Here is a 57,671-nt window from a genome sequence, read left to right on the forward strand (position 1 = left end):
ACTGGATCGATGCGCGCGGCGGAATCGCCCATCGCGGCGCGGCGATCACCGCGGGCTACCGGCCCACCGCAGTCCGACAGGCCATCGGGGACGGAAGCGTCGACCGTGTTCGCCGATACTGGCTCGCGACGACGAAGGCTCCTCCGCCGCTCATCGCGGCAGCGCAGGCGACGGCGCTGCTGGCCTGTGTGTCGGCGGCCAGGCACCGCGGCTGGTGGATGCCGGACCCGGTCGCGCACGACATCCGTCTGCACATTGCGGTCAAGCCTCATGGCGAAAGCCCGCGCGGAGCTTATGCCGTGCACTGGTCGCGCCCGATCGTGCCGACGGGACGATTCGAACTCGTGGAATCCGTCGAGGACTGCTTGCAGCACATCGCCGACTGCACCCCGCCGGAAGCGGCCCGCGTGCTGTGGGAATCGGCGGCGAAACAAGAGCGGCTCTCGATCGAGTACCTGAGGCAGGTGACGTGGACGTCCCCGGCAGCGCGCGAGCTGGCCGAGCAGATCAGCGGGCTCGAGGACAGCGGTATCGAGACGCTCTTCACCTTCCGCCTGCAGCGCCCGTGGCTGCGGATCCGGCAGCAGGTCATGATCGCCGGGCACTACGTGGACGCCCTGATCGGCGAACGCCTGGTGGTGCAGATCGACGGCTTCGAGTACCACTCCCGCGCCGCGGATCGAGAACGAGACCTGGCGCATGACTCAGAACTGCGGGCGCGAGGGTACTCCGTCCTCCGGTTCGGGTACTCCCAGGTCGTTCGTGACTGGCCGTCGGTCGCGGGTGCCGTCAACCGGGCGATCGCCGCGGGCCTCCACCGCTAATCGGCACCAGGCCGGCGTGGTCACCCGCGTCGCCGGCTTCCCGCGGATTCGGATCAGGAACCGGGATTCGGAGGCATCCCACCACCGAATCCGAATCCACGCAGGATCTCCGAATCCACGAGCAGGATCGCGGCATCCGCCCACCGATGAGCACTCCTCGCAGATGCGGCTCGAGCGCCCGGAATCGGACGCTGCGGTGAATCCCGCCCGAATCCGCGGGAGATCTCCGAATCCGCGAGAAGAATCCCGCAACGACGGATGCCCCGGCCCGGCGCGGCTGCGCGGGACCGGGGCATCCGGTGAAGAGGAGCTAGACGAGCGACTCTCGCCACGCGGCGTGCAGCTGCGCGAACTTGCCGTCGCCGCCGATGAGGGCCTCGGGGGCGTCGTCCTCGATGATGCGACCGTGTTCCATGACGAGCACCCGGTCGGCGATCGCGACCGTCGACAGACGGTGCGCGATGATGATCGCGGTGCGGTCGGAGAGGAGCGTCTGCAGCGCGTCCTGGATCTGCCGCTCGCTCGGGATGTCCAGCGACGCGGTCGCCTCGTCGAGGATCAGCACCGCCGGGTCGGCGAGGAAGGCACGCGCGAACGAGATCAGCTGCCGCTGCCCCGCCGACACGCGTCCTCCGCGCTTGTTGACGTCGGTGTGGTATCCGTCCGGCAGCCGCTCGATGAAGGCATCCGCCCCCACCGCGCGAGCCGCGGCCTTGATCTCGTCGAGTGTCGCGTCGGGCTTGCCGAGCGCGATGTTGTCGGCGACGGTTCCGCTGAACAGGTACGCCTCCTGGGTGACCATGACGATCGCGCGGCGGAGATCCTTCGGGTGCAGCGACCGCAGATCCACGCCGTCGAGGGTGACACGGCCCTCGGTCGGGTCGTAGAACCGCGAGACGAGCTTGGCGAGCGTCGACTTGCCGGCTCCCGTCGTGCCCACGAGCGCGACCGTCTGGCCGGCCGGGATGTCGAGCGAGAAGTCGGGCAGGATGATGCGGTCCTTCGAGTATCCGAAGAGGACGTCCTCGAACCGGATGTGGCCGCGCGCGGTCCACAGATCGACGGGGTTCTTCGGGTCGGGAACCGTCGGCTCCTCCTCCAGCACACCCGACACCTTCTCGAGCGCGGCCGTCGCGGACTGGTAGGAGTTCAGGAAGAACGCGACCTCCTGCAGCGGCGAGAAGAAGTTCCGCACGTACAGCACGGCCGACAGCAGGAACCCGATCTCCAGCGCGCCGCCCACGACGCGGATGCCGCCCCACGCGACCACGAGGGCGAGGGTGACGGATGCCACCGCCATCAGCGCCGGCTCGAACGTGCCGAACAGGCGGATCGACCGCATGTTGACGTCCCGGTACTCCATCGCCTGCCGGCCGAACTCGTCGTCGTTGCGCTCCTCCTTGCGGAACGCCTTCACCGCGCGGATGCCGGTCATCGTCTCGACGAACTTCACGATCACCCGCGCGCTGATGACCCGCGATTCGCGGTACACCAGCTGCGAGCGGGTGTAGAACCACCGCATCAGCAGGAACAGCGGGATGCCCATCACGATGAGGATGACGCCCGACTGCCAGTCGATGATGAGCAGCGCGATCAGCGTGAATGCGCCGTACAGGATGCCAGAGACGAGCTCGTTCAGACCGCCGTCGAGCAGCTCCCGGATGGTGTCGAGGTCGCTCGTCTGACGCGAGATGATGCGGCCCGACGTGTAGGACTCGTGGAACTCCAGGCTGAGCTTCTGCGTGTGCAGGAAGATGCGCTTGCGAAGGTCCAGCATGATCGTCTGGGTCAGGCGCGCCGCGACGACGACGTACCAGCCGATCAGCGCCGCACCGCCGAAGGCGGAGACCAGATAGACGGCGACGACCCCGATGGTCGGCATCCAGTCCATGCGCTCGACCACCGCCGGCAGCGCGTTGTTGATGCCGAACCCGATCAGCGCGGGACCTGCGACACGCAGGACCGTCGAGACGATCAGGACGACGGCGGCCAGGACCAGCTGGCCGCGCACGGGCGCGACGAGTGAGCTCAGCAGCCGCAGCGAGCGCTTGCGGATGGCCTTGCTCTCGGCGCGCGTGTAGTCCGAGCGGTCTTCGCCGCTGGTGCCGATGACGGTGCTCACAGGTTCACCTCCCTCTCCCGCAGGCGGGCTTCCTCGACCTCGAGGCTCGAGATCACGTGACGGTAGTGCTCGCTCTCGCGCAGCAGCTCCGAATGGGTGCCGACCGCGGTGACCCGCCCGGCTTCGAGCAGGGCGACCCGGTCGGCCAGCATGACGGTGGAGGGGCGGTGCGCCACGACCAGCGCGGTGGTCTCGCGCAGCACCACGCGCAGCGCGTCTTCGACCAGCGCCTCGGTGTCGACGTCCAGCGCCGACAGGGGGTCGTCGAGCACGAGCACCGACGGGCGCGCGGCGACCACGCGGGCCAGAGCCAGCCGCTGCCGCTGCCCGCCGGACAGCGACAGTCCCTCCTCGCCGATGACGGTGTCCACGCCGTTGGGAAGGTCGTCCACGAAGCCCGCCTGCGCGACGTCGAGGGCCTCGAGCAGGATGCGCTCGGCCTCAGGACTGCCGGGTTCAAGGTCCTCGCGACCGAGCAGCACGTTGTCGCGGACGCTCTGCGAGAACAGCGTGGCGTCCTCGAAGGCCATGCCGATGTGGCGGCGGAGCTCCTTCAGCGTCAGGTCGCGCACGTCGACGCCGTCGAGGGTGACGCGACCGCCGGTGACGTCGTACAGCCTGGTGGGAAGCGTCGTCAGGGTCGTCTTGCCGGACCCCGTGAGACCCACGAGCGCCATGGTCTCCCCCGGTCGCAGGACGAGGTCGACCCCGTTGAGGAGGTCCGGCTCGTGAGCGGCGGCATCCTGATACCGGAAGTGGACGTCTTCGAACGCCAGTTCACCCCGCGGACGCTCGATGGAGGCCGGGCGCTGCGGGTCGACGATGGTGTTCGGCTCGTCGAACACCTCGAAGATGCGGTCCGTGGCCGTACGGGCATCGAGCAGGAACGAGAAGAGGAAGCCGATCGACTCCATCGGCCAGCGCAGCACGGTCGCCATCGCGAAGAACGCGATGAGCTCGGGTCCTTCCAGCTGCCCGAGCGCGGTCAGGTAGATCCCGGCGCCGAGGCAGAGCGCGAAGGCGATGTCGGGCAGCAGCACGAGCCAGAACCAGATCCACCCGATCGCGCGGGCCTTGCTCAGTTCGGTCTCGCGCAGCGTCTCGGCCTGCCTGGTGAACTTCTGCAGCGCGTGCTTGCCGCGACCGAAGGCCTTGAGGACCCGGATGCCGTGCACGCTCTCCTCGACGGAGGTGGCCAGGTCGCCCGCCTGGTCCTGGGACTGCCGCGCGAGCCGGCCGTACGTCTTCTCGAACCGGTACCCGGCGTACCACAGCGGCGCCGAGGTGACGAGGAAGAGCGCACCCAGGAGCCAGTGCCAGCGGAACAGCAGGGCGGTTCCCGCCGCGATCGTGAGGGCGTTGACGATCAGAAGCACGAGGCCGAACGCGAGCCACCGGCGCAGCATGCTCATGTCCTGCATCATGCGGCTGAGCAGCTGGCCGGACTGCCAGCGGTCGTGGAAGGCGACCGGCAGCCGCTGCAGGCGCGAGTAGAAGCTCTGGCGCAGCTCGTACTCGACGCGCGTCGCGGGCCCGAGCACGAACCAGCGACGCAGCCACACCATGGCCGCTTCGGCGAGCCCGAGCGCGAGGATCGCGGCGGCTCCCCAGGCGATCGCGGTGAGGTCACCTGAGCTGATCGGACCGCGCACGATCTGCTCGAGCACGAGGGGGATGCCCAGCGCGAGGAGGCCCGCGAGGAGCGCGCTGACGCCGCCGAGCACGAGGCGCGGCAGGACGGGCTTCACGAACGGGATGAGCCTCGCGAGGGCCTTCGGGGTGGACAGTTCGGACCGGGGCGAGTCGGCGGTGGTGGTCATGATCCTTGTGGGACGAGAGGAGGCGGGTGACCCGGACGGGGGTCGGGAAAGGATGACGTGCGGGAGCGGTCGGAGACGACGACGCCTCGCGGAGCGCATCGCGCCGTGGGACGGCGGTGTGCCGACGTCTGCTGGAGGAATGCGGGAGGAGCCGCTACCCCTGGATGCGGATCCGGCCCGCTCCGGCGGCACGGAGGACGAAGGCGGTCTTCGCGGCGACGGCGGCCTGATACATGGCATCCTCCATGGCTCGAGCGGACAGGGCTGCCGCGCCTTCCGGCGCGACAGCCCTCCAGCCTAGACCTGGGAATTACCTGAGCGCAATGGCGACTTCCCGCGTCTCGTCGACGAGCGCGGGAACGCCGGCCTCCCGGTCGAGCAGGCTCCGCTTCACCTCGAGCCCCCACGCGAACCCGCCGAGGGCTCCGCCGGTGCGCAGCACACGGTGGCAGGGGACGAACAGGGCGGGCGCGTTGCGCGCGCAGATGGATGCCGCGGCACGCACCGCGTTGGCCGAACCGAGCGCCGCGGCGAACTCGGTGTAGGTCAGCGGAGCGCCCGGCGCGATGCGCCGCAGCGCCTGCCACCCGGCTTGCTGCATCCGGGTGCCGTACTGCCGCACCGGCACGTCGTCGATCGCACCGACGTCGCCGGCGTAGTAGGCGGCCACCGCCGCGGCGGCATCCGTCTCCCCCTCGCGCACAGCGTCGGGCCGGTCGGCCGCGCGGAGGCGTCCGACGATCCGATCGACCTCGTCGGTCCAGCCCGACGCGAGGACCCGGCCCGCCTCATCGGCGAGGATCGTGAACGCGCCGTCCGGCGTGTCGATGGTCTGGATGGTCGCGGTGTTCATGAGGTCGCCTTCATCGAGGACGTCACGGGAACGGGTGCCACGGCCGAGGCGCGGCTCGGGCGCCTCGGTGATCGCATCGGGCGCGCCGGCCGGACCGGCTTGGCCGGCACCGCGCGCCAGAGATGTGCGGTGACATAGCTGCGCCACGGTGCGGAGCGGGCAGCCCACACCGTCAGCGCCCGGGCGTCGGATGGGAGTCCCGCTGCGGCGGCACCCGTGCGCACGGCGACGTCGCCGGGAAGGAACACGTCGGGATCGCCGAGCACCCTCATGCGCACGTAGTCGGCGGTCCAGGGACCGATGCCCGGCATCGCGAGAAGCGCCTGCCGCTGCTCGGCGCCGTCGTCGCCGGGCGTGAGGATCAGAGAGCCCTCTGCGAGGGCCGCGGCGACGCCCGTGAGCGCCCGCGTGCGGGCGGCGGGTCCGCGCAGCACCTCGTGACCTCGCTCGGCGATCGCGGCCATCGTGGGGAAGAGCTTCTCCGCTCCCGTGTGGCCCAGTTCCGGGACGTCCTCGCCCAGGGCGGCTGTCAGGCCCGTGAGCGCGGTGCGCGCGGCAGCGACGGTGATCTGCTGCCCCACCATCGCCCGGATGAGCATCTCGTGCGGATCTGCCGCCCCCGGCACCCGGATGCCGGGTAGCCCCGCCACCAGCGGCGCGAGCTCGGGATGCCGCGACAGCGCCTCGTCGATCGCGATGGGGTCGGCGTCCAGGTCGAACAGGCGGCGCGCGCGCGTCACGAGTGTCGACAGGTCGGCGAGGTGTGTCAGCCTGGCGCGCAGTCGCACCCTGCCCGGTCCGTCCAGGCGCAGCTCGAACCACGCCGGTCCGTGCGGGAGCCGCAGCGTCCGCGCGAACGAGGACGGCGTCGCCGTCTCGGCGCCGGCGACCGCGCGGGCCGACATCCACGCGAAGAGCCCGTCGGCGTCGAGCGGACCGCGGTGCGGGAGCACGAGGTCGATCGCCGTCAGCGCGGCCGACGCGACGTGGGAGGAGTCGGCGGCGGCATGGAGCGGCCGGCGGCGCGCACGCAGCTCGAGCGGAGGCATCCCGAACACCTCGCGGATGGTGTCGTTGAACTGGCGGACGCTGGCGAAGCCCGCGGAGAAGGCGACGTCGGCGGCCGGCAGGTCGGTCCCCACGAGCAGCATGCGCGCGGTCTGCGCCCGATGGGCGCGGCTGAGCGCCAGCGGCCCGGCCCCCAGCTCGGCGGTGAGCAGCCTGGTCAGATGCCGCGGCGAGTAGCCGAGTCGCCGGGCCAGCCCCGGCACGCCTTCGCGTTCGACCACGCCGTCGGCGATCAGCCGCATGGCGCGCCCCGCGATGTCACCGCGGAGGTTCCACTGCGGCGAGCCCGGCGCCGCCTCGGGCAGGCATCGTTTGCAGGCCCGGTAACCCGCCTCGTGCGCCGCGGCGCTCGTGGGATAGAACGTCACGTTCGACGGCTTCGGCGTGCGTGCCGGGCAGCTCGGGCGACAGTAGACCCCCGTGGAGCGCACGGCGGTGACGAACTGGCCGTCGAAGCGCGGGTCGCGCGAGTCGATCGCGCGGTACCGCTCCTCGAAGGTCATCGCCGTGGTCATGCCACCAGCCTGACACGACCCGTCGACGTCCGCTCGCGGAAATCGGACACGGCTGTGGGCGGGCGAGTCGCCGCCTCACGCCTGCGGACTTCGGACACAGCGCTGCGGTTGCCGCCCCGTCGCCAGCGCGCAACTCAGGCAGAACCGGTTGCCGCCGGCACCGGGGGCAGCGCGGAGATCGGATCTGCCTGAGTTATGCGAAAGGGATGCGCACGACGCGCGAAGCGGCGCGCCGGGCGCTGCCGTCGTCACCCGACGATGATCGCGAACCCTCCGCTCGGGAGCACGATGCGCCGCTCACCGGTGATGTCCCGGCGATGGACGACGTCACCACCGGCGTCGTACACCGTGAGCGTCGTCTTCTCCCCCGCTGTGCCGACCCGGACCGGTTGCGGCACCGCGGCGCTGGAGTGGACGAGCTGCGTCGTGCCGCCCTCGCCCGTGAGAACGAGACGCGACTCGACCGGCCGGACGAGGAGGGCGTCCAGCATGAGCGAGCCCGACGTCACGTCGACGCGCACGCGTTCCCGGTTCGCGAGCACCGGCGCTTGCAGCGACCACGGCAGCAGCACGCCCGGAGCCGGCGAGATGCCCTGGTCTGGGCCGTGCGCCCGCAGGAGTCCGAGCGGCATCCGTTCCGCCGTCCACAGCGACGAGCTCGTCGCGCCGGGATCGGTCCACACGACCGGCTCGATCCACCGGCGCGTGTCGTCCTCACCGAGGTCGAACACTGCGTGCTCGCCGCGCGCCAGCGTGAGGGCGTCGCCCGACCAGCTCGACTCCCCCGTCCACGACGTCGGAGTCGACACCGTGCCGTCGGTCTCGGCCGCCGTCTCGGCTTCCGCCACGCGGAGGCCATCGCGCTCGGCGATGGTCGCGACCGACGTGGCACGCTCGCCGAGGCCGGGACGCGCGTCCAGTGCGAGCATCGTGAGCAGGCCGTGGATGGTGCTCTCGGCGCCGCTGTTGCGGTTCACCGAGCCGTCCGGCTGCAGCCCGTCGTAGGTGACCCCGGTGCCCGGGTCGTACATCACCGCTCCGGAGCGGTTCGCCCCGAAGTACCACGCCGCCTGCATCGCCGCCAGGTCTTCGAACCCCTGCGACCCCGAGGCATCGGCGACCGCCAGCAGCGACTGGACGCGGGAGTCTGCGCCGTAGGCGATCTGCACCCTGTCCGTCGGGCTGGGGAACCATCCGTTGTCCGGGCCCCCGGCGGTCAGCAGCGTCGGCGTGAACACCGCGGCGTCCTCCACCGCGGGTTCGGCAAGCGCCGGCTCGTCCAGGGCGACCGATGCTGCGGCCAGCGCAGCCGGCATCTGCGACGCCCACGCATGCCACATGCTGCGCGACTGCGCCCACGGCAGGATGGCGCCGTACGGCCACGACTGGACGTCGCCGGCGGACATCGCGGCGATGCCCTCGGCGAGCATGCGAAGGGCTTCCGTCGCCCCCTCATCGTCCGGGCGGGCCGTTACCCGGGCGGCGAGGCCCAGCACAGCCTCGGCCGACGCATCCGCGCCGTCGACGATCAGCCAGGCCGGCACGCGCATCCCGTCGCTCTCGGTCCACTCCCCGTAGCGCGTCAGCACCTGACGGTCGATGTCGTCGACGGCGAGCGCGAGGCGGTCTTCGAGGAAGCCCGCGAAGTCCGGATCGGCGTCCGCGAAGGCCGCGTACCCTTCACCGAACGCCCAGATCGTGCGCGCGAGCCAGTAGCTCGGCCCGGAGTCGGACGGGTCGGGCAGCTCCACGGGCTCCGCCGACGGATTGAGCGTGCCGTCCGGCTGCATCCAGAGGACGACGTTGCCGGCGTTCGGACCGTCCGCGGTCTGCAGGTACGCCAGCGCACGCAGCAGTTCGTACGCCGTCTGCCTGCTGGCGTCGTCGCCGGTCTGCTGCCAGTGCCGCACGTACACGACGGCGGCGCGGGAGACGTCGTCGGCGTTGAACGCGCCCTGCCCCCAGTGCCCCGTCGCCGGGTCGAGCGGGCCGCCGCCGACCCGCTCGAACGTTCCGCCGTCCCGCGCATCGGCGTACGTCCACGGCATGACGAGCGTCGGCTCCTCCGCCAGTCGATACGTGGTGTGCCCCTCGATACCCGGTGGCGGCGTCACGTGGTCGAGGAGGAAGTTCAGGTGGGCGAGGTTCGTCAGCGGCACAGCCGCGACCGATCGACCGGGGGCGGTGCCCGCGGCAGCATCCTGAGCGGATGCCGTCGCGGGCGCCGCCAGCCCGATGGTGAGGGCGAGTGCGGCTCCGGCCACGGCCGGAACGCGCGCACCCCGTCGTGCGAGCGGAAACATGCGGATCCTTCTGTCGTGCGGCCTGGCGGCCGCGGTGTCAGGCGGTGTCGTCGGTGCGCTCGAGGAGAGCGACGCCGATCTTGGAGTCGGCCATCCCGTAGAAGACGAACAGACGTCCGTCGATCTGCTCGATGGCCGTGGGGAAGACGACGTTGGGCACGATCCCGCTGCGCTCGTCGTCGGTCTCGGGTGCGAGCAGGGGCTCGGGCGTGCGCGCGAGCACGGTGCTCGGATCCGCGGCGTCCAGGAGCAGGGCGCCGGCGGCGTAGTTGACGCGCTGCTGCTGCGCGAACGCGCTGTCGATCACGCCCGTGACACCGTGGTGCAGCACCAGCCAGCCCTCGGGGACGCGCAGCGGCGGCGGGCCGCCGCCGATCTTGACCTCCTCGAACGCGAACGCGGGGCCGGCGACGAAGCGATGCTGCTCCCACAGGACGAGGTTGCGGATGTCGTCGCGCACCGCGTCCAGCGGCACGTAGCTGATCCAGATCGACTGGCGCGCATCGGTCACGCCCGCCGGCAGCCGCACGCCCTGACCGGGCTTGGTTTCGCCGAGGTCCCACATCGGGCGGTGCAGCACCGCGAGCGCCTCGACGCCGTCGGGCGCCGTGACCGGCTCGGGGAAGAACACCGTGTCCTTGTTGTGGAACAGGTTGAGGTCCATGTCGAGCTCGTCCTCGTAACGGAACAGCACCGGGCCCAGTCGGCGCCACTCGCGGAGGTCCTCGGAGACGGCGAGGGCGGTGCGCGGTCCCAGAGGCCCGTATGCCACGTACGTCATGACATGGAGTCCAAGTGTGTCGATCCACGTCGTTCTGGGATCCTCGACACCGGCGTTCCCCACGCCGCGCTCCCAGCCGCGGTCGGGCTCCAGCACGACGCCCTCGCGCTCGACGCCGGTCGGGATCCCCTCCTCCACGACCACCCGGGCAAGCCCCACGCGCGAGACGTTGCCCTCGGCGACCAAGCGCGGGAGCAGATACAGCTCCCCGTCCGGTCCGCGCCCGGAGGCTGGATTGAGCACCCCCTCGGCCTCGAGCGGGTCGCCGGGCTGGGGCGTCATGACGACGCCGACACGGCGCAGTCGGTAGGGGATCTCGGGCATGGTCATCCTTTCACTCCGGATCCGAGGTCGTTGGTCGTGAAGTACCGCTGGAACACGATGAACAGCGTCACGGCGGGGACCGCGAGCACGACCGCGCCGGCCATCATCGCGCCGAAGGGGTTCGAGGTGGATGCGGCGATGTTCGAGATGAAGTTCGCCAGTGACACCGCGAGCGGCTGCATCGAGGCCTCCTTCGTGATGAGGAAGGGCCACAGGAATTCGTTCCACGGACCGATGAAGGTCAGCAGCACGGCCGTGAGAAGCGCAGGGCGCACCAGTGGCAGGGCGACGCTCCACAGCAGTCGGAACTCGCCGGCACCATCGATGCGGGCCGCGGAGAACAGGTCCGGCGGCAGCTGCAGGAAGTACTGCCGGAAGATGATCACCGCGGTGGAATTGATGAAGAACGGCAGGATCATCCCCATGTAGGTGTCCGACAGTCCGTAGTCCCGCGCGATCATCACGTACAGGGGGATCATCAGCAGCTGGAAGGGGATCACCTGCACCAGCAGCGCCAGCGCGAATGTCGCGCTGCGGCCACGCCACTGCAGCACGGCGAGCGCATAGCCGGCCAGCACCCCGAAGACGACGGTGCCCAGCAGCACGCCGCCGGTGAAGATGCCGGAGTTCAGCAGTCCCTGGAGCAGGTTGATCCGCTCGTTGATGGCGGCGTAATTGTCGCCGGTGAGATTCGCCGGGTCGGGGAACGCCCCCGCGGGCGTCGGATCGACGTCGGTCTGCAGCGACCCGACGACCATGTAGTAGAAGGGGAACAGGAATGCGATGGCGCCGAGGCTCAGCACGACGTACAGCGCGACCTTGCTGCCGAGGGCTCGTCTCATGACTCGTCGCCTCCCACGAGCTTGCGTTGGATCGCCGCCAGGATCAGCACGAACACGATGAGGATGACGCCGATGGCGGCCGCGACATCCGGGTTCCCCTGCTCGATGCCGCGCTGGTAGATCAGCAGCACCGGGGATGTCGAGGCCCCGTTGGGTCCACCGCCGCCGGTCAGCAGATACGGCTCGGTGAAGAGGTTCGCCCCGGTGATGGTGGACAGCAGTACGACCAGGAGCGTCGCCGGCCGCACCCCCGGAACCGTCACCGAGAAGAACTGCCGAACACGGCCGCCGCCGTCCACCGCCACCGACTCGTACAGCTCCTTCGGGACGTTCTGCAGCGCGGCGAGGTAGAGCAGGATGTAGAACCCCAGCCCCTTCCACGTGACGAAGAGGGCGATGGTCGGCATCGCGAGGGAGCTGTTGACGAGCCACGACGGGTCCGGTGCCAGCGGTCCCAACACATTGTTGACCAGGCCGTTGCGGGCGAAGAGGAACAGCCACACCGACACCACCGCGACGGATGCCGTCACGTACGGCAGGTAGTAGCTCACGCGGAAGAACGTGCGCGCGTGGACGATGCGGTCAAGCGCCGTGGCGAGCACGATCGAGAGGATGACGGTGAGGGGGACGTTGATGAGGAGGAAGATCCCCACGTTGCCGAACGCCTGCCACACGTCAGGGTCGGTGAGCACCGTCACGTAGTTGTCGAAGCCGACGAACGGCCGGTCGACCTCGGCGCCGGGAGCGGCGAAGAAGTAGTCCTGGAACGACATCCACACCGCGAAGACGATCGGCCATGCGAACACCACGACGACGAAGGCGAGATACGGCGCCGAGAACAGGATGCCGAGAGGCTGGGCGCCGAGGATCCGCCTGCGCCGCCGGGACGTGGCGGCAACCCCTCCCGCGGCCGGGCCCGCGGGCCGGCCCGGGTCGCCCCCGGTCCGGCCCGCGGAGGCCGCGACATCCGTGGTCATGTCAGCTTCCCGCGGCGAGCTCGCCGATCCGGGCGGCGGTGTCGCTGAGGAACTCGTCGACGGGGACCTCGCCGAAGATCACGGACTCGGAATAGCCGTCGCGGAAGGCCTGCCAGATCTCCACCGAGTTCTGCACGTTGGGCACCTCGACCGTGCGCGATGCCTGGTCGCCGAACTGCTGATACGCCGGATTGGCCTCGAAGTAGTCAGGGTAGGTGTCGGTCAGGTTCTGGCGGAGCGGCATCTGCCCGGTCTCCTCCAGCCAGATCCCGTCCTGCTCCTCGCTGGTGGCGAACTTCAGGACGTCCCATGCGGTGGCCTTGTTCTCGCACGCGGTGTAGAGGCCGACGTTCTTCGCGTCACTGAAGGTCCATGTCTCGTCGGGAGCCGTGCCGTCCTGCGTCGGCACGGGAACGGCGCCCCAGTCGACGTCCTCGCCGTACACCGAGATCGCCCACGGCCCGACGATCGCCATCGCGGCGTAGCCGTCGGCGAACGCGTCGCCTTGGTACTGCTCCTGGCCGGCGAGCTGCTCTTCGTAGAGGGTGCGCCAGAACTCTGCGACGGCCCGACCGTCCTCGCTGTCGAACGTCGCCGCACCGTCTTCGACAAGCAGTGTGCCACCCGTCTGAGCGGCGTACAGCGGGTAGAAGTCGAACCACGACTGGAAGAACTCGCTCGTGGGAGCCGGGTTGATCGCATACTGCGCGACTCCGGCCTGCTTGAGCGTGCGCGCCGTGGCGAGGAACTCGTCGTACGTCCCGAGCGGCGGGTTCTCGGGGTCGAGGCCCGCCTGGGCGAACATCGCCTTGTTGTAGAAGATCATCACCGGATTGGACTTCCACGGCATCTGGTAGAAGCCGCCGTCCTCGGAGCGGTACTGCTCGGCGATGTCGCCACTGCGCTGCGTGATGTAGTCCTCGCCGTCGTCGAACTCGGACAGGTTGACCAGGCCCCCCTGCTTCTGGAACTGGGGCACCGCGGCGGGCGAGGTGTTGAAGATGAGGCAGGGCGCGTTGCCGGCGGTGATGGCGGCGCCGATGACCTCTTCGCTGGATGCTCCCGCGGGGATCTCCTGCGCCTTGATCTGCTCATCCGGGTGCTCGGCGTTCCACGCCTCCACCATCTGCTCGCCCCAGGCGATCTCGGCCTCGTTGTTGGAGTACCAGATGGTGATGTCGCCGCGGCTGTCCATGCCGTCGCCCGCTGAGCCGCCTCCGCCTCCGCCGCATGCGGTGAGTGTGAGAGCTCCGGCCGCGGCGGCTGCCGCGAGAATGATGCGTCGTCGCATTATCTGCTCCTTGTTCGGTCGCGGCGTCAGCCGCGGGGGTGGTCGGGGGCGGGCCCCGTGGACTCGCGCACGACGAGGGTCGGCTCGGCGAGATGGATGTGCGATTCGGGCGCGCCCGACAGGGTGTCCAGCAGCGCTTGCGCGGCCGCGCGGCCCCACGCCCGCGCGTCGGTCGCGACGGAGGTGAGAGCCGGGTGCAGGTGTCTGCCCAGGTCGGTGTCGTCGAAGCCGGTGATGGAGAGGTCGTCGGGCACCCGCAGCCCGAGACGCTGAGCGACACCCAGGCCCGCCACCGCCATGTGGTCGTTCGAGTACACGATCGCCGTCGGGCGGTCTTCGGCGGCGAGCAGCCGGCGGGTCGCCTCGGCTCCCTCGGCGGCGCTGAAGTCGGTCGCCACGACGATCGGCTCGAGGCCGGCCTCGGCTGCGCTCGACGAGAACGCGTCCGACCGGCGTTGACCGTGCAGCATGGTGGACGGCCCAGCCACGTGGGCGATACGGCGATGCCCGAGTCGCGCGAGGTGCTCCACGGCCCGGCGGATGCCCGCCCCGTCGTCGACCGAGACGGAGGAGAAAGGGCTGTCCACGTCCGGTCGGCCCAGAGTGACGGCGGCCAGCCCCAGTCCCTGGACCAGCGCGATCCGCTCGTCGCCGGCTCGCAGGTCCGTGAGGACGACCCCGTCGACGCGGCGGTCGCCGGCCAGACTCCGGTACGTCGCCGCCTCCTGCCGGCCCGGTGTCGCGACCGCAAGGACCAGGACCTGACCCGACGTCGCGAAGACATCCTCCAGACCCGCGATCAGCGAGTGGAAGAACGGGTCGGCCGCGATGACGTCCGTGCTTCGGCCGACGACGAGTCCGCACGCGAAGGAGCGGCCGGTGCTCAGCGAGCGCGCGCGCAGGTTGGGCGTCCATCCCAGGTCGCTTGCCGCTTCGAGGATCCGCCGGCGGGTGTCGGGCGCGACTCCCGGACGGTCGTTCAACGCGAAGGAGACCAGGCCTTTGCTCACGCCGGCCCGGCGCGCCACATCGGCGATCGTCGGCGGAGGCGTCTGTGCCATCGCGTGCTCCCAATCGGATCTAAACCGGTTCAAACCTAAAGCGGTTTAGTCGGCGGCGCAACCCCCTCCGGAACGTGGCTGCGGGAGGCACCGGGCGCCGCGGTGCGCGCACAACTCAGGCGGAACACGTCGCAGGCGGCATCGCGGCGCCCCGCAGCCGGAATCCGCCTGAGTTGCGCGCAGGGGACGCGGAGGATGAACGCGCAGCGCCGGCGGCCCGAGGCCACCGGCGCGTGCGCGTCCGAGGACGGCGCTCAGTGGAAGAAGTGGCGCTCCCCGGTGAAGAACATCGTCACGCCGGCGGCCTGCGCGGCGGCGATCACCTCGTCGTCGCGCACGGATCCGCCGGGCTGGACGATCGCGCTGACGCCCGCGTCGATGAGCACCTGCGGTCCGTCCGCGAAGGGGAAGAAGGCGTCGGATGCCGCGACGGAGCCGGCGGCACGATCGCCGGCACGCTCGACGGCGAGGCGGCACGAGTCGACGCGGTTGACCTGCCCCATGCCGATGCCGACGGTCGCGGAGTTCTTCGCGAGGACGATCGCGTTGGACTTCACCGCACGGCAGGCCTTCCAGGCGAAGATGAGGTTCGTCATGTCCTCGTCGGCCGGGCGCTGCCCCGACACCAGCTGCCAGTCCTTCGCGACCGACTCGATGTCGTCGGGGAAGCGATCCGCGTCCTGCAGCAGCAGGCCGCCGGAGACGAGGCGCACATCCATGCGCTCCTGGCGCCAGTCCGGCGGCAGCTGCAGCAGGCGCAGGTTCTTCTTCGCCCGGAACACCTCGAGCGCCGCGGGCTCGAAGTCCGGCGCGACGATGACCTCGGTGAAGATGTCCTTGAGGTTCTCGGCCATCTTCAACGTCACCGTGCCGTTGGCGGCGATCACACCGCCGTAGGCCGACACGGGGTCGCACTCGTGAGCTCGCAGGTGCGCGCTGGCGATCGGGTCCAGCGCGTTGGGTGCGGTCACCGCGATGCCGCAGGGGTTGGCGTGCTTGATGATGGCGACGGCGGGCTTGACCATGTCGAACGCGGCGCGCAGGGCGGCATCGGCGTCGACGTAGTTGTTGTACGACATCTCCTTGCCCTGCAGCTGCGTGGCCTGCGCGATGCCGTGGCCGCCGACGCGGGTGTAGATCGCCGCGCGCTGATGCGCGTTCTCGCCGTAGCGCAGCGTCGCGAGCCGCTCGGCCTTGATCGTCAGGTGCGCCGGGAGGCCGTCCTCGACGAGCGTCCCCTCCGCGAACCATGCCGAGACCGCCGTGTCGTAGGCGGCGGTGTGCGCGAACGCGCGGGCGGCCAGCTCCTTGCGTTGGGTCAGGCTCGTGCCGCCGGCCGTGCCGATCGACTCGATGACGGCCGGGTAGGACTCGGGCGAGACCACGATGGCGACGTTGGCGTAGTTCTTCGCCGAAGCCCGGACCATCGCCGGCCCGCCGATGTCGATCTGCTCGACGACCTCGTCGCCCTGCGCGCCCGAGCGCACCGTCTCGACGAACGGATACAGGTTCACCACCACGAGCTCGAACGGCTCGATGCCGAGCTCGTCCAGCTGCCGCTCGTGGTCCTCGAGGCGCAGGTCGGCCAGCAGCCCGGCGTGGACGTTCGGGTGCAGGGTCTTCACTCGCCCGTCCAGCGACTCCGGGAACCCGGTGACGCTCGCGACATCCGTCACCGGGTACCCCGCGTCCCGGATCGTCGCCGCGGTCGAACCCGTCGACACGATCTCGATGCCGGCGCCGGCGAGCGCCTCGGCCAGCGACAGCAGATCCGTCTTGTCGCTCACCGACACCAGCGCCCGGCGGATCGGGACGACGTCGCGGTGACGGTACAGGGCGGGGTCGTGGCTCGGTCCGGCCATGGCGGGGAACTCCTCGGTTCTGTGATGAGGGATCAGGAAGCGGATGTCGCGTGCCCGGCGGCGGCGGCCGCGCCGAGGTCCAGCTCGCCGGTGGCCACGCGACGGACGACGTCGATCAGGAGGCGCCGTTCGACGGGCTTGATGCGCTCATGCAGGGCATGCTCGTCGTCGTCGGGCAGCACCGGGATCCGCTCCTGCGCGAGGATCGGGCCGGTGTCCACGCCGTTGTCGACGAGGATCACGCTCGCCCCGGTCTGCGCCACGCCCGCGGCGAGGGCATCGCGCACGCCATGAGCGCCGGGGAACTCGGGCAGATACGCGGGGTGCGTGTTGATGATGCGCGGCGACCACTCGGTCACGAGGGATGCCGGCAGCAGCCGCATGAGGCCGCTCAGCACGACGAGGTCGGGTCGCCAGACCTTCAGCTGGGCGTCGAGCTCCGCGCCCCACGCCTCACGCGAGTCGAACTGCGCGTACGGGACCGTGAAGGAGGGGATGCCGAACTGCTCGGCGTGGGCGAGGCCTTCGGCGTCGCGGTCGGCTCCGACGACGACGATCCGCGCGGGATAGTCGGGGTCTGCTGCCGCCTCCAGGAGGGCCCGCAGATTGGAGCCCGTGCCCGAGATGAGGACGGCGACCGACAGCACCCGCTCAGTCTAGCCGCGGGAGGTCGATGGGTTCGGTCCGCGCCTCCCCGGTCGCAGCGTCGACGGCGTCCTGCGACGTCGGATGTGCTCGCTCGCCCGACGCCGTGGGATCGGCGTCGCGACCCCGGGGGGACAGCAGGAGGATGGCGGCTCCGACCAGCACCTCGAGGCCCACCGCGAGCGCGATGCGACCGGCATCCGGGCCGAAGGCGGCGAGCCTGCCGGGACCGATCGAGCCGGAGGCGGCCGCGGCCAGCAGCGCCGCGGCGCCGGCGGCGACCACCGATATGCCGACCGCGATCGCGAGCCGGGCGCCGACGGGCTGGTCCCGCCGGTGCGGCGCATCCGTGTCGGCGCTTGCTTCCGCGTCCCGTCCGTGGCCGGACGCGGTCGAGGCCAGCAGTCCGTCGAGCACCGACGTCCTGGCGGCATCCCCGCGCGGCGTCTCGGGCAAGCGCGGGGCGCGCGCTCGAGGTGCGCGCGGCGCGGCCGTGCCGAGCAGGCGGGAGCGGGCGATCCAGCCCGCGAGCGCGCCCAGTCCCACGGGGACGAGGGCGAGGAGGAACAGCCATGACGAGGTCGTCTCAGGGATCGCCCCGAAAGCCGGAACTCCCGGGATGACGCCCACCTGGGTCCCCGCCGGCGACACGGCGGAGCCCTCGCCGACGGCGAACCCGGGCCCGACGCCGAACGACATCCCCCACACCACGAGCGTCGGAAGGTACGCCAGCTGCGCGAGCGTGAGGACGGATGCCCCCAGCACGTCGACGTTGCCCGCCTGGAACAGGGCGACGATCTGCCCGGCACGCGAGAACAGCGCCACGGCGGTCACCGCGGCGCCGAAGCCGATCAGCCCGACGATGACCACGGCCGACCCTCGGGCGACGAGCGCCGGCACGTCGGCCCACCCGTGCGGCGCGGCCTCGATCCGATCGCGCAGCCGCGCGATCGGCCCCTCGTCCGCCTCGCGCCATTCGGTCACGGCGGCTGCCAGGAGCGCGGGCAGCGTGAACAGCAGCACCGGGGTGAGCACCGCCCGCCACGGCTCGGCGACGGCGACCGGGTTCGGCGAGGTCACCGCCGCGCCGGCGGTCAGCCCGGCGAACACCAGCGAGCCGGTCACGACACCGGTGACCCACGCCTCCGCGCGCGAGGCGCGCACCCCCGATCGCGCGGCGAACACGGCGGTGAACGCCGCGAACGCGAGCGGCGCGAGCGAGACGGTGAAGGATGCCGCTGCCGCGTCGATCCCGGTGGCGGCGAGGTAGTCGGCAGGCAGCGACACGGTCAGGGGCACGAGATGGCCCAACTGCCATAGCGCCACCGCGGCCGGCCACAGGGAGGCCCAGTCCGCGTCGCCGCCGAAGCCGAACACCCACAGCAGCGTCAGCGGGGCGAGGGTCGCCGCGACCCCGACGGCCACGGCGAGCGCGGCGTCGACGGTGGCGAGAAGGGCGACGGTGAGGCGATGCATGCGCCATCGACCCTACTTCGCGCGGCGCCCATGGCCTGGTCGCGCGCGCGGGTGCCGCCGCATCCGCTCAGCGAGGCACGAGGCGCACGCGCGAGCGACTAACGTTCTCGTCGGAGGTCAATCAATGAGCACAGCCCCGTCCACCGCGTCCCCCACGACCGACGCGCCGGAGCCGAAGAACGGCTTCGACCGGTTCTTCGAGATCACCCGACGCGGGTCGACGATCGGCACCGAGGTCCGCGGCGGCGTCGTGACGTTCGTCGCGATGGCGTACATCGTCATCCTGAACCCGATCATCCTCTCCAGCGGTGTGGATGTCGCCGACAACAGCCTCGGCTTCCCGCAGGTGGCCGCCACCACGGCCCTCACCGCCGGTGTCATGACGGTGCTGTTCGGTCTCGTGACCCGCCTGCCCTTCGCCTTCGCGGCCGGTCTCGGGATCAACTCGTTCCTCGCCGTCTCCGTCGTCGGTCAGGTCACGTGGCCCGAGGCGATGGGCCTGGTCGTCATCAACGGCCTCATCATCGTGCTGCTGGCGGCGACGGGCCTGCGGCGCATGATCTTCGACGCGGTGCCGATCCAGCTGAAGCTCGCGATCACCGTCGGCATCGGCTTGTTCATCGCATTCATCGGCTTCGTCAACGCCGGCTTCGTCACCGCCACCGGTGCGTCCTCGCCGCCCATCGGTCTCGGTGTCAACGGCTCCGTCGGCACGGTGCCGACCCTCATCTTCGTCTTCACCCTCGTGCTGACGGGCATCCTGGTCGCGCGCCGGGTCAAGGGCGGCATCCTCATCGGCCTGGTCACCGGCACCGTCGTCGCCGTGATCGTCGAGGCGATCTGGAACATCGGCCCGATGTTCGACGGCGACGAGGTCAATCCCGGCGGCTGGAGCCTGTCGGTGCCCGAGCTCCCGGCCTCGCTGGTCAGCCTGCCCGACCTGTCGCTGGTCGGTGCGATCTCGTTCGGCTCCTTCGAGCGCATCGGCGTGCTGGCGGCGCTCATGCTCGTCTTCACGCTCGTGTTCACGAACTTCTTCGACGCGATGGGCACCATGACCGGCCTGTCGAAGGAGGCGGAGCTCGCCGACGAGAAGGGCGACTTCCCGCGCATCAAGTCGGCCCTGATCGTCGAGGGCGTCGGCGCCGTCGCGGGCGGCCTGACCTCCAGCTCCTCGAACACGGTCTTCATCGAGTCCGGCTCCGGGATCGGCGAGGGTGCACGGACCGGCTTCGCGAACGTGGTGACCGGTGTGCTCTTCCTCGTCGCGATGTTCTTCACGCCGCTGGTCTCGATCGTGCCGACCGAGGTGGCCGCGGCCGCGCTGGTGATCGTGGGCGCCCTGATGATGTCGCAGATCAAGTTCATCGACTTCTCGGACTTCTCGGTCCTGCTGCCGGTGTTCCTGGCGGTGACGGTCATGCCGCTGACGTACTCGATCGCCAACGGCATCGGCGCCGGCTTCATCGCGTGGGTCGTGGTGCGTTCCCTGTCGGGCAAGGCGCGCGAGATCAGTCCGCTGCTCTGGGTCGTCGCCGCCGGCTTCGTGCTGTACTTCGCACGCGGCCCCATCGAGGCGCTGCTGGGCTGACCCGAACCGGCCGCGAAGCATCATCGACGCGGCGGGGAATCGCGCACCGCGCGGCTCCCCGCCGCGTCCGCGGTTGCGGCGATCCGCCGTCAGCGGCGCGGCGTCCAGCCCGGCGGCACCGGGCCGTCGCTCGCGGCGCGCTCCTCGTCCGCGCGCGCGGACCACCCCTGCGCGGCATCCGTTCCGTCGAAGCCGCCACGTGCGACGCGGAACCCGACGTCGTCGTGGTGCATGCGCGGCGCGCCGCCCCGGCGCACCGAGGCCCTCACGCTCCAGGAGTCGTCGGCGAAGCCGCCGCCGCGGAAGACCCGGTAGTCGCCGTAGCGGGCTGGGTCGAGCAGGTCCCAGCACCACTCCCACACGTTGCCGAGCATGTCGAACAGCCCGAACAGATTCGGATGCTTGCCGCCGACCTCCTGCGGCGCGGTGACGCCGTCCGCGCCCGTCCACGCGACATCCGTCAGCGGGCCGTAGTGCGGTCCCGTCGACCCGGCGCGGCACGCGTGCTCCCACTCGGCTTCGGTGGGCAGGCGGAAGCCGTCCGCGTCCAGGTGCCACGTGACGTCCTCGCCGTCGAAGGTGTACGCCGGGTCGAGCCCTTCCCACTCGGAGGCGGCGTTGCAGAACCGGATGGCGCGCAGCCAGCTGACGTCGGTCGCGGGACGTCGCGGGTGAGCTGCGGGCTCGCCCAGGATCTCCGCCAGCTGCTCCTGCGTCACCGGGTACACGCCGATCTCGAAGGGCGCGAGGTCGACGCTCCGGTGGGTCTTCCGCCGCGCGTCGTGAAGCACCACGGCGCCGGCGCGGATTCTCGCCATCTCGATGTCGGCCACCGAGGCAGTATGTCACCCGGCGGGGAGACAAGGGCCGGCGCCGACCGCGATCTCACGGCGCGCGGCGCCAGGCCCCCGCGGCGGGAGGCTCGCCGCCGAAGAGCTGGCGCACGGTGACGAGCGTGAATCCCCGATCGAGGAGGCCGTCGTACACGGCGCCCGCTGTGCGCGCCGTCACCGTGTGCACGTCGTGCTGGAGGACGATGGAGCCGGCCCGAGGCCCTTCCACCGCGCGACGGATGAGGACCTCATCGGACGGTCCTCGCCAATCCTCCGTGTCGACGTCCCACAGGATCGCGGGCAGGCCGGCAGCGGCGAGCACCGCCGAGTCGTACTCCCCGTACGGCGGCCGGAAGGAGCGGACGGCCTGGCCCGACGCCGCCTCCAGCGCACGCGAGGTGTCGCGGATCTGCGCGCTCACCTGCTGCGCGGTCAGCCCGGGCAGGCGGGGATGGTTCCACGTGTGATTGGCGACCTCATGGCCCTCCCGGGTCATGCGTGCCAGCACCTCGCGGAAGCGCCCGGCGTTCGCGCCCTGCGCGTAGAACGTGGCGGCGGCGTCTCGCGCGGCCAGCTCGTCCAGGATGCCGGCGGTCAGGGGCGACGGTCCGTCGTCGTACGTCACGGCGACGCACGGCACCAGGGTGCAGTCGACAGTCCGCGCGCCGGCCGGTGCCAGGGACGGCCCGGTGTAGTCCTGGGCGGCCGCGGCGATCAGCCGCCTGCCGAACGGCGACACCAGCTCCTGTGCCACCTCGTTCGGCACGGCGAGCGTCATGGGCTCCTCGGTGGCGGCGACCCCGAGCGCCGCGAGCTCGGGCGCGACGAAGCCGGCGGCGACGGTGATGACCAGACTGTCGGCAGTCGGCACGGTCGTCGCCAGAGCCGCTTCCACCGCCGCCAGCTGGGCGTCGTCGCCGGCCGAGGCAGGGCGCTTCGTGAGGGCACCGGCGTCGCGGCGCAGCGCCTCGACGATGTCGGCGCTCAGCGTCTGGGCGGCGCCCTCCGCCCACAGCTGGTCGGCGGAGGAAACCTCGCCGGTCGAGGTGTCGGTGTAGACGATGGTGGTGGCGTCGGCGGTGACGCCCTCCGGTCCGCCGGCGACCACGCGCATGCGCTCGCCGAAGAACGGACCGGATGCCGCAACGACGTCGCACAGCACCGCCGTGCCGCGCCCGGCGGCCGGCCCGAACTCGGCGGAGCCGAGCAGATCCGCGGCATCCCGTTGCGTACTGCCCGGCACGCAGCGGCGCGCGGCCATCCCGGCACCGGCGGGCAGCGCCGCGGGGGTGTACGGGGAGCCGGATGCTTCCACCCGGTCATCGATCGCGCTGCGCACGAGCTGCAGGATCCTGTCGTTGAACGGCGCGGTGGTGGCGGTATGCGGCAGGAGCGCGGCCCGCACCTGGATCCCGACGGCGTCGTTGCGGATGCGCAGGCCCGAGGTCGCGCGGGCGTGCGGACCGCCGCCCTCCATGGCGAGCGCGAGCGGCGCGTCCACCGTGTGGACGATGCCGGAGGGCCAGGCGGGCGGCATCCAGTCGGCGCGAGCAGCCGGCGCGCACGCGGTGAGGACGACACCCGCCGCCGCGAGAGCCAGGGCCGCGGGACGGGGCGTTCTCACGCCCGGATCCCTTCCAGGAGATCGCCGACGGCGGGCCGATAGGCTGCGAGGCTCTCCGCCTCGCCGTCGGCCATCGTCACTCTCACGCGGACGCTCTCCGCACCGAGGTGGTTCGACACGGCGGCGAGCATCCCGTCCGGGGTGTCCACATGCACGACCGTCATCCCCGAAGCCAGCGTCTCCGAGCGCGCGGGCCCGCCGGCGTGCTCGTCGCCGGCGACGACGGCGGCGGCGTCGGCCGTCACGACATCCAGGCGCGCGTGCAGCGCGCCGTCCGGCGTCCGGACGCTGAGGGCGTCGGCGCCGTCGCGGATCACGATCCAGTCAGCGGGCACGACGACCTCGGCCCGATCCGCGATCGCGACCGGCGTGATACCGTCCGAGACCTCGCTGGCGAGGTTCGCCAGAGACGGCGGGACCGCGGCAGCGGCCGCGAGGGTGACGAAGGCCACCGTGAGCGCACCGCCGAGCAGCGCCCCGGCGATCTCCCACCGACGCGCCTTCGCCTCGCTGCGCAGCTCCCCGCTCACACCGCCCCTCTCGCGGGGAAGTCTAGGGGTGCCGTGCGCGCGGGCCGCTCACATCCGGACCGCGTCGGCGGATCAGCGCGCGCGGGGCTCGAGCAGGAAGAGCGCGATCCGCCGGTCGGTGCGCTTCTGGTACTCGTCGTAATCGGGCCACACCGCCGCGGCGCGCTCCCACCACTCGGCGCGTTCGTCGCCACTGAGCTCGCGGGCGTCGTAGTCGCGCTTGTCGGGGCCGTCCTGCAGCTCCACGTGCGGGTGCCGACGCATGTTCTCGGCCCACTTCGGTTCGTCCGGCGCACCGCCCGCCGACGCGACCACGACATAGCGGCCTTCGTGCTCGATGCGCATGAGGGCGGTCTTGCGCAGCGCCCGGGTCTTGGCCCCCACCGTGGTGAGGACGACGATCGGGACGCCCCGCAGCGTGTTGGCCCGCTGGCCGTCGGAGGATTCGAACGCCTCCGCCTGCTTGCGGGCCCATTCGGCAGTGGACGGGATGTACTCTCCGGTCAGCGGCATGATCCCACCCTAAGCGCGTCGGCGACGCCGAATCCCGACCGTGACACGCCTTTCGCTAGGCTGGCGCGCACCCGGCCGCCGCGCCGGCGGAACGGGAGATCACGTCATGCCGAACATCAGAGTCGAACTGCTTCCCGGCCGCACCGTCGACCAGCGGCGCCGCTTCGCCGAGGAGGTCACCCGTGCGGCGGTCGAGGCCCTGGGCGCGCGGCAGCAGGATGTGCGGATCATGTTCGAGGAGGTAGCGGCCGACTTCGTCGCCAACGGCGGTGTGCTGGCCAGCGAGGATCCGTCGCGCTCGAGCGTCGTGGCCCGATTCGGCGGGACGCCGACGCAGAGCTGAGAACGACGAGAGCGGATGCCGCGCCCGGCGAGGGGTGCGGCATCCGCTCTTCGCGGTCGCGGGGTTACAGCGACTCGATGATCTCGCGCATGAGCGCGGCCGTCTCGGACGGCGTCTTGCCGACCTTGACGCCGGCGGCCTCGAGGGCCTCCTTCTTCGCCTGCGCCGTGCCGGCCGAGCCGGAGACGATCGCACCGGCGTGGCCCATCGTCTTCCCCTCGGGGGCGGTGAAGCCGGCGACGTAGCCCACGACGGGCTTGGTGACGTTGGCCTTGATGAAGTCGGCCGCACGCTCCTCGGCATCGCCGCCGATCTCGCCGATCATCACGATCGCCTTGGTCTCGGGGTCGGCCTCGAAGGCCGCGAGTGCGTCGATGTGCGTCGTGCCGATGATGGGGTCGCCGCCGATCCCGATCGCGGTGGAGAAGCCCAGGTCGCGCAGCTCGTACATCATCTGATACGTCAGGGTGCCCGACTTCGAGACGAGGCCGATCGGGCCCTTCCCCGTGATGTTGGCGGGCGTGATGCCGACGAGCGACTCGTCGGGGGTGATGATGCCCGGGCAGTTCGGTCCGATGATGCGGGTCTTGTTGCCCTTGGCCGTGGCGTGCGCCCACGCCTCCGCGGTGTCGCCCACCGGCACGCCCTCGGTGATGACGACGAGGAGCGGGATCTCCGCGTCGATGGCCTCGACCATCGCCGCCTTGGTGAAGGCCGCGGGGACGAACGCGATCGACACGTCGGCACCGGTCTGCTCCATCGCCTCGGCGACCGAGGCGAAGACCGGCAGCTCGACGGCGTTGCCGTCCTTGTCCTTGTGCAGGACGGTGGTGCCGGCCTTGCGGGCGTTGACGCCGCCGACGACGTTGGTTCCGGCCTTCAGCATGAGCGCGGTGTGCTTGGTGCCCTCGCCGCCCGTGATGCCCTGGACGATGACCTTGGAGTTCTTGTCAAGAAAGATCGACATGCTTGGTTCCTTCCGGGCTCAGGCGTTGGCCAGTTCGGCCGCCTTGTCGGCGCCCTCGTCCATCGTGGCGGCGAGGGTCACCAGCGGGTGGTTGGCGTCCTGGAGGATCTTGCGGCCCTCCTCGACGCGGTTGCCGTCCAGGCGCACGACCAGCGGCTTCGATGCCGTGGAGCCCAGCTCGGCCAGCGCCCCGACGATGCCCTTGGCGACGGCGTCGCACGCGGTGATGCCACCGAAGACGTTGACGAACACGCTCTTGACCTGCGGGTCGCCGAGGATGACGTCCAGGCCCGCGGCCATGACCTCGGCCGAGGCGCCGCCGCCGATGTCGAGGAAGTTGGCCGGCTTCACGCCACCGTGGTTCTCACCGGCGTAGGCGACGACGTCGAGGGTCGACATGACCAGGCCCGCGCCGTTGCCGATGATGCCCACCTCGCCGTCGAGCTTGACGTAGTTGAGGTCGTTCTCCTTGGCCTTGGCCTCGAGCGGGTCCGTGGCCGACGCGTCCTCGAGCAGCGCGTGACCGGGGTGGCGGAACTCCGCGTTGTCGTCGAGGGTGACCTTGCCGTCGAGGGCGATGATCTCGCCGTCCTCCGAGAGGATCAGCGGGTTCACCTCGACGAGGGTGGCGTCCTCGCTCTTGTAGACGTTGTAGAGCTTGACGAAGACGTCGCTGACCTTGTCGACCAGTTCGGGGTCGAAGCCTGCGGCCTCGGCGATCTCGACGGCCTTCGCCTTGTCGATGCCCGTCCCCGGGTTCACGTCGATGCGGGCCAGGGCCTCGGGCTTCTCCACGGCGAGCTGCTCGATCTCCATGCCGCCTTCGACGGAGCACAGCGACAGATAGGAGCGGTTGGCGCGGTCCAGCAGCACCGAGAAGTAGTACTCCTTGGCGATGCGGGCGCCCGCCGCGACCATGACGCGCTTGACGACATGGCCCTTGATGTCCAGGCCCAGGATCGCCTTCGCGGCCTCGTAGGCCTCGTCGGGCGTCTTGGCGACCTTGACGCCGCCGGCCTTGCCGCGACCACCGGTCTTGACCTGAGCCTTCACGACGACGACGCCACCGAGCTTCTCGGCGGCCGCGCGGACCTGGTCCGGGGTGTCGGCGACGATGCCGGCGAGCACCGGCACCTCGTACTTCTCGAACAGATCGCGTGCCTGGTACTCGTACAGATCCACAGTGCATTCCTTCGCTGTAGCGAATGGGGTGGGATGACGCAGAAGCGTCTCGACGTCGAGATATCGACCAGTGCCCCAGCCTACTACCGACGCTCGAGCCTCTCCGACGGGGACCGGCCCGACGGCTAGGCTCTCCCCGAGATGTCCGACACCGCTGCCGCCTCCGCTCCGCACGCCGCGCGCTCCGCCGTGGTGGCCGCCGCGCTCGAGCTGTTCGCCGAGCAGGGGTTCGATCAGACGTCGGTCGAGCAGATCGCGCGGGCCGCCGGTGTCTCCCGCTCGACGTTCTTCCGGCAGTTCGGCGGGAAGGAGGACGTGGTCTTCACCGACCACGAGCTGCTGCTGGACCGCCTTCGGCTCTTCCTGGCGCAGCCGCATGAGGACCCCTGGGCGGCCGTCTGCGAGGCATCCCTCCTCGTCTACACGCACTTCGCCGCCGACCCCGAGCTCGCGCGGCGCCGCTACGCCGTCGTGCGGGGCGTGCCGGCGCTGCGGGAGCGGGAGATCGTGACCGTCTTCCGGTACGAGCGCCTGTTCGACGAGTATCTGCGGGCGTCGCTGCCGGGGCTGGACCCGCTGGACGCGGTCGGGTTCTCGGCTCTCGTGACGGCGGTCCACAACCACGTGCTGCGCCGGCTGCTGCGCGGCCCGAAGAAGGTGCCGGTCTCGGTGCTGCGCACCGCCCTCGACGACGCGCGGCGTCGGTTCGGCGTGCTGCCGGACGACGCCCGCGCTCCCGGCCGCGACGATGTCGTCGTGGCCGTCTTCCCGCGCGGGATGCCGACCGCCGAGGTCGCGCGCCGGCTGCGCGAACATCTCGACGACTGACGTCGGGGGTCGCCGCCGGATCCGCTCGCGCGAACGCCATGGAAGGGAGTCCCATGACCAGGACCGCCATCGTGACCGGCGCCGCCCGCGGGATCGGCGCCGCGACCGCCCGACGCCTCGCCGCCGACGGCCATGCCGTCGCCGTCCTCGATCTCGACGCCGCCCACTGCGCCGGCACCGTGCAGGCCATCACGGATGCCGGCGGGCGGGCGATCGCCCTGGGTGCGGACGTCTCGGACGCGGCGTCCGTCGAGGCCGCCGTGGCGCAGGTCGTCGAGCAGCTCGAGGCACCGACGATCCTCGTCAACAACGCCGGGATCATCCGCGACAACCTGCTGTTCAGGATGACCGAGGACGACTGGGACGCCGTGATGGCGGTGCATCTGCGCGGCGCCTTCCTCATGGCGCGCGCCGTGCAGGAGCACCAGGTGCGCGCGGGGTGGGGCCGCATCGTGAACCTGTCGAGCACGTCCGCCCTCGGCAACCGCGGCCAGGCGAACTACGCCGCCGCCAAGGCCGGCATGCAGGGGTTCACGAAGACCCTCGCGCTGGAGCTCGGGCGCTTCGGCGTGACGGCGAACGCGGTGGCCCCCGGCTTCATCGTGACCGACATGACGCGCGCGACGGCGGAGCGTCTGGGCACCCCGCTCGAGGAGTTCATCACCGCCCGCGCCGCCGAGATCCCGGTGCAGCGGGCCGGCACCCCTGACGACGTCGCCGCCGCCGTGGCGTTCTTCTGCAGCGAGGGGGCCGGCTTCGTCTCGGGTCAGGTGCTGTACGTCGCGGGCGGCCCGCGCGCATGACGATCGACCTGCCCTCCCCCGACGCGCTGCCCGGTGCGATCGGCAGGTCCGCGACCGGCGAGTGGTTCGCGATCGAGCAGGACCGCGTGGCGCTGTTCGCCGAGGCGACCGAGGACCGCCAGTGGATCCACGTGGATGCCCGGCGCGCGGCATCCGGTCCCTTCGCCGCCCCCATCGCGCACGGGTACCTCACCCTGTCGCTGCTGCCCCATCTGGTGCGGCAGCTGCTGCGGGTCGACGGCACCGCGATGATCGTCAACTACGGGCTCGACCGGGTCCGGTTCCTGCAGCCGGTCGTCGTCGGCTCCCGCGTGCGCGCGGTGACCGAGATCGCCGCGGTCGAGGTCGCAGCGCAGGGCTATCGGACGACGCTGCGGACGACGGTCGAGATCGAGGGCTCCGCGCGGCCGGCGCTCGTCGCCGAGACGATCTCGCTCTTCGTTCCGTGAGCGACACCGTGGGACCCAGTCCTGCGTGACGCGACATCCAGTTCCAGTACGATGGGATGCCACGCCGCCGAGTCGCCGAGGAGCACCATCGTGACCGAGTTCCAGTCCCGTCCCGGTCAGAGCGTTCCCGGCTACGAGGTGACCGGTCGCCTCGGCACCGACTACTACGCGGTCTTCGCCGACATCCCCGCCGAGGATCGCGCGGTCTGGGAGCGCGCGCAGGCCTACATCGACGAGGTCGGCCCTCGCATGCAGGAGGCCTGGGACCGCGCGGAGTACCCGCTGGAGCTCGCGATGAGGATGGGCGCGCTGGACCTCTTCAACGACGGGATCGATCACCCCGCGCTGACCCGCTTCTCGCCGCTCGCGGCCGGCCTGGTCAACATGGAGGTGTCCCGCGGCGACGGGTCCCTCGGCACCGTGGTCGCCGTGCAGGGTGGGCTGGCCCTCCGGACGCTCGCGCTCTTCGGCAGCCCCGACCAGCAGGCGCGCTGGCTCAGGCCGGTCGCCCGCGGCGAGGCGCCCGCAGCCTTCGCTCTCACCGAGCCCGATCACGGCTCGGACTCCGTCTCGCTCGACACCGTCGCCCGCCGCGACGGCGACTCCTGGGTGCTCGACGGCACCAAGAAGTGGATCGGCAACGGTGCGTCCGGGGGCATCACGTTCGTGTGGGCGCGCATCGACGACCCCGGGGCACCGGAGCACGGCGCGGTGCGCTGCTTCCTCGTCGAACAGGACACCCCGGGCTACACCGGCACCGTCATCACCGGGAAGGCGTCGCTTCGCGGCATCCACCAGGCCCACATCGCCCTCGACGGCGTCCGGCTGCCGCTGGAGGCCGTCCTCCCCGGGACCAGGAGCTTCAAGGATGCCTCGACCGTGCTGTACTCCACGCGATCCGGGGTCGCCTGGTCCGCGCTGGGGCACGCCACGGCGTGCTACGAGGCGGCCCTGTCGTACGCGCAGCAGCGGATCCAGTTCGGCAAGCCGCTGGCGAGGTTCCAGATGGTGCAGGAGCGCCTGGCGCAGATGCTCGAGGAGCTCACGGCCATGCAGCTGTACTGCCGGCACCTCGCCGACCTCGAGGCATCCGGGCAGCTGCGGCCGACCCAGGCATCCCTCGCGAAGTATCACAACACCCGCGCGGCACGCCGGATCGCCGCCGCAGCACGGGATCTGCTCGGCGGCAACGGGATCCTCCTCGAGAACGGGGTCATGCAGCACCTGGCCGACATCGAGGCGATCCACACGTACGAGGGCACCGAGAGCGTGCAGGCGCTGCTGATCGGACGCGACATCACCGGCATGAGCGCGTTCGCCTAGCGGACCCCACACCTAGCAGACAAGCCGACGCGCGGCCGCGCCCCGCGCTGCCGGGCGACGCGGCGCTAGCCTTCCACCATGGGACTGTTCCGCAAGGACCCGCAGACCGTCCGGCTCGAGTCGCAGGCTGTCGAGCCGTCCGCCACCCGTCCGCCGTGGAGCCTGTGGACCGACGGCTTCGGCAAGCTCGCCGTCCGTGCGATCCAAATCATCGTCGTGGTGACCGTGGCCGCGGGCATCATCTACGCCATCCGCCAGCTGACGCTCGTCACGATCCCGCTCACCATCGCGCTCATCCTCGCGTGCGCCTTCGCGCCGGTGATGAACTGGATGCGGCGCCGGGGCATCCCTTCGCTGCTGGCGACCTTCCTCACGCTCCTCGGGATCGTGGTGCTGCTGACCGGGATCGGCTGGCTCATCGTCTGGGCGGTGCGCGACCAGTGGGATGAGCTGTACGCGCAGGCGCTGGACGGCATCGATCACGTCATCGCGTGGGTGCAGACCCTCCCGTTCGCGCCGACGCCGGAGCAGCTGAACGAGTGGCAGACCGGCGTGCTGGACTTCCTCACCAGCGCGCAGTTCGGCTCGGGGGCGCTGGCGGGCGTCGGGGCGGTGGCCAACTTCGTGACCGGGTTCGTCCTCATGGTCACCATCCTGTTCTTCTTCCTCAAGGACGGACCGCAGATGTGGGAGTTCCTGCTGCGGCCCTTCCGCGGCGAGCACTACCGGCGGGCGCGCCGCATCGGCGACAAGACGGTGGGCGTGCTGGGCTCGTATGTGCGCGGCACGGCGACCGTGGCGCTCGTGGACGCCGTCGGCATCCTCGTCGGTCTGCTGATCCTTCAGGTGCCGCTGGCCATTCCGCTCGCGGTCCTGGTGTTCCTCCTGGCCTTCATCCCGATCGTCGGCGCGACCCTCGCCGGCATCATCGCGGCCCTCGTCGCGCTCGTGGCCAACGGCTGGGTGAACGCGCTGTTCGTCGTCGGCGTCGTGGTGCTCGTCAACCAGCTGGAGGGCAACTTCCTGCAGCCCTTCCTCATGGGCCGGTCGATGAAGCTGCATGCGTTCGTCATCCTCGTCGCCCTGACCGTGGGCACCGTCCTCGGCGGCATCGTCGGCGCCGTGCTAGCCGTGCCGATCGCGGCGGCCGCGTGGGGAGCGGTCCAGGTGTGGGATGGACCGAGGACGCCGGCCCGGTGGGCGCGACCGAAGCCCCCGGCGGTGACGTGACCCGTATCGCGGACCGCCGAAATAGGGCGGCTTCGTCCCCGGAATAGGGCATTCGCCCGATGGGGTGACCGGGTCTCAGCGAGGAGAGTCGTCCCTGTCCGACGGCAGAGCGTCGGGGACAGGAGCGACCACCATGGATGCCACGACTTTCGCCGCCATGCGCCTCGCGCAGCAGCGCTTCGCCGACCTGGATCGCGAGAACGCGCGCCTCGTGGCTCTCGCGGAGCGCCGCCGAGCCCTCGCCGAGCGCCGGCCGGCTTCGGACCCCGCTGCGAATTCGGCCGCGCGCGTCGCGACACCGCTCGAGCCGGCCGCGCCTCCCACGCCGGCCGAGAAGCCGACGGCCTTCGCGCTGGCGGGCCCGTCGTCATGAGCACCGGAGCGAGCCGCCGCGCCACGACGCCGGCGGGCGCACGATCGCCGCGCACCACCTCGGGCGAACGGGAAGGTGCGACCATATGACCATGCCCGCACTGGCGTCGAGCCCTCGCATGGTCGGTCGCGACCGTGAGCTGGGCGCGCTTCTCGACGCGTTCGCCGACGGCGCGGCCGGGCGCCCGCGGACGGTGATCGTGCGAGGTGAAGCCGGCATCGGCAAGACCCGGCTGGTGCACGAGTTCCTGGGCGAGGCGACCGCGCGCCACGGTGACGCTCCGGTCGTCGTGGCGGTCGGGCAATGCGTCGATCTGGGTCCCATCGGCGCGCCGTTCGGCCCGGTGCGCCGCGTGCTGCGCGACCTGCACGCCTGCGTCGGCTCCAGCGCGCTGCGCGCTGCGGCAGGGTCGGACGCGGCCCTCGCGAGCCTCGCCGCGCTCGTGCCCGACATCGCCGAGGAGTCGGCGCACTCCCATGAGATGCCCGGCGAGTTCGCCGAAGCCATCGAGCTCGTCCTCGAGCGGCTGTCACACGAGCGCCACCTGGTCATCGTGATCGAGGACCTGCAGTGGGCGGATGCCTCGACGATGGCGCTGCTGAAGACCCTCGCCGGTGCGCTGCGAGGACGCCACCTCACGATGGTCGCCACGTACCGGTCCGACGACATCGACCGCTTCCACCCGCTGCGTCCGGTGCTCGCCGAGCTCGACCGGATGCGCGCGATCATCCGCGTGGATCTCGAGCCGCTCTCGCCCGAGGAGGTCGCCGAGCAGGTGGCGCAGCTCGCACCGACGCTGGATCAGCGGCGCCTTCCGGCGCTCGCCGATCGCAGCGGCGGCATCCCGTTCCTGGTGGAGGAGCTCGTCGATCTCGGCGACGCCGGCCTGCCGGATTCGCTGCGGGACCTGGTGCTGGCACGCTACCTGCGCGTGAGCGATGCCGCTCAGGAGACGGTGCGGGTGATGGCCGCGGGCGGCATGCACACCGATCACGACGTGCTCGCGGCCGTGTCGGGTCTGGACGACCATGCACTCGATCTCGCGCTGCGCGAGGCCATCGACGCGCGCGTGGTCCTGACGGAGGGCGCCGGCTACACGTTCCGGCACGCGCTCACGCAGGAGGCGGTCCACGCCGAGATGCTGCCGAGCGAGCGCGTGCGCGTGCACCGGCGGTACGCCGAGCACCTCACCGCCCATCGCGCCGACTCACCCGAGGACGCCTCGGCCATCGCCGAACACTGGCTGGCGGCGCGCGATCTGACCGCGGCCTTCGACGCGACCGTTGAGGCGCTGGCGCGGTCCCGCAGCACGGCATACTCGCCGGCGACCTCGGTCAAGCTCATCGAGCGACTGACCGAGCTGTGGCACCAGGTGCCCGATGCCGACAGGCGGTCCGGCACGACGCTTCCCCGCCTGCACCTGGACGCAGCCCTGGCCTGGCACGACCTGGGTGATGCCGAGCGCGCCCTGCGCTCGGCCAACGAGGGCCTCACCGAGGGTCCCGACGACGCGCTCACCCGTGCGGCGCTGCTGCGGCAGAGGTTCGTGCAGGTCTTCAACAGCGAGCACCGCAACCGGCGGGAGGACCTCGACGAGGCGATCGCGCTGCTCGAGGGAAGCGACGACCCACGGGCGCTCGCCCTGCTGTCCCGGATCCATTCGAACCTCGCCATCGATGCGCACGGGCCGTTCGCCGCCGAGCACGCCGAGCTCGCGATCGGGATCGCCGAGGCGGCCGGCGACGACGCCGCGCTGGCGGTGGCGCTGACCGTCGAGTCGTGGCGGCGCGACGAGGACGAGGACGACGAGCCGTCCGCACTGGAGCCGCTCGAGCGGGCGATGGGCCTGACGCTCGACCTGCCTGCGCGCGCGTACGCCGGGACCGCATACGTCGACCTGCTGGCCAGGCTCGGCCGGTACGACGAGGCAGCGCTCGTGGGAGAGCGGCTGTACGCGGATGCCGTCCGCGCCGGGATGGAGCGCGGCCCGGGATCCTCTGTGGCGCTGCCGCTCGCCCACGCCCTGTTCGCCGCGGGCCGCCCGGATGCGGCGCTGCGCTACGCGCGCCGTGCGCGACGCTTCGGTCAGCGCGCCTCGAGGGCGACCGTCGCGCGCATGGTCGCCGTGCACGCCGCGTGGGCCGACCAGCCGAACGGCTACGAGGACGTCGTGGCCGCCGAGCAGGAGGACATCGACGCACTGGAGCACGCCGAGCACGGCAAACGCGGGTGGTGGACGACCGATCGACACGCACCGCGGGCAGTCGACCCCGAGGCGTTGTGGGAGCCGGGCGAACGAGCCGCCGCGCTGCAGAGCCTCGTCGAGATCATCGACGGCACCGCGCCGCCGGTGCTGCGCCGGCACGCGACGGTGGCCGCTGCGACGCTGGTGGACGAACGGACAGATGCCGCCATCCGCCGGCGGCTGGCCGCCGAGACGTCCTCGTGGCCGGAGCGCGGCTGCGTGCCGGTCGTCGCCGGCTTCGTGCGGGCATGGCTGGCCGATGAGGGCGCCGATCCCGTCGGCCGTGCGACGCGCTGGCGGGCCGTCGTCGCAGCGGTGGAGACCGGCGGCATGCCGGTCTGGTACCGCCACGTCGCCCGCTGCCAGCTGGCCGCCGCCCTCATCGCGAGCGGGCGGCGCGGCGAAGCGGCCGCCCTGCTGGATCGCGTCACCGCCGAGGCTCCCGCGCAGGGAGCCGCGCTCGTGGCACGCCGCGCACGCTGGATCGCCGGGCAGGCGGGTCTCTCGCCCGAAGAAGCGGCTCCCGCGGCGACCTCGGGAGCGAGCCCCCTCGCCACGCTCACGCCGCGGGAGATGCAGGTGCTCGAACTCGTCGCCGAGGGGCTGACGAACCCGCAGATCGGCCGGCGACTGTTCATCAGCCCGAAGACAGCGTCCGTGCACGTCTCGGCGATCCTCGCGAAGATCGGTGCGGCCAACCGCGCCGAGGCGGCGGCGCTGTACACCGCTGCTTCGACGGCCTGACGTCCGCGCTCGGGCCTGCACCGCGTCGGTGCGGCACGGCAGGATGGACCCATGCCGTACGAGATCCCCGCGCCGATGCTCGCCAAGTCCGTGCCCGACATCCCGGATCCGGCCAGGACGCCCGGCGGTCTGAGCTTCGAGCCGAAGTGGGACGGCTTCCGGGGCCTGGTGTCATGGGACGGCCGGAACGTCGAGATCGGCTCGCGTGGCGCCAAGCCGCTCACGCGGTACTTCCCCGAGCTCGTCGAGGCGTTCGGCCGGCTTCTTCCCGAACCGTGCCTGATCGACGGTGAGGTCGTCGTGCCCGCCGGCAAGCCCGGCGATCAGCGGCTGGACTGGGAGTCGCTCTCGCAGCGGATCCATCCCGCGGCATCCCGCGTCAACATGCTGGCCGAGCAGACCCCGGCGATGTTCATCGCGTTCGATCTCCTCGCTCGCGGCGACCGGGATCTCATGGACGAGCCGTTCGCGGTGCGGCGCGCCGAGCTCGTCGACCTCCTCGGAGATGTGCCGCATCCCGTGCACGTCACGCGGACCACCGAGGACCCCGCCGTCGCCCGCCGCTGGCTCGCCGAGTTCGAAGGCGCGGGCCTCGACGGCGTCGTCGCCAAGCCCCTGGCACAGCCGTACGCGCCCAACAAGAGGGCGATGTTCAAGATCAAGCACGCGCGCACGGCCGACGTCGTGGCACTGGGGTACCGCATCCACAAGTCCGGTCAGGGGGTCGGCTCGCTCCTGGTCGGCCTCTACGGCGATGACGGGACGCTGCTGCCGGTCGGCGGCGTCGCGGCATGGAGCGACAAGCGGCGACTGGAGCTCATCGACGAGCTGGCTCCGCTGGTCGAGCGCGACGAGGACGGCGAGATCGTCCGAAGCGAGGGCGAGAAGTCGCGGTTCCAGTCGCAGCGCGCCGACTCGTCGTTCGTGAAGCTGCGCCCCGAGCGCGTGCTCGAGGTGCGCTACGACCAGCTCGAGGGCTGGCGCTTCCGGCACACCGTGCAGTTCGAGCGGTGGCGGCCCGACCGCGACCCGCGCTCGTGCACGTACGAGCAGCTCGAGACCGTCTCGGCCTACGACCTCGCCGACGTCCTGGACTGAGCGGTCGTCACAGGATCTGCGTGATCGCCCAGCGAAGGTCGCGACCCCGCCCACGCTCCAGGGCGTCGCGCCACGCACCGTCGCCGAGCTCGTGAGCAGCCCGCTCGCGGAAGGGCGCCGCGTACGATCCGTCCGAGGCGATCGGGTGGAACCCGAAGCGCGGCCCCTGCGCGTCCACGATCCCGAACAGCTCGGCCGCGCGGCGGTGCTCGCCGAGTTCGACCAGCGCCACCGCGAACGCGCTCAGCGCCGCGACCGTGCTCGTGCCGTCTTCCCTCTCGGCGGAGCGCTGCGCGCCCGTACGGAGCATCCCGAGCGCGTCTCGCGCTCTTCCCACTTCCGTCAGGACCTTCCCGGTGATGTAGCACGTCGCCGCGAGCGTCCGGGTGTGACCGACCTCGCCGGCCATCCTGTACGCCTCTTCGAGGGAGTCCAGCGCCTGGGCCGGGAGGCCCGCGATGCGAAAGGCGTCGCCGCGGATGTACAGGTGGTCTGCGATCGCCCAGCGGGAATCCTCGCCGACCCGCGCCCGATGGGCGCGCGCCACCTCCAGTTCGACGGCCGCAGCGTCCGCCCCTCCCTCGTAGGCTGCCAGCGAGGCGAGGAGCGTGTGCGCGATCATCGCGTAGGCCGGGTCGGCCGCCTCGTCGGCGACCTCGGCGAACCGCTGAATCGCGTGGACGACCGCCACCACGTCCCCGGAGATCGACCGGAGGAACACCAGCGGGTACAGCGCAGCAGCCTCGGCATGCGGCATGGGCTCACCAGGAAGGTCGAGCACCCGCTCGATGGTCGCGATCGTCTCGTGGCCGCTTCCGCGCTCGTACCAGAACCAGGCCAGCGCCGCCACGAGCCGCAACGCCAAGCTGCGGTCCCCCCACCCGATGGCGCGCATCGTCGCGGCGTCAAGATCCGCTCGGTTCGCCGCCAGTGCCTGGCGCGCGCGGCGAGAGTCCGGAGTTCGCAGCAGAGGTCCCATACGTTCGGCGTACTCCGTCATCCACGCCGCGTGCCGGCGCTGCCAGGCCGGGCGATCCGGGATGGGATGCGTCGCCTTGACGTAGCGCTTGACGGTGTCGAGCATCCGGAATCGGCGTTCGCCGAGCGATGGCCCGACCGCCGACACCAGCGAACGGCGGGCCAACGACACGGTGATCTCGCGCGGGTCCGAGCCGTCGGCAGCGCAGATGCCCGCGACGGCTTCGAGGGAGAAGGAGCCTGAGAACTCGACCAGCTGCGACAAGAGCGCGCGTTCGGCGACGGAGGTCGTGCGGATGCTCCAATCGATCGCCGCGTCGATCGAGTCGTGGCGCCGAACAGACGCCGTGCCGTTTCCGGCGTCCGCCGGCTCGCTCAGCGACGCCGTCAGCTCGTCCAGCGTCAGCACGTCCAGCCGTGACGCCGCGAGCTCGATGGCCAGAGGCAGGCCGTCCAGCTGAGCGCACAGCCGTCTGGCCGCCGTGACCTGCGCCTCGCTCCACTCCGTGATGCCGCTGCTCTCGCTCGCCCGCAGCAGGAAGAGGTCGACCGCGTCCGCCAGGCTCGCTCCCACGAGAGGCTCGACGGCGATCACGCGCTCCCCGGCCATCCGCATCGACTCGCGGCTGGTGACCACGACGTTCAGCCCCTCGCACCGTTCGAGCAGTCCTGCGCACACCGTCGCTACGGCGCCGAGGACGTGCTCGGCGTTGTCGAGGACCAACAGGGTGCGCCGGCCACCGAGCGCCGCAGCGACGGCGTCGAGCGAGTGGTCTGTGCCGACGGCCTCCGCCACCGCGCCGACGACGCGGTCCGGCGAGGCGACGACGGCGAGGTCGACGAGCCACTGACTGTCGTCGTCCTCGCCCCCGGCCCGACGCGCGAGCTCCACAGCCAGCCGCGTCTTGCCCACGCCTGCAGGGCCGGTCAGCGTGACCAGGCGCGATTGCGCTCTTCCCCGGCGCACCGCCTCGAGTTCGGCCTCCCGCCCGATGAAACGCGTCACGGGCGCCGGGAAGCCGATCCGGTCGATGGGAGCCGGTGCGTCCGCGTCGCCGGGGGCGTCGTCCTGCCGTGCGATCGTCAGCCGCAGCGCACCGAGCTCGGCGGAGGGCGGCAGCCCGGCATCGCGCAGCGCTGCCACTCGCTCGTCGATCGCGGCGAGCGCGTCGGCGGTGCGTCCGGACCTGTCGAGGGCCTGCGCATAGAGCGCCCCGACCTGTGCATCCGTGAGGTCGCGTGCAAGCGGCGCCAGTCCCGTCACGGCGGCCGCCGCCCGACCCCGGTCGAGACGGTCCTGCGCGAGTTCGACACCCGCGGTACGGCGGAGCTCGGTGAGCTGATCCACGACGGGAGCTGCGAAGGGGAAGCCGGAAGCGGCCGCCAGAGGCGCCCCCCGCCACAGCCCCTCGGCACGCTCCAGCGCGGACATCCGCGCGTCGCCGGAGACTCGCAGCAGCGACCGGAACTGAGCGATGTCGACGGCATCCTCAGGCAGATCGAGCCGATAGCCCGCCCGCCCGCCCGAAAGGACGTTGCCCCACCCACGGGCGCGCAGCCGCGAGATGTGCGCGCGCAGGCTCGACACGAGCGTGGCCGACGGTTCCGGCCACAGTGCGGCCACGAGCTCATCCGTCGTGAACGTGCGCCCCGGCTCCAGTCCGAGCCGCGCGAGGATCGCCTGCGGGATGGCGCCTCTCACTTCGGCCGGCGCGTCGGGACCGGTCACCGCGAACGGGCCGAACAGCACAAGACGCAGGTTCATCGCGGTGGCGCCTCCGCCATCTGCCGGACCGTGCGGGGCAAGCGGTCGATCAGCGCCGCGATGTCGTCCCAGCTCAGGCGGCGGCCGATCCGGTACTGGTGATCGAACTCCGCCGGGGTCAGCCCCTGCGCAAGCGCGTCCCGCAGCCGCTGGGCGTCGGCTCCCTCGGCCGCGGCCGTGTTGTAGTCGTACCGGCGGCCGAGCTCGTCGGCGGCGCCCAGCAGCCGCACGCCGACTTCATGCCGCTCGACATACGCACATGCACCCGCCACGATGTGCACGAGCGCGAGCGCACCCGCGGCGTCCTCGTTCGTTCGCGCCTCGGTGATCGCCGGGCCCGCCACGGCGATCGCCTCGCGTGGACGTCGGGCGTCGACGAGAGCCTTGGCCAGGACGTACTGCGACGACGTCACCATCCAGGTGTAGCCGACCGACGCCGCCAGCCGGTGCGACTCCGCGAGCGCGGTGAGCGCCTCCTCGACGCGTCCCTGCGCGCGGCGCAACTGCCCCTCGCTCATGAACACCTCGCTGCGCGCCCATGCCTGCGCGTCGGGCAGCAGGTCGATCGCTCGGGCCATGAGCGTTTCTCCGGTCTCGGGGTCGCCGAAGATGGAGCGCCCGTACGCCTCCCGCGCCAGTGCGACGGCCGTCACCGACGCGTCGGCGCCTGCCTCGCCCAGCGCGCGGGCGCGCGCGATCGCCTCGAAGCCGGTGGCCGCGTCGCCGGACTGGTAAGCCAGGTTCGCCAGCTCCAGCCACGCGAAGCCCTCGCTCTCGACGACGTGCCCGGGAAGCGACAGCGCACGCTTGAGCCGGTCGCAGCCGTCCCGGATGAGGCCGCGGAGGAACCAGTACTGCGCCTGCGATCCGGCCAGGCGCACGGCCGCATCCCGATCACCTGCTTCGACGGCTCGTTCGAAGGCCTCAGTGAGATCGGCGCGGAACCCATCGAGCACGGCCATCGTGTCGCGCGCTTCGAAGGTCCGCAGCGTCGGGCTGAGCCGCAGCGCCAGGTCGGCGAAGTACTGGCGGTGGCGCAGTCGCCACGTCTGCACGAGCGCTGGGTCGTCGCGCTCGGCCAGGAATTCGCGCGTCGACTCCAGCACACGGAATCGGCGGCGCCCCGTGCCGCTGCGATCCACCGAGACGAGGGACTTGCCCACCAGCTGCATCAGCAGCTCAGACGTGCCGTCGGTCTGCCGCCCTGCGGTGCCCGCTGCGGCGCCGATGGTGAAGGTGCCCGCGAAGCGACCCACCTCCAGCAGCAGTTCGCGCTGCTGGTCGGTCAGCTCGTCGAACGTCCACCCGATCGCCGCGCGAACGCTGTCGTGCCGCCCGGAGCCGTTCCCGTGTGCGCCTATCCCCTCTCGCACCTGGTGGATGTCGAGGATGTCCAGTCGGGCCGCTGCGAGTTCGAGGGCGAGCGGGATGCCGTCCAGCTGCCGGCACAGTTCCTGCGCGTCCTCCATCTCGGTTTCGTCGAAGGCGCGTCCGCCACGCGCGTCGGCCGCGCGCTCGCTGAAGATGCGCCAGGCGTCCTCAGCGGCCTCGTCGACGAGGGGACGCAGGACGACGACGTGCTCGTCTGCGATCCGCAGCGGCTCCCGGCTGGTCACGAGGAGCCGCAGCGCGCTGGTCTGTGCGAGCAGCGAGTCCGCCGCCACGGCCAGGGCGCCGAGCACGTGGTCGGCGTTGTCGAGGATGAGGAGCACGCGCCCGCGCTGAAGCCGGCGGGCGATCCCGTCGATCGTGAGCTCACGGGCCCGGACGACCGCGGCGATGGCCGCCACGACGTCGTCGGGGTGGCGGACGTCGGCGAGGTCCACCATGTACTGCTCATCGTCGATGGCCGTGGTGGCCTCTCGCGCGATCTCCAGTGCCGTCCTGGTCTTTCCGATGCCGGCAGGACCCACGATGGTGATGAGCCGCGCGTGACCTCGCAGCTCCCGCAGGTGCGCGAGGTCGGCGGCACGGCCGACGAAGCGCGTCAGCGGGATCGCCACGCCGACGCGGCTGACGGTTCCGCCTCCGCCGCCGGCCACCACCGCGGGGTCGAGGCGCACGATCGACGCCCGCAGCGACTCCATCCGCGCCGAGAGGTCCAAGCCCCGCTCCTCGCCGAGCCGCTCCCCATAGGCGTCGATCGCGGCCAGCGCGTCGGGGTACCGAGCCGACCGGGCGAGCGCGATCGCCAGCAGGCGCGCGGGGCGCTCGTGATACGGGTGTCGCCGGACGGTTTCCGAGAGCACGGCGGTGGCCAGGCTGTGGTCACCCAGCTCGATCGCCTCCTCCGCGAGGTCCTCGTCCAGCAGCCGTCGCTCCTCCATGTGCTCGGCACGAAGCGCCGCCACGAAGGGGAAGCCGTCGAGGTCGGCGAGCGGCTCGCGGCCGGCGGCGGCGCTCAGCTCCATCAGCCGGGCCAGTCGCTCCTCGGCAGAGCCGATCTCCGCCGCGGCGGCGACGCCGTCGCGCAGTCGCGTCAGATCGACGCCGTCGCGTGCCAGCTCGAGCATGTAGCCGCCGCGCGCGCCGACGATGGCCGCGCCGAGTCCTGATGAGCGCAGACGGGACAGATGCGCGCGCAGGGTCGACAGCACGTTCTCCGGCGGATCCTCGCCCCACACGTCGGCCACCAGCGTCTCGACCGGCACGAGCTCGCGGGGAACGACGGCGAGACGGGCCAGCAGGGCGCGCGGCAGGTCACCTCGCACCGGGACGACCTCATCACCCAGCCGCAACCGGAACGATCCCAGCAGTTCGATGTCGATCCGCATCCGTGTCCCCCTCAACCGTCCGCCCTGCGCTGTAAGGATGCTAGGGCCGCGACTGCGCCCGTCGTCGGACGCGGCGGCGTGTGCAATCTTCGCGCAATCGGGGCACGTCAGGATGTTCATGTCATCGACGCTAGACACGCACGTGCGCCCCCGAGCAGCCGCCCCGAGCCCTGCAACGACGCCGCAATGCACCGAAGGCGGGCGCGCGGATGCACCGGAGGCGGGCGCGCGGATGCCCCGGCGCGCGTCGCGCCGGGGCATCCGGTCCGTCTCAGCGTCTCAGAACGCCGCGGCGAAGCTCCCCAGAGCGTGGTCGATCGCGGTGAAGTCGCTTTCGCTCAGCGCGGTGACCGCCAGCACGATCACATACTGGCCGTCGTTGGAGTAGGCGGCGAGCATGAGGTAGTCGGCGGAGGTCTCACCGCACGCGCTCCAGTACTGGAACACGCCGGTGTGGAGGTCGTCGGCGTACTCGTCGATCGCCTGCTGCGTGCAGCCGGACTGCTGGAGGTAGTCGGCGGTGAGCTGCAGCCATTCCTCGGGTGAGATGGTCGCGGTGTCGGCCGGTGCGGCGACCACCGAGACGCCCGGGACGGACCAGCCGTTCGCGAACGCGGCGACATCGGTGCTCGCGTCGATGCGCGCCCACTGCCCGCCGCGCGGGTCGGTGTAGACGCTGGTATCGAGAGAGGACCACTCCTGCGGCACGTCAACCGTGACGCTGCCGGTGTCGTCGACGACCGACACGAAGTCACCCGCGGCGACCGCGCCACCTCCGCCGGAGCCCCCTGAGACGGCACCGGACTGCGCTGCGACGGAGACACCCTCGACGGGGTCGCCGTTGAACTGCCCGGTGTAGTAGATGCCGTCGGCCGGGCGATAGAGCTCGACGGACAAGGTCGCGTCCTGTCCGTGCGTGCGCAGCACGTCGCAGTAGTCCGCCATCGTGCCGTCGGTGCCGACGCTGACGCCCTCCATCTTGGTGAGGAGGTCGCCGGGCTCGACCCCGGCTTCGTCGGCGGCCGATCCGGAGGCGACGGAGTTGACCCAGATGCCCAGGCCCTCGCCCTCCTCGGTCATGAGGCCCGTGCCGTTGATGCCCAGGCTCAGCACGCTCTCACCGGAGGAGAGCTGCTTGATGACCTTCTTCACCTCGTCGCGGTGGATCGCGAGGTTCTGGTCGTGCTGGTCGTTGCCGGCGTAGTTGACGCCCACGAGCTTGCCGTCGGCGTCCACGAGCGGGCCGCCCGAGTTGCCACCTCGGATGCGCGCGTCGTGCTCGATGACGTGGTCCAGCGACGCCCAGGGGGTGTCGACGGAGGTGTCGGCCTTCGAGACGATGCCGCGGGTCATCGTGAACTCGGGGTCGCCCAGCGGGAAGCCGGCGGCGTACACGTCGGTCGCCGTGGTGATCTCGCCCGACCGCCACCCGAAGTAGGGGTACTGGTCCTCCTGGAGCTGGATGACGGCCAGATCGAGACACTCCGAGGACCCCAGCACCTTGGCGTTGAGGGTCTCAGACGTGTCGCCCCCGCGCCACACCTTGAGGGTGCCGGCGCCGACGACGACGTGGTTGTTGGTCACGGCGAGGCCGTCGTCGCTGATGAGGAACCCGGAGCCTCGGCCCGCGGCCTCGTAGCCGCCCATCTCGGGTGATACGAAGGTGCCGACGGCTTCGATCTGGATCGTGGCGGACTGGATGTCGTCGAATCCGACGCCGGCGCCTTCCGTGCCCTTCGGGTCGCCGATCTGGAATGACATGCAGCCGGTCAGCGCGAACGCTGAGGCGGTGGTCAGGGCGGCGCTCGTGAGAACGAGGCCGCGACGTGAGCGGTGTCTGGTCGTGTTCATGCCGCCGAAGCTACGGGCGTGCAATCACGCTGCGTGGTGCGCCAACGCTCGTGCAATCGTCGTGCAATCCTGTGTGCTCGGTGCCGCGGCCGCGAGCCGCAACACCGGAGCGGGGCCCGATAGCGATCGGGCCCCGCTCCGGTGTGCGAGAGGGTCAGGCGGCCGCCACGGCCTCCTCGAGGACGTCCGCGTACGCGCGCACCGCGTCAGTGAACGTGTCGGTCGGCTCGATGCAGGCGTCGGATGGCGACGTGTCGCAGGCGGCCGCGACGAAGGCGTCGGCGGCGACCGCCGCCTCGTCGGCTGCGGACCGGACGGCGTCACCGACGGCGTCCGCGGGAAGAGCGGCGTCCACTCGATCGGAGCTCGCTGCGATCAGCTCGATGCCTTCCACAGCGATGCGGACGCAGTTCTCGTCGCCCATCGAGATGACGACGGTGCTGCAGAAGTTGTCGTACCACCGATCCTGCCAGGCGAGGATCGCCTCTGCTTCAGCGGCGACGGGGGAGGCGGCGGCGCCGGCCTCCGACGCGGCCGGCTGAGCCGCGGCGGCCGGTTGGGAGTCGGCGCTCGGCGAGCTGGAGGGCTCAGGGGTGAGCGTGCAGCCGGTCAGCGCCAGAAGACTCGCCGCCGCGAGGAGGCCGCCGAGAACGACACGGCGCCGCGGCTCAGGCCCCGGAGGCGCCGGCATTCGGACGATGGGAGTGGGAACGGTGTGCGATGTCATTTCGTGCCTTCGGTCGTGGTGCCGGGGCATTCGCCCCGGTCCTGCCGAAGGTAAGGAATGCGCATCGGGCCGGACTGCTCGGCGCGGGAGGCTGCAATCGCCGTGCAATGTGCTGCGCAACGGCTCGCCGGGCGCCGCAGGCAGCGTTCACTCCGGCTTCGGCCAGTTGTCGGGGTTGATGCGGCTCGGCTGCACGCGGGGCGGCTCGCCCGGCATCTTCGGGAAGTCCGGCGGGAACGGCAGCTCGCCCAGCCCGTCGTCGAGGTCGCGCTGCCACCACTCCAGCAGCGTGTCGATGCGCCCGGGCTCGGCGAGCAGATCCGCCCACGGGTCTCCCCCGTCCGACAGGCGCTGCGGGATGCTCCGAACCGTGAAGGCCGTGGGGTCCACGTCGCCCGACTCGAGCTCCTCCCAGGTCAGCGGGGTCGACACCGTCGCGCCGGGGAGTGCACGTGGACTGTAGGCGCCCGCCATCGTGCGGTCGCGATTGGCTTGATTGAAGTCGATGAAGATCCGCTCGCCCCGCTCCTCCTTCCACCAGTTCATCGTGACCTTGTCGGGCATGCGACGCTCGAGCTCGCGACCGGCGGCGATCACGGCGTGACGGACGTCGAGGAACTCGTGGGTGGGCTCGATGGGGCAGAACACGTGGATGCCGCGGTTCCCGCTGGTCTTGAGGAACGCCGTCAATCCCGCCTCGGCGAGCACGTCGCGCAGCGCGGGCGCCACAGCTGCGGCATCCGCGAAATCGGTGCCCGGCTGAGGGTCGAGGTCGATCCGCAACTCCACCGGGTTGTCGGTGTTCGAGGTGAGCGATGCCCACGGGTGGAACACGATGGTGTTCATCTGCACCGCCCACACGGCGGCGGCGATCTCGGTGAGGACGATCTGCGGATGCCGTCGCCCGCTGTTGTACGTCACGGTCTGCGCGTCGACGAAGGCGGGGGCGCCCTTCGGCGGGTTCTTGGAGTAGAACCGCTCGCCGTCCACGCCCTCCGGGAACCGCTCGAGGGACACCGGCCGATGACCGTTGGCGGCCAGGAACGGCTCGCCGACGGCGACGAGGTACTCCGCAAGCTCGCGCTTGGTGATGCCGACCTCGGGCCACAGCACGCGATTCGGATTCGACACGCCGACCTCGCGATCGCCGTCCGCTCCGGGCACGGTCAGAGTGATGCGTTCGGACGCCATGGTCCGACCCTAGGCGCCGCGCGCGACATCCCGCACCCCTGCGGGTGGATCGGCGTGGGCGGGCGGATCAGTCCGCGAGCGCGAGCACCGGCGCCAGGTCGGCGCGGGACAGGCGCACCCAGGGACCGGCGGGGTCGACGACGACGCCGCTCAGCCCGGCGTCACCGCGCAGCGCACGAGCCAGCTGCGCGCCGGTGATCGGGGCGGCGTTGTCGCCGCGTCCCATCACCGCCACCTCGAGCGGGTGCGAGTACAGCTCGAGGTAGCGCGATCCGTCGGGGAGGCGCCCTTCGGCCAGGCCCGGCTGCCCGCCGGCCGCGGTCCCCACCGCCACCCACAGCGGCGCGTGCGTCAGCGCCGCGGTCACAGCGGCGGTCGTGGCCGACGTGCGCTCCCCCGAGAGCAGCGTCTTGAGCGTCAGCTGCGGATCGGCCTGCTCCAGGACCTTCTGCAGCAGTTCCTTGGGCAGCACGGCCCGCGCGGGCGCCGAGGCATGGTCGATGATGATGCCGTCATAGGCGCCCGCGGTGACGTGCCGCAGCACGTTGAGCACCGGCTGTCCCATCGCCGACGTGTCGACGTCCCCGTCGCTGCGCAAGCTCGCCTGGAGTGCTGCACCGCTGGAGTAGGCCAGAGCGAAGGTCCGCTCCCCTGCCGTGGCGACGGCCAGAGGCAGATCCTTCCCTTCCGCCAGCAGGGCTCGGGCGTCGCCCTTCACGCGCAGGAACACGTGGCCCTGCAGCAGCTGCCGGGTGACCTCGAGCAGCGCCTGCGACGCGGGCTCCTCCCCCATACGCGACAGGGCCGCCCGCAGCAGGGCGTTGTCGCGCAGCCCGGGAACGGTCTCGGATGTCGGCGGAGCGATCTCGGTCTCGCTGCGCGCACCGGGACGAGGACGCCTCCTCGCGGTCGCCGCCGCGCTCGAGGCGGCTGCGTCGGAACTCGCCGCGGGGCGCTTCGCGGTCGTCGGCGTGGTCCCGAGCCCGCCGAAGGACGAGACCGAGATCGATACCGGCGGTGCGGCCTCGGCCGGGGTGCCGGCATCCGTCTGCTGTCCGGCATCGGCCGCATCCCGAACCGACGCCGCCTCGGCGTCGGCCTTCGCGGTGTCGGGCGCCGCCGGGGCGGCGAGCTCCTCGCCCGCGGGAGCGTCCGCCGGCTGGGGATCGGACGGCGTCTTCGGGCGGCGCGAGAACAGAGCCATTGTGCGAGCCTAACCCGCAGCGTGCCTCCGGCCGTGGCCGCACGGCTCATCCCAGCCCGGCGACCCCCGCGACGATGACGCCCACCCCGACGGCGAGAAGGGATGCTGCGAGCACGACGACGCCGGCCCACAGGAGCGCCATGGCGCGGCCCGGTCGTTGCGGGTCCCGCCCGAGGACCGACAGGAAGAACCCGGCGGGTATGAGGATGGCACTGGCCAGCACGCCGATCGCGGCCCACTGCCACGGGGCAGGGGCTCCGGCCGCCGACAGCAGGAGCAGGCACACGAGCCCCAGCAGCACGAGCACGCCGGCGTGGGCGTGGCCCGCTCGGAAGAACGTCCTCTGAAGGCCGTTGAACGCCAGGCCGCCCGTGGCGATGCGCAGCAGGAACGTGCCCCCGGACATGATGCCGAGGACGGTGAGGATCGTCGCGCCGGCGACGATCGTGAGGACGGGATCCATGGCGACCTCCTTGGATAGTTCGACTCTCCAATGTTAGATAGGGATAGTATCCAAGGCAAGCGGGAGGTGGATATGAAGATCTCCGAGCTGTCGCAGCGCAGCGGGGTGCCGGTCGCGACGGTCAAGTTCTACATCCGCGAGGGGATGCTTCCTCGCGGCGAGGCCGTCGCCGCGACGCGCGCGGAGTACGGCGAGGACCACCTCGCCCGCCTCCGTCTCATCGCCGCCCTCGCCGACGTGCGCGGCCTTCCGCTATCACGGGTGCGCGACATCCTGGCCCTCGTCGACGAACCGGTCGCGTCTCCCCTGGAGACGCTCGGCCGTGCCGTCGGAGCGCTGCCCCCCTACGTGGACCGGGAGAGCGAGGACTATCCGCGCGCCCGCGCCGCGATCGCAGCGCTGGGCCTGACCTACGACGCCGACTTCACCGCGGTTCCCCAGCTGGAGCAGGCGCTGAGCGCGCTCGAGGCGGCGGGGCTGGATGCCTCCCCCGACGTCCTCCGCCGCTACGGCGACGCGATGCGCGCGGTCGCCGTCGACGAGATCGCCCCGATGGCGGACATGCCGATCGCCGACGCGGTGCCGTACGCGGTCCTCGGCACCGCGCTGTACGAGCCGGTCCTTCTCGCGCTGCGCCGCCTGGCCCACCACCATCTCCTCGTCGAGGCATCCGGATAGCTCCGCGGTCCGGCTTTATGGCCGACCGCTGCCGTTTCCTGCGAGCGCGGCATCCGCAACAGCAGCGCTCGCAGGGAACTGCCGCGGCCGCCCGCCTCTCGCCGGGCCCGGCATCCCGCTCAGCGAGGCGCGTGCGCCTCGAGGAACTCGTACACGTCGGTGGTGTCCACGCCGGGGAACGCCCCCGTCGGCAGGGTCGCCAGCAGCGTGCGCGGGGTCCGCACGTTCGGCCACGCGTTCTCGCGCCATGCCGCCTCGAGCTCGGCGGGCGCGCGGCGGCAGCACACCTCCACCGAGTGCGTGGACACGCCGCGATGGGGCGTGTCCCGGCCGAGGAACCACTTCGTGTCGTCGAAGCGCACGCCCACCGACACCGAATGCGCACCCTCACTCGAGGACTCCACCCGGGCGGTGCACCAGTACGTGCCGTTGCCCGTGTCGGTGTACTGGTAGTACGGGTTGAAGTGGTCGTCGACGTCGAACACGACGCGCGAGGTCCACCGGCGGCAGCACATCTGCCCCTCGATCGATTCCAGGCGATCGGTCGGGAAGTTCACGTCGTCGTTCTCGTACGCCTTCGTGATCGTGCCGGACTCGTGGACCTTGAGGAAGTGCACGGGGATGCCCAGGTGCACCGTCGCGAGGTTGGTGAAGCGATGCGCCGCGGTCTCGTACGACACCGAGTACGCGTCGCGGAGGTCCTCGATCGAGATCGCCCGGTCTTTCTTGGCGTCCTGCAGGAACGGCACCGCGTGCGCCCTTGGGATGAGCAGCGCGCCGGTGAGGTAGTTCGTCTCGACCCGCTGCCGCAGGAACTCGGCGTACGACGTCGGCTCGCGGTGGCCGAGGATGCGGCTCGACAGCGCCTGCAGCACGGCGGTGCGCGGGTCGCCTCTGTCGGCGAGGCGGCTCGACAGGTACAGGCGCCCGTTCTTGATGTCGGCGACGCTGCGAGTGGTCTGAGGCAGGTCGGGCACGTAGTGCAGCGTGAAGCCCAGATGCGCGGCGATGTCGGAGGCGGTGCGCTGTGTCAGCGGCCCACCCGGATGGTCGACGGCATCCAGGATGCCTCGCGCCTGCGTCTCGAGCTCCTCGAAGTAGTTGTCCTGCGTGCGCATGAGCCGGCGCAGTGCCACGTTGGCCCGACGCGCCTCCTCGGGCGTGGCCGCGCGCTCGTCGCGAAGGCGCTCGATCTCGTTCCGAAGCGCCAGCATCGCCTTCAGCACCTCCGTGGGCACCGTCTTGCCGATCCGGAAGGGCGGGATGCCGAGCGCCTGGAACGTCTGTCCGCGCATGGCGCGCTCCAGGGCGATCTCGAGCGTGGCCCGCTCATCGAGCGGCTCGGATTCCAGCAGCGCCTCGAGCGAGGTTCCCAGGGCGCGCGCGATCGCCTGGAGCAGCGTGAGCTTCGCCTCACGCCGACCGTTCTCGATCATCGACAGCTGGCTCGGCGCGCGATCGACGGCTGCAGCGAGGGCGTCGAGGGTCATGCCGCGGTCAGCGCGGAGCCGTCGGATGCGCCGGCCGATCGTGAGGGGATCCACCCCTTCATCGTCGGGAACTTCGGCGCGAGCGTCACGGGTCAGCGGCGAGGACATGAGCGGATTCTGTCACGAAAACAGAACTCTTGGGAAAGTTCACACCCATCCCGGCCCTGTCCCACCTGGATCTTCACCCCACAGTGGATGACACCAGCCCCGCCGAGGCACCGCGCCGAGGCATCCGATCCGTCGGACACCGCCGCGTGCGGAGCCGCCGACACTGCGAGAGGACGATCATGACGACGAACCACACAGCCTACGGACGCGCACCGCTGCGCGCCGGCGACCAGACGCAGACCGCAGCCGAGCTCCAGGAGATCTGGGACACCGACCCCCGCTGGGACGGTGTCGAGCGGACCTACACCGCCGAAGACGTCGTCGCTCTGCGGGGATCGGTGCGGGAGGAGAACACCCTCGCCCGCCGAGGCGCCGAGAACCTGTGGACCCTGCTGCACACGGAGGAGTGCATCCGCGCGCTCGGCGCCTACACCGGCGGGCAGGCCGTCCAGCAGGTGCGGGCCGGTCTGAAGGCGATCTACCTGAGCGGCTGGCAGGTCGCCGCCGACGGCAACCTCGCCGGCCAGACCTATCCCGACCAGAGCCTGTATCCGGCCAACTCGGTGCCCGCCGTCGTGCGCCGCATCAACAACGCCCTGCTCCGTCAGGACCAGATCGAGCACGCCGAGGGCACGCTCACGCGTGACTGGCTGGCCCCGATCGTGGCGGATGCCGAGGCCGGCTTCGGCGGTCCGCTGAACGCGTACGAACTCGCCCAGTCCCTCATCCAGGCCGGAGCCGCCGGCATCCACTGGGAGGACCAGCTGGCGAGCGAGAAGAAGTGCGGGCACCTCGGCGGCAAGGTGCTGGTGCCGACGCAGCAGCACATCCGGACGCTGAACGCCGCGCGGCTGGCCGCCGACGTCGCCGATGTGCCGACGGTGATCGTCGCGCGCACCGACGCCCTCGCCGCCGACCTGCTCACCAGCGACGTGGACGAGCGCGACCGGGAGTTCCTCACCGGCGAGCGCACGACCGAGGGCTTCTATCGTGTGCGCCCGGGCATCGAACCGGTGATCAGCCGCGGCCTCGCCTTCGCGCCGTACGCGGATCTTCTGTGGGTCGAGACCGGCGAGCCCGACATCGAGCTGGCACGCGCCTTCGCCGACGCGATCCACGCACGGTTCCCGGGCAAGCTGCTGGCCTACAACTGCTCGCCGAGCTTCAACTGGAAGCGGCACCTGGACGATCGGCAGATCGCCACCTTCCAGGCGGAGCTGGCCGAGTTGGGCTACAAGTTCCAGTTCATCACCCTCGCCGGCTTCCACGCCCTGAACTACTCGATGTTCGATCTCGCCCGCGGCTACGCCGAGCGCGCCATGAGCGCGTACGTCGAGCTGCAGGAAGCCGAGTTCGCCGCCGAGGCATCCGGTTACACCGCCACCAGGCACCAGCGCGAGGCGGGCACCGGCTACTTCGACCGCGTCTCGACGGCGCTCAACCCCGACAGCGCCACGCTCGCCCTCGCCGGCTCCACCGAGACCGCCCAGTTCCACTGAGCAGCGACACCGGTGCCGACTCCCCCGCAGGACGGCATCCATGTCCCGATCCCACCGGCGCATGTCCCGGATCCACGGGTGCATGTCCCGAAGAACCGGCTTGAAGCGCCGCGCGAACCGCTTTTTCGGGACACGGATGCCGGAACCGGATGCGAGCACACGGCGCCGGGGCACGGATGCCTGCACACGACATGAGTGACAGCACGAAGGAGAAGACGATGACACGTTCAACCACCAGCCCGATGCGCACGCGCACCGGCCCGATCCCCACGCAGACCCATCAGCCCTCGATCGAGATCGCCGGGCGCCTGGGTCCCCGCTACGACGAGATCCTCACGCCCGAGGCGCTCGCCTTCCTCACCGAGCTACATCACCGCTTCGGCGCGCGACGCCACGATCGCCTGGCCGATCGGCTGCGCCGGCGTTTCGAGATCGGCAACGGGCACGACCCGCAGTTCCGCGACGACACCCGGCACATCCGCGAGGATGCCGACTGGCAGGTCGCCGGCGCGGGCCCCGGGCTGGAGGACCGCCGCGTCGAGATCACGGGGCCGACCGATCCGAAGATGACCATCAACGCCCTCAACTCGGGCGCCCGCGTGTGGCTGGCCGACCAGGAGGACGCCACGAGCCCGACCTGGAAGAACGTCATCGAAGGGCAGCTGAACCTCCGCGACGCGATCCGCGGCGAACTGACCTACACCGCCCCGGACGGCCGGCGCTACGAGGTCACCGCCGAGCGCACCCCGACCATCGTGATGCGCCCGCGCGGGTGGCACATGGTGGAGGAGCACCTGCGCTTCACCGACCGGACGGGTCGCACCCTGGCCGCATCCGGGTCCCTGGTCGACTTCGGGCTGTACTTCTTCCACAACGCGCAGGCGCTCATCGACGGCGGCCGCGGACCGTACTTCTACCTCGCCAAGCTCGAGTCCAGCGAGGAGGCGAAGCTGTGGGACGACGTCTTCACGTTCGGCGAGCGCTGTCTGGGCATCCCGCACGGGACCGTCCGCGCCACCGTGCTGATCGAGACGCTCCCCGCGGCGTTCGAGATGGAGGAGATCCTGTTCGAGCTGCGCGACCACTGCGCAGGCCTGAACGCGGGCCGCTGGGACTACATCTTCTCGATCATCAAGAACTACCGGGGCCGCGGGGCCCGCTTCGTGCTGCCCGACCGCAGCGAGGTGACGATGACCGTGCCCTTCATGCGGGCTTACACCGAGCTGCTCGTGAAGACCTGCCACAAGCGGGGCGCCTTCGCGATCGGCGGCATGAGCGCATTCATCCCGAGCCGGCGCGATCCCGGGGTCACCGAGCGCGCGTTCGAGAAGGTCGCCGCCGACAAGAAGCGCGAGGCCGGCGACGGCTTCGACGGCACGTGGGTGGCTCACCCCGATCTCATCCCGGTGGCGCAGGCGGAGTTCGACGCGGTGCTGGGCGACCGGCCGAACCAGCTGGACCGGCAGCGCCCCGACGTCGAGGTGCAGGCGTCTGACCTCATCGACGTCCACATCGGGCGGCCGATCACCGCCGCCGGCGTGCACGCGAACGTGTCGGTCGCCATCCGATACATCGAGGCATGGCTGCGGGGCCTGGGGGCCGTCGCGATCGACAACCTCATGGAGGATGCCGCCACCGCCGAGATCTCGCGCTCCCAGGTGTGGCAGTGGATCCATCAGGACCGCACCACCGACGATGGGACGCCGATCACCCGCGACTACGTCGAGGGGCTCATCGACCAGGTGCTCACCGAGGTCGAACGTCGGGACGGCGACCGGTTCGACGACGCGGCCGAGGTGTTCCGCGACGTCGCCCTGGGGACCGAGTTCCCGGCGTTCCTGACGCTGCCGGCGTACGCGCGGTTCCTCGTCGAGAGAGACTGACCTCGAACAGGCGGATGCCTCGAGCCGGTGCCGGCGCACCGGCCCGAGGCATCCGTCGTCTCAGACTTCGTCAGGGCAGAAGGCCGCGCTCCATCGCGAGGGTGACGGCGCGGGTGCGGTCGGCCACCCCGAGCTTGTCGAACACCTTGAGCAGGTGGGTCTTCACCGTGGACTCGCCGATCCCGAGGGCCGTCGCGATCTGCTTGTTGCTGTGACCGGTCGACACCAGCCGCAGCACCTCGGTCTCCCGCGCGGTGAGCACGGTCTCGGGCTCGGGCCGGCGCATCCGCTCGACGAGCCGCACCGCCACCTGCGGCGAGAGCGCCGATTGCCCGGCCGCGACCGATCGGATGCCGGCGACGATCTCCGCCTGCGGCGCCGCCTTCAGCAGATACCCGGATGCTCCGGCCTCGATCGCGGCGAGGATCTGGTCGTCGGACTCGTATGTCGTGAGGATCAGCACGCGAGGCGGCCGTGTCCCCGCGTCGCCGGCGACGATGCGCGCCGTCGCCGCGACGCCGTCCGTTCCCGGCATCCGTAGATCCATGAGCACCACGTCGGGGCGTGTGGCCGCCGCCAGGCGCACCGCTTCCTCCCCGTCGGATGCCTCGGCCACGACGTCCAGACCCGGTTCGTCCGACAGCAGCCCGGCCAGTCCGGCGCGCACGATCGGGTGGTCGTCGGCGATCAGCAGCCGGATCATGCGACACCTCCCGCGCGCACACGCACGGCGGGAAGGTGCACGCGCACGACGGTGCCGTGACCCGGCGTGGAGACGACCTCGAAGGTTCCCCCGGCGAGCGCCACGCGCTCGCTCATGCCGTCGATGCCGAAGCCCGCGCGCGGGGCGAGCGGATCGAACCCGCGACCGTCGTCGCTGACCTCGAGCCGCGCCGACCCGTCCTCGTCCACGTCGATCCGCGCCAGAACGCGGGAAGCGGCTGCGTGCTTGCGCACGTTCGCGAGCATCTCCTGCAGACAGCGCAGCAGCACCACCTGCGCATCGCGGTCCAGCGACGGATGCGCGCCGTCCAGCCGGAGTTCGATCGACGCCTCACCCTCGGTGCGGAACCGGTCCGCGAGCCTGGTGACAGCGTCGCTGAAGGCGGCGTCGGACGGCACCGCGGCGGTGCGCGCGACGAGGGCGCGCGCTTCGGTCAGCGCCTCGCGCGCCAGCTGCTCGACGGTCTCGATCGCGCGTGCGGCGGCGTCCGGATCGCCACCGTCCCGCGCCAGCCGGCCGGCCCGCTCGGCGAGGATGACGAGCCCGGCGAGCGTCTGCGCGAGGGTGTCGTGGATGTCGCGCGCGAGCCGTTCCCGCTCCTGCGCCGCGCCGCGATCGCGGCTGAGCGCTTCCACCTCGGCCTGCGCCGCCGTGAGTTCGACGAGCAGCCGCGCACGTTCCTCCCCGTACTCCGCGATGCTCGAGATCCACAGGCCGAGGGCGACGGCGAACGCGAGCGAGAAGCCCGCGGTGGTCGCGCCGGAGATCAGCGCGCCGAGCGAGAAGTCCCCCTCGATGCCGTAGCCGACGACGATCGCCACGGCGATCACGACCGAGCCGGCGATGCCGCGTCTGCGGGTGTCGCCCAGCACCCACACGAGGGGGTACACGAGCACCTGCAGCATGGCGAGGAACGGTGCGGCGGCGGTGCCGACGACGACGATGCCGGCGGCGGCCGCGAGGAACGCGGCGAATCGCCAGCCGGCCGGCTCCCCGATCCCGGGCCGCGCGATGAAGAGGTACGCCAGTCCCAGCGCGACGATCATCAGCAGCGCGACGATGCGCTCGGCGACGCTGCCCGGTCCCAGCCCGAACAGCAGGGCGACGGCGAGGGTCGCCGAGCCGGCCCCCATAGCCACGTCCCACCAGCGCGGGTTGAGCATGTCTTGTCCTTCCGTGCCGGGGCGAGCCACTGTCGCCACCCCGGCCGGCTCCTCGAAGGAGGCGAGCGGTTGCCCGCTCGCCTCCGTCCGCCCTTCAGGCTACGCGTCGCGTCGGATCCACCGGAAGGTGACCAGTGACAGCGCCAGACCGACGACCAGCCAGACGGCCATCGCCAGCGCCACCGCGCCGAGCGCCCACTCGCCGCCCTGCTCGAGCACGGCGTACTCGCCGGGAAGGAACACCGCACGCATGCCCTGCGCCATCCACTTGAGCGGGAAGATACCCGCGGCGTTCTGCAGCCACTCGGGAAGGTCGTAGTAGACGAAGTAGACGCCGGAGATGAACTGCAGCACCAGCGCGATCGGGATCACGACCGCGGTCGCGCTCTTGGCCGTGCGGGGCACCGCCGACAGCGCGACGCCCAGCAGCGCCGACGAGGCGATGCCGAGGAGGAACACCCAGGCGAACGTGAGCCACCGGGACGGCTCCGTGGGAAGCGGAACGCCGAGGATCGCGCCGGCGAAGACGAGGAGCAGACCGGCCTGGAGCACCGCGGTGACCGCGACCTGTCCGATCTTGCCCAGGAAGTAGCTCACCGGGGACAGCGGGGTGCCGCCCAGCCGCTTGAGCATGCCCTCGGATCGCTCGACCGCGATGTCCATCGCGAGGTTCTGGAACCCCGACAGGAGGAGCCCCGCGGCCATCATGCCCGGTAGGAACATCTGGGCGACCGAGATCGCAGGCGCCCCCGGTCCGGGTTGGATGTCACCCGACGAGCCGAAGGCGACGCTGAACAGGCCGAGCATCACGATCGGGAACAGGAACGTGAAGAACAGCGTGTCGCCGGAGCGGAAGTACTGCATGAGCTCGAAACGGGCGCGCCAGGCGCCGAGCAGGATGGCGCTTCTGGTGTGAGCGGCCTGTGCCGGGGTCGCGTTCATCGGGTCGTCTCCGTGGTGTGCGCCGCAGTCGCGGCGGGGATGAGGGATGTCTCGGCGACGAGGTCGAGGTAGATGTCCTCCAGGCTCGGCCGCACGACCTCGAGCCCCTCGAGGGCACCGCCGAGGCGCTGAGCGAGGGCGAGCAGGAAGGTGCCGGGATCGGTCACCCGCTCCTCGCGGACGACGCCTGCCTCGATCCAGCGCACGCGCGCAGCGCGTGCGTCGGCGCCGCCGAAGGTGTCGAGCGGGCCGATCGCGCGGATCCGACCGTCCGCGATCACGGCCACGCGATCGGCCAGCTGCGCCGCCTCGTCGAGGTAGTGCGTCGTGAGGACGATGGTGGTGCCTTCGCTCTGGAGTCGACGGATGAGGTCCCAGAACTCGCGCCGCGCGTGCGGGTCGAACCCGGTCGTCGGCTCGTCCAGGAAGAGCACCTCCGGGCGCCCGATGATGCCGAGGGCGACGTCCACACGGCGCTGCTGACCGCCTGAGAGCTTGGAAATCCGCGTCTTCGCCTGCTCCTGCAGTCCCACCGCCGCGATGACCTCGTCGACGTCGCGCGGGTGGGGGTAGTAGCCGGCGAACTGCCGCAGCTGCTCGTGAACCGTGACGAGCCCGGACTGGCCGGTGGACTGGAGCACGATCCCCAGCCGCGCCTTGAATCCGAGACCGCCGTGTTCGGGGTCGACGCCGAGCACCTCGACGTCGCCGCCGTCGCGTCGACGGTACCCCTCCAGGATCTCGACCGTGGTCGATTTGCCGGCACCGTTCGGCCCGAGCAGCGCGAACGTCTCGCCCCGCTCGATGCCGAACGTCACACCGTCGACGACCGGGCGGCCGCCGTAGGTCTTGCGCAGGTTCCGCACCTGCACGGCTTGTTTGTGCATGCCTCCAGCCTCGCCACGGGCGGATGCCGCGCCCAGCCGTCATCCGTCGGAGGAGGCATCCCCCATTCGGTGGATGGACGAATTCCCCGCGATGCACGCCGCAACTCGACCCGCGCGCACGTGCGCCGCCGACTACCCTCGTACTGTGACCGAACGCGCTCCGCTCTCCCGCAAGCTCTCCGCCATCGCCGAATCCGCCACACTGAAGGTGGATGCCAAGGCGAAGGCGCTGCAGGCGGCCGGACGCCCGGTCATCTCCTACGCGGCGGGCGAGCCGGACTTCGCCACGCCGCAGTTCATCGTGGACGCGGCCGCCGAGGCGCTGCGCGACCCCGCGAATTTCCGCTACACCCCGGCCGCGGGCCTCCCGGTGCTGCGCGAGGCGATCGCCGTGAAGACGCTGCAGGATTCCGGTCTCGAGGTCGACCCGTCGCAGATCATCGTCACCAACGGCGGGAAGCAGGCCGTGTACCAGGCCTTCCAGACCGTGGTGAACCCGGGCGACGAGGTGCTCCTTCCCGCCCCGTACTGGACCACGTATCCCGAGGCGATCGCCCTCGCCGACGGCGTGCCGGTCGAGGTCTTCGCCGGTGCCGACCAGGGCTACAAGGTGACGGTCGAGCAGCTCGAGGCCGCGCGCACGGAGCGCACCACCGCTCTCGTCTTCGTGTCGCCCTCCAACCCGACCGGGGCTGTCTACACCGCCGATGAGACCCGCGCGATCGGCGAATGGGCCGTCGAGCACGGCATCTGGATCATCTCGGACGAGATCTACCAGAACCTCGTGTACGAGGGGATGCGCGCCGTCTCGATCGTGGAGGCCGTCCCGGATGCCGCCGCGCAGACGATCCTGGTCAACGGCGTGGCGAAAACGTACGCGATGACCGGGTGGCGGCTGGGCTGGATGATCGGCCCGAAGGACGCGATCAAGCTCGCGGGCAACCTGCAGTCGCATCTGTGCAGCAACGTCAACAACATCGCCCAGCGTGCGGCTCTGGCCGCCCTCACCGGTCCTCAGGTCGAGGTGGAGCAGATGCGGCAGGCCTTCGACCGCCGTCGGCGCACGATCGTCACCGAGCTGGCGAAGATCGAGGGCGTGACCGTCCCGAACCCGCTGGGCGCGTTCTACGCCTACCCGGACGTCACCGGACTGCTCGGACGCGAGTGGCGGGGCATGCGGCCCACCACGACCCTCGAGCTCGCCGACCTGATCCTCGAACAGGCCGAGGTCGCCGTCGTCCCGGGTGAGGCCTTCGGTCCCAGCGGCTACCTCCGCCTGTCCTACGCGCTCGGCGACGAGGCGCTCCTGGAGGGCGTGCAGCGGCTGCAGGAGCTCTTCGCGTCCTGATCCGCGCCCGCGGCTCGTGACGCTCCCTCAGGGGGTGTCGGCTCGGGTGCGCACCGGCGCCGCGGTCGTGCCTCGAAGGAGCGATCCGCCGATCGATCGCCGCACGAGGGCGACGTCATCCCGGGCTCCGAGGAGATCCTCCATCGCGTCGACGACGGCGTGGGCGACCTCCTCGACGGGGATGCGCACCGTCGTCAGCCCCAGCAGGTCGGCGCCCGGCAGGATCCCGTCGCATCCGGTCACCGAGACCTCAGCGGGCACCGACAGCCCGGCCGCCCGCGCGGCGCGCAGGAACGCGAGCTGCCGCATGTCGGACGGGCACATCACCGCCGACACGGCGCCGCGACGGGCCAGGTCCAGCAGTGCCGGGATCCCCGAGTCGGGCTCGGCTCCGGCGACCACCGCCGTGACCTCCGCCCCCGAGGCCTCGAGTCGATCCCGCATCGCCGTGGCCCGGACATGCTCCGGGAACGATCCGTCGCGGTCGGTGACGAGGACGGCGATCCTGCGGTGCCCGAGCCCCAGCACGTGGTCGGCGAGGAGGTCGCCGTGCGCG

General features: G+C 71.3%; 47 protein-coding genes (2 of these 47 running past the window's edge). 15 read left to right on the forward strand and 32 right to left on the reverse strand.

Annotation, left to right across the window (positions count from 1 at the left end; all coding sequences use genetic code 11):
• Positions 1-824, forward strand: partial view of an endonuclease domain-containing protein gene (locus AC5RVZ_RS28505; protein WP_494068996.1) — the 3' portion only. Its footprint begins 49 nt before the window's first position; only the last 824 of its 873 coding nucleotides appear in the window; the start codon falls outside the window, past its left edge; its stop codon occupies positions 822-824.
• Between the two features lie 310 nt (positions 825-1,134).
• Here AC5RVZ_RS28505 and AC5RVZ_RS28510 read toward each other — a convergent pair whose 3' ends face one another.
• The 13 genes from AC5RVZ_RS28510 to AC5RVZ_RS28570 form a co-directional block, all read right to left on the reverse strand.
• Positions 1,135-2,946, reverse strand: coding sequence for an ABC transporter ATP-binding protein (locus AC5RVZ_RS28510; protein ID WP_494068997.1), 1,812 nt, complete (start codon positions 2,944-2,946; stop codon positions 1,135-1,137).
• Positions 2,943-4,766 (reverse strand): ABC transporter ATP-binding protein, encoded by a 1,824-nt coding sequence (locus tag AC5RVZ_RS28515; RefSeq protein WP_494068998.1) that lies wholly within the window; start codon positions 4,764-4,766, stop codon positions 2,943-2,945. The genes AC5RVZ_RS28510 and AC5RVZ_RS28515 overlap by 4 nt, the downstream gene beginning before the upstream one ends.
• A gap of 310 nt (positions 4,767-5,076) precedes the next feature.
• Positions 5,077-5,619, reverse strand: a complete 543-nt coding sequence (locus AC5RVZ_RS28520; RefSeq protein WP_494068999.1) for a methylated-DNA--[protein]-cysteine S-methyltransferase — start codon at positions 5,617-5,619, stop codon at positions 5,077-5,079.
• Entirely contained in the window at positions 5,616-7,202 is a 1,587-nt protein-coding gene (locus tag AC5RVZ_RS28525) for an AlkA N-terminal domain-containing protein (protein ID WP_494069000.1), read from the reverse strand. Before AC5RVZ_RS28525 ends, AC5RVZ_RS28520 begins: the two co-directional genes overlap by 4 nt.
• A gap of 248 nt (positions 7,203-7,450) precedes the next feature.
• On the reverse strand, positions 7,451-9,505 hold the full coding sequence (locus AC5RVZ_RS28530; RefSeq protein ID WP_494069001.1) for a hypothetical protein: 2,055 nt from the start codon (positions 9,503-9,505) through the stop codon (positions 7,451-7,453).
• A 37-nt stretch (positions 9,506-9,542) separates the two neighbouring features.
• Entirely contained in the window at positions 9,543-10,610 is a 1,068-nt protein-coding gene (locus AC5RVZ_RS28535; RefSeq protein WP_494069002.1) for a glycoside hydrolase family 130 protein, read from the reverse strand.
• A gap of 2 nt (positions 10,611-10,612) precedes the next feature.
• Positions 10,613-11,452 (reverse strand): carbohydrate ABC transporter permease, encoded by an 840-nt coding sequence (locus AC5RVZ_RS28540; protein WP_309063724.1) that lies wholly within the window; start codon positions 11,450-11,452, stop codon positions 10,613-10,615.
• On the reverse strand, positions 11,449-12,429 hold the full coding sequence (locus tag AC5RVZ_RS28545; RefSeq protein ID WP_494069003.1) for a carbohydrate ABC transporter permease: 981 nt from the start codon (positions 12,427-12,429) through the stop codon (positions 11,449-11,451). The genes AC5RVZ_RS28540 and AC5RVZ_RS28545 overlap by 4 nt, the downstream gene beginning before the upstream one ends.
• 1 nt (position 12,430) lies before the next feature.
• Positions 12,431-13,720, reverse strand: coding sequence for an extracellular solute-binding protein (locus tag AC5RVZ_RS28550; RefSeq protein ID WP_494069004.1), 1,290 nt, complete (start codon positions 13,718-13,720; stop codon positions 12,431-12,433).
• A gap of 26 nt (positions 13,721-13,746) precedes the next feature.
• A complete protein-coding gene (locus AC5RVZ_RS28555; RefSeq protein ID WP_309063721.1) occupies positions 13,747-14,781 on the reverse strand; it encodes a LacI family DNA-binding transcriptional regulator in 1,035 nt (344 codons plus the stop codon).
• 254 nt (positions 14,782-15,035) lie between these two features.
• A complete protein-coding gene (purH, locus tag AC5RVZ_RS28560; RefSeq protein WP_494069005.1) occupies positions 15,036-16,643 on the reverse strand; it encodes a bifunctional phosphoribosylaminoimidazolecarboxamide formyltransferase/IMP cyclohydrolase in 1,608 nt (535 codons plus the stop codon).
• Positions 16,644-16,675: 32 nt separating this feature from the next.
• A complete protein-coding gene (gene purN / locus AC5RVZ_RS28565; protein WP_494069006.1) occupies positions 16,676-17,290 on the reverse strand; it encodes a phosphoribosylglycinamide formyltransferase in 615 nt (204 codons plus the stop codon).
• A gap of 4 nt (positions 17,291-17,294) precedes the next feature.
• Positions 17,295-18,764, reverse strand: a complete 1,470-nt coding sequence (locus AC5RVZ_RS28570; protein ID WP_494069007.1) for a cell division protein PerM — start codon at positions 18,762-18,764, stop codon at positions 17,295-17,297.
• A gap of 124 nt (positions 18,765-18,888) precedes the next feature.
• On the opposite strand from AC5RVZ_RS28570, the gene AC5RVZ_RS28575 reads away from it, so the two are divergent.
• Complete coding sequence (locus AC5RVZ_RS28575; protein ID WP_494069008.1) at positions 18,889-20,355, forward strand: NCS2 family permease; 1,467 nt, start codon at positions 18,889-18,891, stop codon at positions 20,353-20,355.
• 89 nt (positions 20,356-20,444) lie between these two features.
• On the opposite strand, the gene AC5RVZ_RS28580 is transcribed toward AC5RVZ_RS28575, so the two are convergent.
• From AC5RVZ_RS28580 to AC5RVZ_RS28595, 4 genes are all read right to left on the reverse strand, one after another.
• On the reverse strand, positions 20,445-21,188 hold the full coding sequence (locus AC5RVZ_RS28580; RefSeq protein WP_494069009.1) for a formylglycine-generating enzyme family protein: 744 nt from the start codon (positions 21,186-21,188) through the stop codon (positions 20,445-20,447).
• Positions 21,189-21,240: 52 nt separating this feature from the next.
• A complete protein-coding gene (locus AC5RVZ_RS28585) occupies positions 21,241-22,812 on the reverse strand; it encodes a polysaccharide deacetylase family protein (RefSeq protein ID WP_494069010.1) in 1,572 nt (523 codons plus the stop codon).
• A complete protein-coding gene (locus tag AC5RVZ_RS28590; protein WP_494069011.1) occupies positions 22,809-23,342 on the reverse strand; it encodes a hypothetical protein in 534 nt (177 codons plus the stop codon). Before AC5RVZ_RS28590 ends, AC5RVZ_RS28585 begins: the two co-directional genes overlap by 4 nt.
• A gap of 72 nt (positions 23,343-23,414) precedes the next feature.
• Positions 23,415-23,855 carry a nitroreductase family deazaflavin-dependent oxidoreductase gene (locus tag AC5RVZ_RS28595; protein ID WP_494069012.1) on the reverse strand — a complete coding sequence of 147 codons (441 nt, stop codon included), beginning with the start codon at positions 23,853-23,855 and terminating at the stop codon, positions 23,415-23,417.
• Between the two features lie 106 nt (positions 23,856-23,961).
• Between AC5RVZ_RS28595 and AC5RVZ_RS28600 the strand changes: the two genes are divergently transcribed.
• On the forward strand, positions 23,962-24,198 hold the full coding sequence (locus AC5RVZ_RS28600; RefSeq protein ID WP_494069013.1) for a tautomerase family protein: 237 nt from the start codon (positions 23,962-23,964) through the stop codon (positions 24,196-24,198).
• A gap of 64 nt (positions 24,199-24,262) precedes the next feature.
• On the opposite strand, the gene sucD is transcribed toward AC5RVZ_RS28600, so the two are convergent.
• A complete protein-coding gene (gene sucD / locus AC5RVZ_RS28605) occupies positions 24,263-25,165 on the reverse strand; it encodes a succinate--CoA ligase subunit alpha (RefSeq protein ID WP_494069014.1) in 903 nt (300 codons plus the stop codon).
• A gap of 18 nt (positions 25,166-25,183) precedes the next feature.
• Positions 25,184-26,347: an ADP-forming succinate--CoA ligase subunit beta gene (gene sucC / locus AC5RVZ_RS28610; protein ID WP_494069015.1), complete on the reverse strand. Its 1,164-nt coding sequence runs from the start codon at positions 26,345-26,347 to the stop codon at positions 25,184-25,186.
• Between the two features lie 141 nt (positions 26,348-26,488).
• On the opposite strand from sucC, the gene AC5RVZ_RS28615 reads away from it, so the two are divergent.
• From AC5RVZ_RS28615 to AC5RVZ_RS28650, 8 genes are all read left to right on the forward strand, one after another.
• The gene (locus AC5RVZ_RS28615; RefSeq protein ID WP_494069016.1) at positions 26,489-27,175 is read left to right on the forward strand and encodes a TetR family transcriptional regulator; all 687 of its coding nucleotides are present in this window, start codon (positions 26,489-26,491) and stop codon (positions 27,173-27,175) included.
• 53 nt (positions 27,176-27,228) lie between these two features.
• Positions 27,229-27,978 (forward strand): SDR family oxidoreductase, encoded by a 750-nt coding sequence (locus AC5RVZ_RS28620; protein ID WP_494069017.1) that lies wholly within the window; start codon positions 27,229-27,231, stop codon positions 27,976-27,978.
• On the forward strand, positions 27,975-28,427 hold the full coding sequence (locus AC5RVZ_RS28625) for a MaoC family dehydratase (RefSeq protein ID WP_494069018.1): 453 nt from the start codon (positions 27,975-27,977) through the stop codon (positions 28,425-28,427). The genes AC5RVZ_RS28620 and AC5RVZ_RS28625 overlap by 4 nt, the downstream gene beginning before the upstream one ends.
• A gap of 90 nt (positions 28,428-28,517) precedes the next feature.
• Positions 28,518-29,750, forward strand: coding sequence for an acyl-CoA dehydrogenase family protein (locus AC5RVZ_RS28630; RefSeq protein WP_494069019.1), 1,233 nt, complete (start codon positions 28,518-28,520; stop codon positions 29,748-29,750).
• Between the two features lie 78 nt (positions 29,751-29,828).
• Positions 29,829-30,980, forward strand: coding sequence for an AI-2E family transporter (locus AC5RVZ_RS28635; RefSeq protein ID WP_494069020.1), 1,152 nt, complete (start codon positions 29,829-29,831; stop codon positions 30,978-30,980).
• A 133-nt stretch (positions 30,981-31,113) separates the two neighbouring features.
• Complete coding sequence (locus tag AC5RVZ_RS28640) at positions 31,114-31,353, forward strand: hypothetical protein (RefSeq protein WP_494069021.1); 240 nt, start codon at positions 31,114-31,116, stop codon at positions 31,351-31,353.
• A gap of 85 nt (positions 31,354-31,438) precedes the next feature.
• Complete coding sequence (locus tag AC5RVZ_RS28645; protein WP_494069022.1) at positions 31,439-34,342, forward strand: helix-turn-helix transcriptional regulator; 2,904 nt, start codon at positions 31,439-31,441, stop codon at positions 34,340-34,342.
• Positions 34,343-34,393: 51 nt separating this feature from the next.
• A complete protein-coding gene (locus tag AC5RVZ_RS28650; RefSeq protein ID WP_494069023.1) occupies positions 34,394-35,440 on the forward strand; it encodes an ATP-dependent DNA ligase in 1,047 nt (348 codons plus the stop codon).
• A 7-nt stretch (positions 35,441-35,447) separates the two neighbouring features.
• Here the strand turns inward: AC5RVZ_RS28650 and AC5RVZ_RS28655 are convergent, their stop codons facing one another.
• The 7 genes from AC5RVZ_RS28655 to AC5RVZ_RS28685 all read right to left on the reverse strand — a co-directional run bounded on the left by AC5RVZ_RS28655 (position 35,448) and on the right by AC5RVZ_RS28685 (position 46,393).
• Positions 35,448-38,183: an AfsR/SARP family transcriptional regulator gene (locus tag AC5RVZ_RS28655; RefSeq protein WP_494069024.1), complete on the reverse strand. Its 2,736-nt coding sequence runs from the start codon at positions 38,181-38,183 to the stop codon at positions 35,448-35,450.
• On the reverse strand, positions 38,180-40,957 hold the full coding sequence (locus AC5RVZ_RS28660; RefSeq protein ID WP_494069025.1) for an ATP-binding protein: 2,778 nt from the start codon (positions 40,955-40,957) through the stop codon (positions 38,180-38,182). The genes AC5RVZ_RS28655 and AC5RVZ_RS28660 overlap by 4 nt, the downstream gene beginning before the upstream one ends.
• 279 nt (positions 40,958-41,236) lie before the next feature.
• Positions 41,237-42,808: a S1C family serine protease gene (locus AC5RVZ_RS28665; RefSeq protein ID WP_494069026.1), complete on the reverse strand. Its 1,572-nt coding sequence runs from the start codon at positions 42,806-42,808 to the stop codon at positions 41,237-41,239.
• 154 nt (positions 42,809-42,962) lie between these two features.
• Positions 42,963-43,535 carry a hypothetical protein gene (locus AC5RVZ_RS28670; RefSeq protein WP_494069027.1) on the reverse strand — a complete coding sequence of 191 codons (573 nt, stop codon included), beginning with the start codon at positions 43,533-43,535 and terminating at the stop codon, positions 42,963-42,965.
• 147 nt (positions 43,536-43,682) lie between these two features.
• The gene (ligD, locus tag AC5RVZ_RS28675; RefSeq protein WP_494069028.1) at positions 43,683-44,726 is read right to left on the reverse strand and encodes a non-homologous end-joining DNA ligase; all 1,044 of its coding nucleotides are present in this window, start codon (positions 44,724-44,726) and stop codon (positions 43,683-43,685) included.
• Between the two features lie 67 nt (positions 44,727-44,793).
• Positions 44,794-45,930 (reverse strand): SseB family protein, encoded by a 1,137-nt coding sequence (locus AC5RVZ_RS28680; RefSeq protein ID WP_494069029.1) that lies wholly within the window; start codon positions 45,928-45,930, stop codon positions 44,794-44,796.
• Between the two features lie 46 nt (positions 45,931-45,976).
• Entirely contained in the window at positions 45,977-46,393 is a 417-nt protein-coding gene (locus AC5RVZ_RS28685) for a hypothetical protein (RefSeq protein ID WP_494069030.1), read from the reverse strand.
• 72 nt (positions 46,394-46,465) lie between these two features.
• Between AC5RVZ_RS28685 and AC5RVZ_RS28690 the strand changes: the two genes are divergently transcribed.
• On the forward strand, positions 46,466-47,071 hold the full coding sequence (locus AC5RVZ_RS28690; RefSeq protein ID WP_494069031.1) for a MerR family transcriptional regulator: 606 nt from the start codon (positions 46,466-46,468) through the stop codon (positions 47,069-47,071).
• Positions 47,072-47,190: 119 nt separating this feature from the next.
• Here the strand turns inward: AC5RVZ_RS28690 and AC5RVZ_RS28695 are convergent, their stop codons facing one another.
• Complete coding sequence (locus tag AC5RVZ_RS28695) at positions 47,191-48,669, reverse strand: helix-turn-helix domain-containing protein (protein ID WP_494069032.1); 1,479 nt, start codon at positions 48,667-48,669, stop codon at positions 47,191-47,193.
• A gap of 179 nt (positions 48,670-48,848) precedes the next feature.
• On the opposite strand from AC5RVZ_RS28695, the gene aceA reads away from it, so the two are divergent.
• Positions 48,849-50,168, forward strand: coding sequence for an isocitrate lyase (aceA, locus tag AC5RVZ_RS28700; RefSeq protein WP_494069033.1), 1,320 nt, complete (start codon positions 48,849-48,851; stop codon positions 50,166-50,168).
• A gap of 242 nt (positions 50,169-50,410) precedes the next feature.
• Positions 50,411-52,051, forward strand: coding sequence for a malate synthase A (aceB, locus tag AC5RVZ_RS28705; protein ID WP_494069074.1), 1,641 nt, complete (start codon positions 50,411-50,413; stop codon positions 52,049-52,051).
• A gap of 70 nt (positions 52,052-52,121) precedes the next feature.
• Here the strand turns inward: aceB and AC5RVZ_RS28710 are convergent, their stop codons facing one another.
• The 4 genes from AC5RVZ_RS28710 to AC5RVZ_RS28725 all read right to left on the reverse strand — a co-directional run bounded on the left by AC5RVZ_RS28710 (position 52,122) and on the right by AC5RVZ_RS28725 (position 55,767).
• Positions 52,122-52,754 (reverse strand): response regulator, encoded by a 633-nt coding sequence (locus AC5RVZ_RS28710; protein ID WP_494069034.1) that lies wholly within the window; start codon positions 52,752-52,754, stop codon positions 52,122-52,124.
• A complete protein-coding gene (locus AC5RVZ_RS28715; protein ID WP_494069035.1) occupies positions 52,751-53,938 on the reverse strand; it encodes a sensor histidine kinase in 1,188 nt (395 codons plus the stop codon). Before AC5RVZ_RS28715 ends, AC5RVZ_RS28710 begins: the two co-directional genes overlap by 4 nt.
• Positions 53,939-54,037: 99 nt before the next feature.
• Positions 54,038-54,880, reverse strand: a complete 843-nt coding sequence (locus tag AC5RVZ_RS28720) for an ABC transporter permease (protein ID WP_494069036.1) — start codon at positions 54,878-54,880, stop codon at positions 54,038-54,040.
• Positions 54,877-55,767, reverse strand: a complete 891-nt coding sequence (locus AC5RVZ_RS28725) for an ABC transporter ATP-binding protein (protein ID WP_494069037.1) — start codon at positions 55,765-55,767, stop codon at positions 54,877-54,879. Before AC5RVZ_RS28725 ends, AC5RVZ_RS28720 begins: the two co-directional genes overlap by 4 nt.
• 145 nt (positions 55,768-55,912) lie before the next feature.
• Here AC5RVZ_RS28725 and AC5RVZ_RS28730 point away from each other — a divergent pair, with 145 nt between their 5' ends.
• Entirely contained in the window at positions 55,913-57,115 is a 1,203-nt protein-coding gene (locus tag AC5RVZ_RS28730) for a pyridoxal phosphate-dependent aminotransferase (RefSeq protein WP_494069038.1), read from the forward strand.
• A 27-nt stretch (positions 57,116-57,142) separates the two neighbouring features.
• On the opposite strand, the gene AC5RVZ_RS28735 is transcribed toward AC5RVZ_RS28730, so the two are convergent.
• Positions 57,143-57,671 carry the 3' portion of a LacI family DNA-binding transcriptional regulator gene (locus AC5RVZ_RS28735; protein ID WP_494069039.1) on the reverse strand. Its footprint extends 482 nt past the window's final position, so 529 of the gene's 1,011 nt are visible here — the last part of the coding sequence; its start codon lies off the right edge, out of view; the stop codon is at positions 57,143-57,145.

Source organism: Arthrobacter sp. Cza30 (genome assembly GCF_059090765.1).

What these genes read in the sequence shown, in the direction of transcription:
- AC5RVZ_RS28515 (WP_494068998.1), bottom strand. Translation starts at nt 4,766, where the DNA reads ATGACCACCACCGCCGACTCGCCCCGGTCCGAACTGTCCACCCCGAAG.
- AC5RVZ_RS28520 (WP_494068999.1), bottom strand. Translation starts at nt 5,619, where the DNA reads ATGAACACCGCGACCATCCAGACCATCGACACGCCGGACGGCGCGTTC.
- AC5RVZ_RS28525 (WP_494069000.1), bottom strand. Translation starts at nt 7,202, where the DNA reads ATGACCACGGCGATGACCTTCGAGGAGCGGTACCGCGCGATCGACTCG.
- AC5RVZ_RS28530 (WP_494069001.1), bottom strand. Translation starts at nt 9,505, where the DNA reads ATGTTTCCGCTCGCACGACGGGGTGCGCGCGTTCCGGCCGTGGCCGGA.
- AC5RVZ_RS28535 (WP_494069002.1), bottom strand. Translation starts at nt 10,610, where the DNA reads ATGCCCGAGATCCCCTACCGACTGCGCCGTGTCGGCGTCGTCATGACG.
- AC5RVZ_RS28540 (WP_309063724.1), bottom strand. Translation starts at nt 11,452, where the DNA reads ATGAGACGAGCCCTCGGCAGCAAGGTCGCGCTGTACGTCGTGCTGAGC.
- AC5RVZ_RS28545 (WP_494069003.1), bottom strand. Translation starts at nt 12,429, where the DNA reads ATGACCACGGATGTCGCGGCCTCCGCGGGCCGGACCGGGGGCGACCCG.
- AC5RVZ_RS28550 (WP_494069004.1), bottom strand. Translation starts at nt 13,720, where the DNA reads ATGCGACGACGCATCATTCTCGCGGCAGCCGCCGCGGCCGGAGCTCTC.
- AC5RVZ_RS28555 (WP_309063721.1), bottom strand. Translation starts at nt 14,781, where the DNA reads ATGGCACAGACGCCTCCGCCGACGATCGCCGATGTGGCGCGCCGGGCC.
- purH (WP_494069005.1), bottom strand. Translation starts at nt 16,643, where the DNA reads ATGGCCGGACCGAGCCACGACCCCGCCCTGTACCGTCACCGCGACGTC.
- AC5RVZ_RS28570 (WP_494069007.1), bottom strand. Translation starts at nt 18,764, where the DNA reads ATGCATCGCCTCACCGTCGCCCTTCTCGCCACCGTCGACGCCGCGCTC.
- AC5RVZ_RS28575 (WP_494069008.1), top strand. Translation starts at nt 18,889, where the DNA reads ATGAGCACAGCCCCGTCCACCGCGTCCCCCACGACCGACGCGCCGGAG.
- AC5RVZ_RS28595 (WP_494069012.1), bottom strand. Translation starts at nt 23,855, where the DNA reads ATGCCGCTGACCGGAGAGTACATCCCGTCCACTGCCGAATGGGCCCGC.
- AC5RVZ_RS28600 (WP_494069013.1), top strand. Translation starts at nt 23,962, where the DNA reads ATGCCGAACATCAGAGTCGAACTGCTTCCCGGCCGCACCGTCGACCAG.
- sucD (WP_494069014.1), bottom strand. Translation starts at nt 25,165, where the DNA reads ATGTCGATCTTTCTTGACAAGAACTCCAAGGTCATCGTCCAGGGCATC.
- AC5RVZ_RS28615 (WP_494069016.1), top strand. Translation starts at nt 26,489, where the DNA reads ATGTCCGACACCGCTGCCGCCTCCGCTCCGCACGCCGCGCGCTCCGCC.
- AC5RVZ_RS28620 (WP_494069017.1), top strand. Translation starts at nt 27,229, where the DNA reads ATGACCAGGACCGCCATCGTGACCGGCGCCGCCCGCGGGATCGGCGCC.
- AC5RVZ_RS28625 (WP_494069018.1), top strand. Translation starts at nt 27,975, where the DNA reads ATGACGATCGACCTGCCCTCCCCCGACGCGCTGCCCGGTGCGATCGGC.
- AC5RVZ_RS28635 (WP_494069020.1), top strand. Translation starts at nt 29,829, where the DNA reads ATGGGACTGTTCCGCAAGGACCCGCAGACCGTCCGGCTCGAGTCGCAG.
- AC5RVZ_RS28640 (WP_494069021.1), top strand. Translation starts at nt 31,114, where the DNA reads ATGGATGCCACGACTTTCGCCGCCATGCGCCTCGCGCAGCAGCGCTTC.
- AC5RVZ_RS28645 (WP_494069022.1), top strand. Translation starts at nt 31,439, where the DNA reads ATGACCATGCCCGCACTGGCGTCGAGCCCTCGCATGGTCGGTCGCGAC.
- AC5RVZ_RS28650 (WP_494069023.1), top strand. Translation starts at nt 34,394, where the DNA reads ATGCCGTACGAGATCCCCGCGCCGATGCTCGCCAAGTCCGTGCCCGAC.
- AC5RVZ_RS28655 (WP_494069024.1), bottom strand. Translation starts at nt 38,183, where the DNA reads ATGAACCTGCGTCTTGTGCTGTTCGGCCCGTTCGCGGTGACCGGTCCC.
- AC5RVZ_RS28660 (WP_494069025.1), bottom strand. Translation starts at nt 40,957, where the DNA reads ATGCGGATCGACATCGAACTGCTGGGATCGTTCCGGTTGCGGCTGGGT.
- AC5RVZ_RS28665 (WP_494069026.1), bottom strand. Translation starts at nt 42,808, where the DNA reads ATGAACACGACCAGACACCGCTCACGTCGCGGCCTCGTTCTCACGAGC.
- AC5RVZ_RS28670 (WP_494069027.1), bottom strand. Translation starts at nt 43,535, where the DNA reads ATGACATCGCACACCGTTCCCACTCCCATCGTCCGAATGCCGGCGCCT.
- ligD (WP_494069028.1), bottom strand. Translation starts at nt 44,726, where the DNA reads ATGGCGTCCGAACGCATCACTCTGACCGTGCCCGGAGCGGACGGCGAT.
- AC5RVZ_RS28680 (WP_494069029.1), bottom strand. Translation starts at nt 45,930, where the DNA reads ATGGCTCTGTTCTCGCGCCGCCCGAAGACGCCGTCCGATCCCCAGCCG.
- AC5RVZ_RS28685 (WP_494069030.1), bottom strand. Translation starts at nt 46,393, where the DNA reads ATGGATCCCGTCCTCACGATCGTCGCCGGCGCGACGATCCTCACCGTC.
- AC5RVZ_RS28690 (WP_494069031.1), top strand. Translation starts at nt 46,466, where the DNA reads ATGAAGATCTCCGAGCTGTCGCAGCGCAGCGGGGTGCCGGTCGCGACG.
- AC5RVZ_RS28695 (WP_494069032.1), bottom strand. Translation starts at nt 48,669, where the DNA reads ATGTCCTCGCCGCTGACCCGTGACGCTCGCGCCGAAGTTCCCGACGAT.
- aceA (WP_494069033.1), top strand. Translation starts at nt 48,849, where the DNA reads ATGACGACGAACCACACAGCCTACGGACGCGCACCGCTGCGCGCCGGC.
- aceB (WP_494069074.1), top strand. Translation starts at nt 50,411, where the DNA reads ATGCGCACGCGCACCGGCCCGATCCCCACGCAGACCCATCAGCCCTCG.
- AC5RVZ_RS28710 (WP_494069034.1), bottom strand. Translation starts at nt 52,754, where the DNA reads ATGATCCGGCTGCTGATCGCCGACGACCACCCGATCGTGCGCGCCGGA.
- AC5RVZ_RS28715 (WP_494069035.1), bottom strand. Translation starts at nt 53,938, where the DNA reads ATGCTCAACCCGCGCTGGTGGGACGTGGCTATGGGGGCCGGCTCGGCG.
- AC5RVZ_RS28720 (WP_494069036.1), bottom strand. Translation starts at nt 54,880, where the DNA reads ATGAACGCGACCCCGGCACAGGCCGCTCACACCAGAAGCGCCATCCTG.
- AC5RVZ_RS28725 (WP_494069037.1), bottom strand. Translation starts at nt 55,767, where the DNA reads ATGCACAAACAAGCCGTGCAGGTGCGGAACCTGCGCAAGACCTACGGC.